Genomic DNA, 48643 nt, shown 5'->3' on the forward strand with positions numbered 1-48643 from the left:
CGAATATTTATTCTGATGTCATGTTGATCGGTACATTTGCGTCAAAGTTTTGTAAATCACGATTGAGTAAAAGTCTTCTGATCAAGACCTGCTGATTATGAGTAGACCCTAAGCGAATAATTTTTATTCATTTTATTTGGGTGTGAATTTATCCACCCAATGAATTGCAATATATAAATCAGGTGAGTGTTATGTCTATTAAATTAAATACAACGTTATGTTTTATGATTTTATTTCTTTCAGCGAGTTTCGCGAATGCTGATGGAGGTTTGATTTTCTTAGAAAAAAATCTACAGTCTCAGCAAGAAATGAAAGCAAATGTCGAACATGACATTAAGCACAGCAACACCAAGCATAAGTGTAAATCATCGGGTTAATTTTTTAGGGGACTGCTCGGCAAGTGAGCAGTCCCCGACTGTCAAAATGTATTGATTAGTTTTTGTGAATCTTGCGTTTTTAAAAAGATTTTAGTGCTGAATGGAGAGATGTAATTTTATTACATCAAACTTCCTTGCTATAGTCCAGTTGTGCAATTTTTGACTAAAGAGAAAAATTTGCGTCGTTCCAGTATTTTCGTGACCGTCTTGCTAAGTTTGTTCATATTCCAAAGTCTTTGGAATGTGGCAGCGGCTTATTGCGCCCATGAAAACACCAATCAGCAATCAACTTTCTCAAGTCATTTTGGGCATCATGTCCCTGATGCTATTGAAGCAGCAACGACTCAGGTTCAAACTTCCAAATTAGATACAACTGATTTGCCTATGCCTGTGAGTTTGCAAGATCATCACGATCATTTGCCGTCTTGCTTTCATGTGGTTACATCTGAAGTCCAGCAACAGTTTGATCAACCCATGTTGCGGACGCAAAAATTAAAACAAAAATATCATTGGTCGAATTCGTATCAGTCTCCGTATCTATCCAGTCTCAATCCGCCGCCTGTTCTGACCCCGCTATTGGTGGGGTAGCCGAAAAATAGCCCACCGCAACCTTATTATTTGCGGGGCTTAACATGTCTTTAAGTTTAAATCAGCGTACCCATACGCTAAAAAATTCTGTCCATTCATCACCATTCAAGTGGTCGATATTGGGGATTGCGCTCTCGACTGTGGTTTTCGGGCAATCCATCTCAGCGAAATCTGTACTCGATGTCAATCAGGCATCAGCAAGTTCAAGTGCTGTGAAGCAAAATTCTAATTTTGAAAAAATTTTGCAGCAGGTTCGTGCTTATCAAAACAATCAGTCAAGCTGGCAAACACAGCAACAGATGGCGAGTGTGCAGCTAAAACAAAGTGCTTTGTGGGCAAATCCGAGTATTTCGATTGAGCAAACAGGCTTTCAAAATGATCAAGACCGAGAGTTGTCCATTGGTATTTCACAGCCTTTAGATTTATTTGGTCAGCGTAAAGCGGCGCAAAAAGTGGCTAAGCTTTCCGCCAATCAAGTTGACTTGGAACAGCAACGCTACGACGCTGAGCTCGAATTGATCGTGCAATTTGTTTGGGCACAAGTGGCTTTATTACAACTCGAAAAATCAGTGATTGCTGAGCAATTACAAGTCAGTCAGCAAAACTTGGATGCCACTCAAAGACGTTATCAGGCAGGCAGCATTGCCCAAGTCGATGTTGAGCGGGTTCGTATCGCACATTTGGAAAATCAGCGGCTCTTTCAACAAGCGGATTTACAACTGCAACTGGCACAAAAGCAATTGGCGAGCCTTGCAGGAGAAAGCGTAAATCAATTTTCAATTTCTGCAAGCACGACTGAATTATGGACCAAAGCAACGCAGATCAAGGCAGTGACTGAGCAAAATGAGAATTTATTTGAGCGAGGTTTGCAGTTAGAAACGCAGCGTCAACAAGCGCAAATTGACCAACTCAAAGCCAAGTCACGTCCACAGCCGATCATGACGTTTGGTGTCAATCGCACCCGTTCAGCTGATCAATATAGCGAAAACCAAATCCGTTTAGGCGTTGAAATTCCACTCAATATTTTTAACTCCCAAAAATATGGGGTTCAAATTGCACAAGCCAAACAAAGCCTTATTCAGCAGCAACAACGTACTTATCGTCAGCAGAATCAGATGGATATTGATATTCGTCTAGCTGAATTGAAGGGCTTACAAGCGCAATTTAAGCAGCTCGACGATCAGCAAATTCCACTGGCGAATCAAGTTCAGCAAAAAACCTTGCAGGGCTTTCGTTTAGGCAAGTTTTCAGTCACCGATGTGCAACAAGCCACCATGCAGCTACAGGATGTGCGTTTACGTAAAGTGCAATTGCTAAAGCAAGCATGGCAACTCAGTACCGAACTGCAAAGTGCGCGTATGGGGCTTTCAACCGAACAAATCACCGCCAAAGATGCCTTGATGCAACTGAATCAGCGTATATGGCAACAAAGTAATGCTTTCCCAAACCAAGCTGGAGAATAACGAGATGAAGATTAAAGCAAAAATGCGTTCTCAATGGGTTTGGATTGCCATTATTGTCATTGTAACGATGCTTGTGGCTGCCGTGTTGTTGTGGAGTGGTCAGCGCAAAAGCAGCGAAAGCGCGGAACATGGCGAACAAGGGCATTCGCATCAGGAAAATGAAAAAGATCAGCATGCTGACACAGGAGAGGAGCACGAGTCAGAGGAAAGCTTAAGTCTAAGTGCCGAACAGATGCAGCAGTATAGTGTCAAGCTTGCTCAAGTCGCGCTCGGTGAAGTCAATCAAGTGCAAACTTTCCCTGCAAAACTGACGGTCAATACCGATCGTCAGGCGCACGTTTCCCCAAGTTTTGCGGGGCGAGTTGAGTCCGTATATGTGGAGTTAGGGCAACAAGTCAAACGAGGACAAGCATTGGCAAATTTGCTCGTGCCTGACTTGGTTGACCAACAAGCCAATCTGCAAATTGCGCAAACCAACTTAGACTTGGCAAAACAAGATTATGAGCGTGAACGTAGTCTTTGGTCACAAGGTATTTCTGCCAAACAAGAATATCAACGCGCCTATAACGCCTATCGCCAAGCCCAAATCCAAGTACAAGCAGCGCGCTCACGTTTAACTGCATTTGGAGCAGCTTCAGGATCAAATGGACGCTATCGCTTAACAGCACCGATCAGTGGTGTGATCAGCAATAAAGATATTGTGATTGGTGAAAATGTTCAGCTTGCAGATCAACTATTTACCATTGATCAATTAGACCAACTTTGGCTGGAGTTTGTATTGCCGACCATGGTCAATATCAATGTACAGCCGAATCAGCAAATTCGTTTTAAATCGCTGCAAACAGGCAATCAATTTAATGCGCAAGTCCAGAGCTTGACCTCTGAAGCAGATGCACAAACTGGTCGCTTACAAGTACGTGCCAAAGTTTTATCCAACGCGGCTGAGCTACGTCCAAACTTGATGGTCAATGTTGAATTACAAGCAGGTTCACAGCCATCAGTGATGCGAGTCAGTGCCGAAGCGATTCAACAGATTGAAGGCAAAGATGTGGTTTTTGTAGCGAAGTCGAATCCGAAAAAAGGTTTCGATTTTAATGCAGTTCCAGTACAGATCGGACAGCGTAGCCAAGATGGGCAATGGGTTGAAATTACTCAGGGTCTAACAGCAGGTCAGTCTTATGTCGCAGTCGGCAGTTTCTTGTTGAAGTCTGAACTTGAAAAAGGAGAGGCTGAGCATGGACACTAATTCTTCTCAATTGCCAAAACCTGAAGGCTTATTTGATCGCCTGATTCAGTTTGCGATTAAAAATGCCATTTGGGTCATACTGTTTGTGATGACATGGATTGCAGTAGGTGTGTGGAGTTATCAGAAACTACCGATTGATGCCGTTCCTGATATTACTAATACGCAGGTACAGATTAATACCCAAGCCAATGGCTATACCGCTTTAGAAGTTGAACAGCGAATTACCTATCCGATTGAAACTGCAATGGCAGGGATACCTGACCTAGAACAAACCCGTTCGATTTCGCGTTATGGTTTATCGCAAGTCACCATTATTTTCAAAGATGGCACTGATATTTATTGGGCCAGACAGTTGATCAATCAACGTTTGCAAGAAGCTGATGGACAATTGCCTGATGCGGTTGATCCTGTGATGTCTCCTGTTTCGACTGGTTTAGGCGAAATATATCAGTGGGTAGTCAAAGCCAAAGCTGGTGCGAAAAAAGAGGATGGTACGCCTTATAGCGCAATGGATTTACGTGAAATCCAAGACTGGATCGTGCGTCCACAATTGCAGCGCGTCAAAGGTGTTGCTGAAATCAACAGTATTGGGGGGTACAACAAAACCTATATTGTTTCGCCTGACTTAAAACGCCTACAACAGTTACAGATTTCACTCACTGAATTTCAAACCGCATTGCAGGAGAATAATGAAAACCGTGGCGCAGGTTTCATTGAGGAGAACGGTCAACAATTAACGGTTCGCGTGCCGGGTATGTTGAGTACCATCGAAGATATCCAGAACATCACTGTCAGTATCAAAAATGGTTCACCGATTCGTGTGTCAGATGTTGCAACGGTTGCAATCGGGCATGACTTACGTACTGGTGCAGCAACCTATAATGGTGAAGAGACTGTTCTCGGCATCGCCATGATGATGATGGGCGAAAACAGTCGTACAGTTGCTCAAGCGGTGGATGCAAAAATCCAAGAAATTCAATCGACGCTCCCGAAAGGTGTAGAAATTGAAACGGTGTATGATCGAACGACGTTGGTCAACAAAGCCATCAAAACGGTGCAGAAGAATTTAGTTGAAGGCGCGATCTTGGTGATCGTGATTTTATTTATTTTCTTAGGTAATTTTCGTGCGGCTTTAATCACAGCCTGCGTGATTCCACTTTCCATGCTGTTCACATTGACGGGCATGGCACAGCAGAATATCAGTGCCAACTTGATGAGTTTGGGCGCATTGGACTTCGGGATCATTGTCGATGGTGCGGTGGTGATTGTTGAAAACTGTATTCGACGGCTTGCAGAGGCACAGCATCATGCGGGGCGATTACTCACCCGACAAGAACGCTTTAAAGAAGTCTTTCTTGCAGCAAAACAAGCACGTAAACCGTTATTGTTTGGGCAAGCCATCATTATGGTGGTGTATTTACCGATTTTTGCACTGACAGGTGTAGAAGCGAAAATGTTCCATCCGATGGCGATGACGGTGGTGATGGCATTACTGGGTGCAATGATTCTATCGGTGACTTTTGTACCTGCCGCGGTTGCCTTATTCATTACGGGTGAGGTCAAGGAAAAAGAATCACGTTGGATGCAGACTTTAAAAGGGAAGTATCAACAGATCTTAGATTGGGCTTATCAATTCAAAATGGTGGTTGTGACATTTGCTATCAGTATCTTGGTCTTGACTGGGGTGTTAATCACTCAAATCGGCAGTGAATTTGCCCCACAACTGAGTGAAGGTGATTTTGCAGTACAACAAATGCGGTCGCCAAGTACAGGTTTAGAACAGTCTTTAAGGATGCAGGAAAATACTGAAAAGCTGATTCTGAAAAACTTTCCAGAGGTGAAGGCGGTATTTGCTCGTACAGGTACGGCTGAAGTCGCGACCGATGTCATGCCACCCAATATTTCTGATGCAGTTATTTTATTGAAACCTAAAGATCAATGGAAAAATCCAAAAGAAAGCATTGATGCGTTGCGTACCCGTATGCAAGCATTCTTAGAAACCATCCCAGGTAATAACAGTGAGTTTTCTCAACCGATTGAATTGCGTTTTAATGAGTTAATTTCAGGAATACGCAGTGATGTGGGAATTAAAGTATTTGGCGATGATATGAATGTGCTCGATACACAAGCACAAGCGATTGCTCAAAAAGTACAAAAGATTTCAGGTGCGACAGCAGTCAAAGTTGAACAGACCAGTGGTTTGCCTGTATTAAATGTGGATATTAACAATGCGCTTGCGGCGCAATATGGTTTGTCGGTGAAAACTATTCAAGATGTGGTTGCGGCCAGTGTCGGTGGTCAAAATGTCGGTCAGATTTTACAGGGCGACCGTCGTTTTGATTTTGAAATTCGTCTACCTGACGATCAACGCACCGCACAAAACTTGGCGCAGCTCCCGATCCAATTACCCAATGGTGGTCTGATTCAATTACAAGATGTCGCTAAAGTCGAAACCATCTCAGGCATGAGCCAAGTTGGGCGTGAAAATGGTAAACGTCGTGTCATTGTGACGGCAAATGTAGAAGGACGTGACCTTGGTTCATTTGTGCAAGAGTTGCAAACGACCCTGAAGCAGCAACCTTTACCCGCAGGCTATTGGTTGGAATATGGTGGGCAGTTTGAAAACTTGGCATCTGCGGCAGCACGTATGCAGATCGTGATTCCACTGGCATTGATTGCGATTTTTACTTTATTGATGGCGGTATTCCACAACTTTAAAGAAAGCTTGCTGGTATTTAGTGGCGTGCCATTTGCCTTGTCTGGTGGACTGGTTGCGCTGTGGTTACGAGATATTCCATTGTCGATGTCTGCGGGTGTGGGCTTTATTGCACTTTCAGGTGTTGCGGTATTGAATGGTTTGGTGATGCTGAGTTTTATCAAAGAACTACGTGATCAATTCGATCTGCATATCGCCACATGGCAAGGTGCAGTCTTGCGTTTGCGTCCTGTTTTGATGACGGCTTTTGTGGCATCACTGGGCTTTATTCCGATGGCGATCGCGACTGGAACTGGTGCAGAGGTACAGCGTCCATTGGCAACAGTGGTGATTGGTGGGATTATTTCATCGACTTTACTGACTTTGGTGATCTTGCCTGTAGTGTATCGCTGGATGAATGAGAGGGATTGTTGACCCTTGTATTTCATGGTGGAGTCTTACTGTGATGAGCTTGATCTCATCCGTTAACTCCGTTACTTTTTTAAAAAAGTAACCAAAAACTTTGTCATCCACAAAACCTGTTCACTTTCTGCATTTCATAAACAGCGTCGCAGAAACGGTATATAGCGGATACCACGCAGGTTGTGGATGACGTCTAGCACGAGTAAATGATAGTGAAAATAGGCAGTTTTTGTTTTTCACGCAAATGAGGAGTCCAACATGAGTGGACATCAAGGTCATGACCATAGTCATGCAGCGGTGACTGAAGGCAATGTCAAAAAATTGACGATTGCATTGGTGCTCACATCGACATTTTTAGTCGTCGAGGTTATCGCGGGTTTAATGACCCAAAGTTTGGCATTACTCTCCGATGCGGCACATATGTTTACCGATGCAGCTGCACTTGCGATTGCATTGGCGGCTATTCAAATTTCCAAGCGACCAGCGGATAACAAGCGTACTTTTGGTTATCAACGTTTCGAAATTTTGGCGGCATTATTTAATGCTTCTATGCTGTTCTTTGTGGCGATGTACATTTTGTATGAAGCGTATCAACGCGTTACCCAACCCCCAGAAATTCACAGCGTGGGTATGCTGATTGTAGCAACACTGGGTTTGGTGATTAATCTGATTTCAATGAAGATGCTGATGTCCAGCGCTTCAGAAAGCTTGAACATCAAAGGTGCATACCTAGAAGTGCTTAGTGATGCTTTGGGTTCCGTTGGTGTGATCATTGGTGCGATCGTGATTTATTACACCAATTGGTATTGGGTAGATACGATTATTGCGGTCGCCATTGGTTTTTGGGTATTACCAAGAACGTGGATCTTATTAAAGCAGAGTATCAATATTCTATTGGAAGGCGTGCCAGACGAAGTTGATATTGAAAAGTTAAGAAATGACTTATTAGCGCTGGAGGGTGTTGAGAGTATTCATCAATTGAAAGTTTGGGCGATTAGCTCGAGGAATATTCATTTAACTGTACATTTGTTTGCGCCGAATGCGGATCGGAAACGACTTCATCTCGCCGCAACAGAAATGTTGGCGCACCAACATGATATTGCCGAAGTGACCTTACAGATTGAAGATGATGCTGAGATGAATTGTCAGCATACCCATCAACATGCTGAACCAGTAAAGCAAGATCCGCCACATCAGCATTAAGCTGATGTGGAGGTGCGAGATTTTATGATCGGTGTATTAATTTTGCCATTCGTGATTGCAGTCACGGCATTTCCAATGTTTTTGTGCCTGCATAAAGGCTTGCATTGAAATTTTGAAATCGGGTAGATCACGCCAAAATAAGCCACCTGCAATCACACAGACAGCAAATACAACAACAGTTGCAATTTGTAGACCTTGACCTGCGCCATTGCCAAAAAGCCACAGTGCAATGCTAATCAGCACCAAAATTAATAAAATAAAAATTGCTGGAACAAGTAGCACCAAACTCTTCGGTACATTTGGACGAGGGCTATTTGCACCTTGACTGACAGGCATCACTTTTACGCTTTGGCATTTAGGGCAACGGTATTGCATAGATTTTTCCTATTCTGTTTTGGCTATTTTAGCGAAAAAAGCACAAAAGCTAAAACCGAGAATGGCGTAAATTCAAAAATTTACACGATTGCAGCGCATATTGGGGCTGAGCATCGTGGTAGCGCATAAGTTTAAACTCGGCATGCATCTCGTCTAAAGCTATTCGCTAAAGTATTCACAGTCATGATAAGTTGAACGAAGAATTGAGCGAATAATACGCAAGGAAATACATGCTTCCTACTAAAATTTTAAAATTGCGTTTAGCACGGATTGCAAAAGCCAAGGGGCATCTGTCCACACAAGATAAATTGATGTTGGTCAGTATGGAAAGTCCAGACCTTAGCGCCAATTTCTTTTTGCGTTTATTTAAAGTCTCTTTACCGAAGCAATGGAAATTCAAGCATGAGACAGATGAAGATATTCTCTATACAACTCAGTTGATTCGACTGATTGAAGATGAATTGATCCTAGCGTATGAGTTTCATGCACGGAAATATGCTTGGTATGAGCAATGTGTGGCGTACCAACTGAACTATGTTGTTAAACAGCCGACAGCGCAGCAAATCAATGTATATGTACGTCAGCTCGAACTATGTCTAGATCAACAGCCTAAAATTGATTTACTCAGTTATATTCAACAGCACGATCCGAGTGCGGCACATGCTATTGCTTTGGCAAAAGCCTATGCTGGTGCAGCACAATACAGTCAAGCAATCACACACTATGAATGGGCAGCGCAGCAATCACCACAACGCAATGAAGTTGCTTTTTTTGCTTATATTGATTGTTTACTGCATCGTGATGAGCCTGACTATCAGCTGCATGTCAGTGATGTTGAGTATGCCATTGCTTTACTGTGTCGATACAGCAAAGCAATTGATCAGAAAGCCTATTTGAAAATCTTGTACCGCGCCGTGAGCACTTTACTTCCAGCGGCAATTTTGCAAACACGAGGATCAGAAACCAATATTTTGATGGATGTTGGTCGTGGTTTAAATTCACTGGGCAAATCGTTAGGTGGGATACTGGGAGGACGTGAGTTCCAAATTCCTTATAGCAAAGAGGTGATTGCCAGCGCACCCCAATTATTAACCGATTCTCGTGTGCTAGAAAGTATCGCGCAGTCGAGTTCGATGCAACATGCTTTGCAACGCAAATTGATGCAGACTAAAGATCGAGTTGAACAGCAAAGCACCGAATCGCTACTGGAGAATTTGTGGCGATCTATTCAAAAAGATGCTGACACTTTTTTAACTTTGCTGATAGATCAAGAACAGCATGGGCAACTCATACATCTGCTTACTCAACCCATCTTGGTAGATAGGAAAAAATTAGATTTAGGGGCAATTCATACGATTTTGGAGCATGGTCTCCTTCATTACTTAGGTGATATTCGTCTGGATAAACAGCATGCTGAGCGAAATAGTTTGTATCAACAACGTGATGTTGTTTTTGCTGAAATGACGGCATTGGCGCTGTGGTTCCAGCAAGACGTACTTAAAAGTTATTTGCAGCAACAAAGTCATCAATTACAGCAAGTCAAAAAACTGTCGTGCGGTCAATTCGATGAGATTGCACTATCCAGCGGTTTATTTGCCTATCAATTTGAAATACAAAAACGTGCGCAAGATTTATCGGATTGGTTGCAACAGAAATTAGAGAAAGGCAATGATTTTGACAAGATGCAAGCGGCATGGGTCACGCTACGCGAGCTGGTTCATTTTGATCGTGATGAGGGGCAAGAGAAAATAAATCAGATTCAGCAAAGCTTAGACCAGTACAAAACGATGCGTTTAAATCAAATCTTATTGCGTCCAGATCGAAGTGATATACCCAAGCAAAAACAAGATGAAAAGTAACTGGTTTTGAGTGTAAATTAATCAGATGTACGCATCGAAAATTTGAGGATATGCAACAAAAATACGCAAATCGCGCTGCGTTGCATGCTAATCTAGAAAAAACGTTCGACCAGTTCGGAAAGTGGATTATAGCTCATAAGCAGTGAGCCAATAAGTAAGAAAGGGAAGAGGGAGAGCATCTTGAATCAACAAGATGATAAAAAGGCAATGTTCGATATCATGCCAGCAGATACAGCATCTGATAATAAACCATCATTATCTCGTCGGCTCATCAATAAAACATTGCAACATGCACAAGATGCGGTTGAGTTTGCCAGTGATACTTCTCGTAATATTGCGGGTGTGGCAGATGCGGCATTAGATGCCTTAGATCATGTTACCCATCATACCAAGCGCGGTGTCGAGGGGGTGCGGAACTCTGTGCGAGATATTGTCACAGAAACCAGTGAAGCTGCACGTCAAGTGGCGCTCAGTATGGCCAGAGCCTCTTTGGGGAAGAGCAGCTTAACTTTGTATTTGCCGGAAATGTTGCTCAATAATCAGATAAGAAAACGGATAGATCGTACTGAAATTGATGACATTAAAGTTGAATGTGGCAATGATCGTTTTCATATCGAATTAGACGGACACTATCGCCGTTTTCTTTATCGTCTTTCATTAGAATTTAATGTCTTAGAATGTCGTATTGGACAGGAAAAATATTTACGTCTGCGTCAGGTAGATGAACATTTAGACCTTCAGGTCCGTCATGGCGGAACTTTGACCAATTGGGCGGCGCGTCGAGTGGGCAGTGTCAGTTTTGACGTGATTAATTCTTTGCCTATCCCTTTCTTGATTAATCATTTGATTCGGGATGTACCGGGTATTCAAAAAGAAGGGCATCGTATTTGGTATATTGACCTTGAGGAAGCAGGTTTTATTGATTTTATTAATAACCGCTCTTGGATGGTCGATAAGCTGTTAAGTTTAACTGATTTTAGTATTCTGCCTGGTTTAAATATTTTGCAAGAAAGCCGAGAGTTGGTTCAACAGTTGGTTGATCAATTTGAGATTCGAGGCCTGCGTGTACAATCTGGACGTTTAGAGGTTCAGGTTGGTATTGGGTGAAATGTAGAGGCGAACTGTGTTCGCCTTTAAATTATATCCGTGCATAAAAAAAGCCACTGTCAATGCAGTGGCTTTTTTAGAATTTGGCGTCCCTACGGGGATTCGAACCCCGGTTACCGCCGTGAAAGGGCGATGTCCTAGGCCTCTAGACGATAGGGACTTATATTGAGGCATACATCTGAAACATTAATGGCGTCCCTACGGGGATTCGAACCCCGGTTACCGCCGTGAAAGGGCGATGTCCTAGGCCTCTAGACGATAGGGACGTTTCAGAGGTGGGCGTATATTAGGTTGAATTAGATAATGTGTCAAACGCTTTTCAGGCTAAAAGCTAAAAAAAGCGAACAAGTGGATAAAATTACATCAAAATCAAAAAAATGCAGCTTGGGCAAGCTAAAACGATTGAAGTTTTAGCGAACGCAAGTGCATTTTCTCTGAAATTTATTTATTTGCGGTCACGATAAAAGACATAGTGACTTAAGTAACATGCCGCGATAAAGACTAAACAGACGATGAGACCTGCGTGCATTTCGGGATCTGCGGCCATACTTAAGCCTGTAATAAAGCAGAACACAAATCCTAAGATTGGCACGATAGGATACAGTGGCGCAGCAAATTTCAAATCCTTTGCAGTATAGCCAGCTTTATACCATTGACGTCTAAAGTTGAATTGGCTCAAGCAAATACTCATCCACACGATCACCATGGTGAACGCAGCCACACCTAGCAAATTCTTAAAGATGGTTTCTGGGGCAAAATGCTCAGATAACAGTCCAGGAATTGCACCAAACATCGTCACTACAAGCGCAATAATTGGCGTGCCACTCTTTGAAAGTCGAGAGAAAAGACTTGGAAGTTGGCGTTGATCAGACAGTGACCACATCATTCGAGAGGCGGCATATAGGCCTGAGTTCGCAGCAGAAAGTAACGCCGTAATGATTACAAAGCGGATGATGTCATCTGCATAAGGAATACCAATGTAATTAAACACTGTGACAAAAGGACTGCTACTGACACCTTCACCGCCTAAACCTGCGATTTCGAAAGGCAATAAAGCACTGATGACAATGATGGTTCCAACAAAGAAAATCAGCAAGCGCCAAATGGCGGCATTAATGGCTTTCGGCACGTTCACTGCTGGGTCTTTGGTTTCACCTGCGGCAACACCAATCAACTCAGTTCCAGAGAAGGCAAAGTTTACAATCAGCATGGTGGTAAAAATTGGAATCAAACCTTGAGGGAACCAGCCATGCGTGGTCAAGTTGTGGAACAATGGTGCTGATTCAGTACCCTCAAAAGGAATGAGGCCAAAAATCGCCAGTAAACCAAGCAAAATAAACACGATAACGGTTACGACTTTCACCAATGCCAGCCAAAATTCAGACTCAGCAAAAATACGTGTGGAGCTTAAATTGAGAGCAAAAATGGTGAGAGCAAAAATAATGGTCCAAATCCACATCGAGATATGGGGAAACCATTCCTGCATCAATAAGGCTGCTGCGGTAAACTCGGTTCCCAGTGTGGCAGTCCATGTGAGCCAATAGACCCAAGAGATCATGTATCCTGTGCCTGGACCAATGTATTTTTGCGCGTATGCACCAAAAGCGCCTGCCACAGGCATGTGTACAGCGAGCTCACCGAGACATAGCATCACCATATAAGCGATCAAACCACCGAGGATATAGGCGATAATTGCGCCTACAGGGCCAGTTTGAGCAATAACTTCGCCAGAACCTAGAAATAAACCTGTACCGATTGCACCACCGAGAGAGAGCATCACTAAATGACGCGTACTCATAGCACGTTTTAATGTTTTTGGTGCATTTGGGTCTTGATGGGTATTTGAGTTGGAAGATTGCATACGACAATTTGTCCAAGCATAGAGAAGCGGCTATTTTATGGAAAAATCGAAAATGTGCAATCTGATTTAATGGAAAGATTGTGAGAAAAATATAATTATTAGATAAACAGAATATGGCGTCCCTACGGGGATTCGAACCCCGGTTACCGCCGTGAAAGGGCGATGTCCTAGGCCTCTAGACGATAGGGACAGATGAGGCATTTGTGTGCAACAAAATATTGCAAACTTTTAAACTGAGCTTGCCTGCGCACAGCGTAGCTGTTTGCTTAAATTTTAAGGAAAAGTTTTACTTTTCTAATCTTAAAATTTGGTGGAGCCAAGCGGGATCGAACCGCTGACCTCTACAATGCCATTGTAGCGCTCTACCAACTGAGCTATGGCCCCAGTTTGTGTGAGGCAATATTAGGAGGATTGCACTCACACGTCAATGATTATGTTGGATTAACTCTCACTATTTGCATCATTTTTCGGCAATTTTAGCGATTCATTTAACTTTTCCCACACTTTCAGTTCTTTCTTGCTTGGCGAACCCACAATTTCCAAAGCATGGCGTAAACGCGCAAAGGTTAAATCAGGACCAATCGTCACCATTGCTTGCATCACAGGGGTTGAGCTGGTTGAACCCGCAATCGCAATAAAAAAGGCAGGCATAAAGTCACGCAATTTAATTTCCATTTGATTTGCCAAGTCCATCAGTGTTTGGCTCACCGTGTCATTGTTCCATGTGAATTGGCTTTCTAAGCGCCAAATCGCGAACTGTAAGCTTTGACGAACTTGTTCTTCAGTCAACTTTTTGCTTTCAAATTGTTCTTTGCTGATTTGTGGCATGTGATTGAAGTAAAAACCTGCCCAATTCACAGCTTCTGACAACAAGTTGATTCGCGGTTGAATCGCAGCAGCAATCTCTTCTAAAGTCTTTGGATCATTTTTCCATGTGAGTAAACGTTCTAACAATTGTGCAGGTGTGAGCGCTTTAATCCATTGACCATTTAGCCAATTTAGTTTTTCAACATCAAAGATCGGGCCGCCCAGTGAAACACGTTGTACGTCAAAGTTATCCACCATGTCTTTTAAGGTGAATACTTCACGCTCGTCAGGCATCGACCAACCCATACGACCTAAATAGTTCAATAGAGCTTCAGGTAATACTCCGATATCTCGATAGTAGTTGATCGAGGTCGGATTTTTACGTTTTGAAAGTTTTGATTTATCTGGGTTGCGCAATAAAGGCATATGGCACAGCGCAGGCATGTCCCAGCCAAAATATTGATACAATAACTGGTGTTTTGGTGCAGAAGGGAGCCATTCTTCACCACGTAATACGTGGGTGATTTCCATCAAATGGTCATCTACGACGTTTGCAAGGTGATAAGTTGGCAAACCATCCGTTTTGAGAAGCACTTGCATATCGACTTGTGCCCATGGGATTTCGACTTCGCCACGTAACATATCATTGATTTTACAAATACCTTGTTCAGGTACTTTCATGCGGATGACATGTGGTTCACCTGCTGCAAGACGCTGTTGTACTTCTTCTTGTGAGAGTTTTAAACCACGGCCATCATATTTCGGCGTTTCACCACGGGCTTGTTGTTCAGCACGCATTTGATCGAGTTCTTCTGCGGTTGCGAAACAGTAGAACGCATGACCTTTTTCAATTAATTCAAGTGCATATTGCTTATAAATGCCCATACGTTCAGATTGGCGATATGGGGCATGTGGGCCACCCACATCTGGGCCTTCTGACCAATTTAAGCCTAACCAGCGTAAAGAGTCTAAAATCATTTTTTCAGATTCAGGTGTTGAACGAAGCTGATCCGTATCTTCGATACGTAAAATGAACTCACCACCGTGCTGTTGAGCAAAACATAAATTAAATAATGCAATATAGGCAGTGCCTACATGAGGAAAGCCTGTAGGAGAGGGCGCAATGCGAGTACGAACTGTCATAAGTGATCGGCGTTTAAATTAGAATTTGAACTATTATAACGAAAAAGCCTAGTCACGGTATGACTAGGCTTATTTAAACATGTGAGGAATTACATATTTAATCGTTAAGATGTATGCGGTTGGAATATGGTTTGAACGAAACGGGAAAAACGTTCGTGTTGACTAGCAAAAAAAGTTTGAGTCGGTGTTGTACGAATACTATTCAACATTTTTAATTCATCATCTGTTGCAGATAATGAGGTATTGCGTTTTTGCTGATCGAGCGCTTTAACGATCGGTGAAGTCGTCTTGTCTAGCGTTTTTAAACTGTTGTTTTCTTTAATCGCAGCTGCATGCCCAACAGATATAGAACAAGTTAAAAATAAACTTAGGCATAGTGCTTTTTTCAACTCTAATGCTCGCATTGCTCACATCCCCTTTTTGATTTCTGGTCTATCAAGACCAACCAAACAACTAATAATTTGCTTTATAGATACAATTTAAACATAAAAAATAATAAAAAAGTAGAACTGCGTCACACTTTTTACAAAAAATCTAAAATTTAGCCACGCCGTTATATATGTTTATAACAGTGTTGCTGCTTTGTACACAATACAAATTTAGCAAGCAAATGTGTAGAAAGCGTGGAGGCCCTCACTTTTCAAATGTTAGCTCACAATCTCTCTGTAAACTTATAGTGCAATAGATACATTGATGGGGTATATCTGAAAAGCAGAATAATAATCTATTTATTAATATAACCATATGATTGTAAAGCTATTTGATACTAAATATAGTGCTTATGAATGGGGTCTGATGAGGAAGAAATAAATGAAAATAGTAATAACAACATTTTTGCTGTTGAGTTTAACCAGTGTAGCCCAAGCAGCGACAGCCTTTCTAAATGTATCTTATGATCCAACGCGTGAGTTTTATCAAGAATATAATCAGGCATTTGGACAGTACTGGAAGCAAAGAACAGGTCAAGACGTTAATTTTAAACAGTCACATGGTGGGTCGGGTAAGCAAGCTCGATCCGTGATCGATGGTCTACAAGCAGATGTAGTGACTTTAGCACTTGCCAATGATATCGATGAAATAGCGAATGCTGGTTTAATCCGAAAAGATTGGCAAAAACAATTTAAAAATAATTCTGCACCCTATACTTCAACCATTGTCTTTTTAGTTCGCAAAGGCAATCCAAAGCATATTCGTGATTGGAATGACTTAACTAAAGATGGCGTTGAAATTATTACCCCAAATCCTAAAACAGGCGGTGCGCCGCGTTGGATTTATTTATCCGCTTGGGGTTATGCATTAAAACAACCCGCTGGAAATGATGCAAAAGCGCGTGAGTTGGTCAAAAAACTTTACCATAACGTCAAAGTTCTAGACTCAGGTGCACGTGGTTCTTTAACGACTTTTGCTGAACGTGGTATTGGTGATGTGCTGTTATCTTGGGAAAATGAAGCGTTATTGGCAACTCAAGGTTTGGGAAAAGATAAATTTGAAATCATTTATCCCTCTATTTCGATTTTGGCAGAGCCTTCGGTTGCAGTCGTCGATAAAACAGTAGATAAAAATGGAAATCGTCATTTAGCGCGTGGCTACTTAAACTTCCTTTATTCCCCTTTGGGACAAGAGCTTGCGGCGAAACATTACTTCCGCCCACGGCATCCGCAAGTCGCAGCAAAATATGCAGCGCAATTTCCGAAGATTCAATTGTTCAATATTAATCAGGTGTTTGGTGGATGGGAAAAAGCGCAAAAAACACATTTTGTGAATGGCGCAGTTTTTGACCAAATATATTCCCAAAAGCGATAGAATGACGTGTCGCTGCTTCGGATTACTTAAGTGCAAAAAGCAAATATGCGAGGTATTTGCTTTTTTTATTGAATGGAAAATGATAAGAAAACGGTTTTACCTATGAAAAGTTAAGAATTCTCTACAAAAAGTCGTTTGGTACTGGCATAAAACAAGGTGATAATGTGCAGTTACATTTTTAGCTGTTGATTTATCTACTATGTCGCATATTTCTGTCTTACTTCACGAAACCATTGATGGCGTTTTGGCAGGTCGCGACTCAGGTGTTTTTGTTGATGCCACCTTTGGGCGCGGCGGTCATACCAAATTATTGCTCTCAAAATTAGATCAAAATGCACGTGTTTACGGATTCGATAAAGACCCACAAGCGCTTGAAGTCGCAGCACAATTAGAACAAGAAGATCCTCGATTTAAAATTATTCATGCCAGTTTTGCAGATATACAATCTGAGCTAGCCAAGATCGGTATTACTGAAGTCGATGGCATCATGGCCGATTTAGGCGTGTCTTCACCACAGCTTGATCAAGCAGAGCGTGGTTTTAGTTTTATGAAGGATGGACCATTGGACATGCGGATGGACAATTCGCAAGGTCCGACTGCGGCAGAATGGTTGTTGAAAATTGAAGAAGAACAACTCGCCAATATTATCTATCAATACGGTGAAGAGCGTTATAGTCGCCGTATTGCCAAAGCGATTAAAGCAGCAGGTGAAATTACCACCACTGCCCAGCTTGCAGAAATTGTTAAAGTTGCCCATCCAAAATGGGAAAAGCATAAACATGCTGCAACGCGAACCTTTCAGGCGATTCGCATTGCCTTAAATAAAGAGCTGGATGATATTGAGGTATTTTTACCGCAAGCTGTAGAATTGTTGAAAGCCGAAGGTCAATTAGCCGTGATCAGTTTCCATTCTTTAGAAGATCGTCTAATTAAGCAGTTTATTCAAAAAGAATCGACTCTAGCTGAAGATCATGGTTGGGGCATGCCGCAACAACGTGTTGATACGCGACGTTTAAAGAAAGTGTCTCGTATTCGTGCGAGTGAAGCTGAAGTGAAAGAAAATCCTCGCTCTCGTAGTGCATGGTTGCGAGTTGCAGAGCGTATAGAGCAGAAAGGCAAATAATGAACAATAAAAATGATGACGAGGTTCTACCAAACAGCAAAAATGGACTGAAAAAAGTCGTTGTTTATGCTGTACTTGTTGCACTGGTGTTCACGAGCGCAATGATGGTGGTGTTTCAAGTATTTGAATATCGTCATGACTATCGTGACTTGAGTGCATATATGCGTGAAAGAGATGATTTAAATGCTGAATGGGGGCGTCTGCTTATTGAGCAGCAAACCTTTGGTGCGACGGCACAGATTGGTTCACGTGCGGTTACGCAACTCCGCATGTTCTCACCACCCGCGGCACAAACCGTTGTGATTTCTTTACCTACGACCTCGAAGCAAGATAAATAAGGCATGCTGTATGGCAGATAAGCGAAGTAAACCGATACGAAGAAAACAGCAGTCTATTTCGGCAAAACCAACACTTGCTTTGGATATGTGGCGGTTTTATTTGCTTTGGGGTGTGGTACTGCTTTGTTTCGTGGTTTTAGTGGCACGTGCATTTTATGTGCAAGTGGTCAATAAAGACTTTTTGCAAAATAAGGCCAATGCCAATATTTTACGGACTGAACGTCTAGAAGCAATGCGTGGTGTGATTAGTGATCGTCACGGTGTGCCGCTGGCAATCAGTACGCCGATTATGAAAATCGTGATTGACCCAAGAGATTATTGGGATGCCAAAAAACAATTTAATGAAATTACTGAAGAACTTAAAAAAGATCCGACCAATCGCCGCCTAAAACGTCAATTGCCCAATAAAAACTTAAACTTAGATGAATTGGCAGATGCTGTTGGAATTGACCGTAAAGTTTTAAAGCAGCAAATGAATGATCGGGCACGTTCGCGTTATTTGGTATTGCAAAAAGAAATCCCACCACAACAAGCTGATTTAATTATAAAACGCAATTTTCAGGGTGTTTATACTGAGAAAAGTTATAAGCGTTATTACCCTCAGCCTCAAGCAAATGCACAAATTATTGGTTTGACCAATAGTGAAGGTACGGGTATCGAAGGCTTAGAAATGCAGTTGAATACACGACTGGCAGGGGTTGATGGCGAACAGAAGATTATCCGCGATAAAAAAGGTAATCGCCTCAAAGTTTCGGAAGTGATCAAAGAGGTTGAATCAGGCGAAAACATTACCCTGAGTATTGATTCACGATTGCAATACATTATGTATCGCGAGTTGACTGCTGCGGGTGTTGCAAACAATGCACGCTCAGCCACAGCGATTGCTGTCGATGTCAAAACGGGTGAAATCTTGGCAATGACCAGTTGGCCATCTTATAACCCAAATGATAAGGGCGGGCTTTCAAATAAAGATGCCATGCGTAACCGTGGTGCGATTGATATGTTTGAACCAGGTTCAACCATGAAGCCATTTACTGTTGCTGCTGCATTAGAAAGTGGTCAGTACACACCGAATTCAATTATCAATACCGCACCAGGATCGATGCGTTTGGGTTGGCATACCATTCGTGATACCCATAACTATGGTGCGCTGACATTGACAGGCGTTATTGTTAAATCATCAAACGTGGGTTCAGCGAAACTTGCCTTGTCTTTGCCTAAAGATGCTTTGCCGTCCTTTTTCCGTCGTGTCGGTTTTGGTCAGCGTTCGGATGTAAGATTTCCCGGTGAGAGTGCAGGTTTACTCTATTCGGGAGATAAGCTTAACTCCTCACAACTGGGTACGATGGCATACGGTTATGGCCTGAATGCCACGATTTTACAACTTGCACAAGGTTATGCGATGTTGGCGAATCATGGTATGGAAATGCCATTGAGTTTGCATAAGCTAGAACATGCACCCGAAGGCAAACAAGTGCTTGACCCTAAAATTGCAGATCAAGTTTTAATGATGTTAGAACAAGTCACTTTACCAGGAGGAACTGCAAAACAAGCCGTAATTCCTGGTTATCGTGTTGGGGGTAAAACGGGAACAGCACATAAACTTCGCGCTGACCGTAAAGGCTATTCAAATAGTGAATATCGTGCTTTATTTGCGGGTGTGGCACCTGTGAGTGACCCTCGTTTAGCAATGATCGTTGTCGTAGAAAATCCGCAAGGCCGCTACTATGGTGGTTTGGTTGCAGCGCCTGTTTTTGCCAGAATTATGCAAGAGTCCTTACGCTTACTCAATGTCCCTTTGGATAGACCACTAGATACTTCACCCACTCCAGTGCGCAGGTAAAAAATGTCGATTTGTTTTCAACAGATATATCCGATCAACATCGATGCAGCTTGGTCTGCGCAGCCTTTTAACGGTTTTTGTTTGGATAGCCGTAAGCTTGAAGCAGGGCAAATCTTTATTGCGTTGAATAGTTTTAGTCAAGCTGAGAAAACCCGCCAATTTGCGCAAAATGCATTGGATGCAGGTGCATTGGTGGTGATTAGTGAAACTGCGCTAGGTTTAGAAAAAGAGTGGACCTGTCCAACAGTTCGTCAGTTATTGGGTGAATGGCAAAAACAATATTTGCAGCATGTTGATCCAGTATCGATTTTGCGCGGTATTGCAATCACAGGCACCAATGGCAAAACCACAATTTCTCGTTTAATCGCGGAATTGGTGAGTTCGCAAGGAAAAGGCTGTGCGGTGATGGGGACCACGGGCAATGGTATTTTGCCGAATTTGACACCCTCCAGCCACACGACTTTAGATGCATTACAATTACAAAATGCACTGCATGATTATGCCAAGCGGGGTGCAGCATTTGTTGCCTTAGAAGCCAGCTCTCATGGTTTAGAGCAAGGTCGTTTAAATGGCTGTGAGATTGAAATCGCGGTCTATAGTAATTTAAGTCGTGACCATCTGGATTATCACGGTACTTTAGAGGCTTATGCTGAAGCAAAAGCTTTGCTATTCAAATTTACCACCTTAAAAGCCGTGGTGATTAATTTAGACGATACTTATGCCACGCTCATGTTGGATGCGGCCAAGGCCAATCCATCGCAACCTAAAATCTTAACTTATTCACTGACTCAAGCAGTCGCAGATTATCATATTGCTGATTTGCACTATCGCTTGAGTGGAGCGAGTTTTACGCTGATTGCGCCAACAGGTTTGTATTCAGTTCAAAGTCCATTGCTTGGGCATTTTAATGTCGAGAATTTATTGGCAAGCTTAATCGCAGCTGAGTATGCAGGTTTTGCTTTGGCTGATTTAGTCCAGTTTGTACCACAACTCAAAGGTGCACCTGGTCGTATGCAAGTGATTCAGGATGCTGAGCGGTTATTTGTGGTCGATTATGCACATACCCCTGATGCTTTGATTCAGGTGCTGACGACTTTAAAGCGCCATGTCACGGGTCAACTTTGGGCAGTATTTGGTTGTGGCGGTGATCGTGATCGTGGTAAACGTCCATTGATGACACAAGCGGCACTTGATCATGCCAATCCAGTGGTTTTGACTTCAGATAATCCACGGACTGAAAACCCTGAACAGATTTTTGCGGATATGAAGCAAGAGATTGATTTTGCTGCGCATAGGATCCATGAAATCCATGATCGCCGTGAAGCGATTAGATTTGTGGTTGAACATGCACAAGCAGGAGATATTGTGGTGATCGCAGGAAAGGGACATGAAAACTATCAGGAAGTTGATGGCGTTCGTCATTGGTTTGATGATGTAGTAGAGGTGCAATCAGCACTTACTGCACAGCCACATTCGGTACACTCAGCTTATCCTGCGCAATAGAGTCAAAAGGTAAATAACAAGTATGCACACCTCAACCACCAGTACAGTTCCATTAGAACCTTGGACAGCAGAACAATTACAACAAGCGACACAGGGTGAGTGGTATAACGCAAAATCTCCACAAGGAGAAATCAAGCGAATTTTGACGGACTCTCGTCATGCCGAAGCAGGTGATGCTTTTCTTGCCTTGAAAGGTGAGCGTTTCGATGCACATGATTTTGTCGCGCAAGTTGCATCGCAGGGATGTCAAATGGCGATTGTTGAACGTCCAGTTGATGCTGATATTGTGCAGCTTGTGGTCAAAGATACGCGCTTGGCTTTGGGGCATTTGGGGGCTTATCGTCGTCAACAGAATCCACAACTTAAAGTGATTGCATTGACGGGCAGTAGTGGTAAAACCACAACTAAGGAAATGTTGGGAAGCATTCTGTCTCGTTTAGCACCGACGTTGATTACCCGAGGTAACCTCAATAACGATTTAGGGGTGCCGATGATGTTGCTTGAATTACGTCAAGAACATCGCTACGCCGTGATGGAGCTTGGGGCGAGTCATCAAGGTGAGATTGATTACACCTCAAATCTAGTGCAACCGCATGTGGCTGGCATTCTAAATATTGGAACAGCGCACTTAGGTGAGTTTGGTGGGCGAGGGGGTATTTGTCGCGCCAAGTCAGAAATTTATGCGCACATTTTGCCTGAAGGCACTGCGATCGTTCCTGCAAAGGATGATTATGCGGCAAGCATTCGTGAGTGTGCTCAAAAGCATCCAATTTTAAGTTTTGGTGAAGGTGGAGATATCTTTGTCACTGAGGTTGAACTTCACCCTCAATTTTCACAGTTTCGTTTGCATACACCGCAAGGTGTCCGCGCTGTGAATCTGCCCTTTGCAGGTGTGCATAATGTGGAAAATGCAGCAGCAGCCACCGCATTTGCCTTGGCGATTGGGATTGACCTCGATGATATTGTGCATGGCTTAGAACAGGCACAAGGTGCAAAAGGTCGTTTGAACTTTATTCAACATCAACAGCACCTATTTATTGATGATACTTATAATGCCAATCCAACCTCAATGCGTGCAGCTGCGAATGTCCTATTGCAGCAGCAAGGTTTGAAAGTCATGGTCATGGGCGACATTGGCGAGCTTGGAGAATCAAGTTGGCAAGAACACCATGACTTAGGCCGAGATTTAGCGGATTTGCCTTTAGATGCATTGGTTGTGGTCGGAGAGTTTGCTGAAGCAGCACAGCAGGGCTCAGCGCATGCCAAAACATTACATGCATTTGCCACACAAGCAGAGGCGCTACCGTTTTTAATTAATTTAGTGCAAAGACATCAACCCCAGTCGATGAGTTTCCTCTTCAAAGGGTCCCGTTTCACCCACATGGAAACGTTGATGGCTGATTTGATGGAGAAAATTTAAATGTTGTTATGGTTATTTGAACAATTGGCGGGGTATAACAGCTCGTTCCAAGTTGTTCGTTATTTAACATTGCGTTCATTATTGAGTCTACTGACCGCGTTGGCAATTGGATTGGTTTTAGGGCCGATCATGATTCGCAAATTACAAGCATTAAAATATGGTCAAGCGGTGAGTTCTTTTGCACCTGAAAATCATGCCAAGAAGATGGGAACGCCGACCATGGGCGGGATTCTTATTCTGCTCTCTATTGGTATTAGTACCCTGTTGTGGGCAGACTTATCAAACCCTTACGTATGGATTGTTTTGGGGGTTATGGTGGTGTTTGGCGCAGTCGGTTGGGCCGATGACTGGATTAAAGTCCGTTATAAAGACAATGCGGGTTTACCTGCACGGAAAAAGTTTTTTTGGACTTCGGTTGCTTCCTTAGGTGCTGGTGTTGCTTTATATGTGATTGCCAAACAACAAGATAGTGCTTTGCATACCGCGAATATGCTGGATTTATTGATTCCATTCTTTAAGAATCTTTCCATTCCACTTTCAGCAGTTCCACTCGGTTTAGCGTTCATAGCCTTTACTTACTTGGTGATCAATGGCGCATCTAACGCAGTCAATCTAACCGATGGTTTGGATGGCTTGGCGATTATGCCGATTGTGATGGTCGCAGCAGGTTTGGGCGTATTTGCTTATTTGTCTGGGGATATTCGTTTTGCCAATTATCTACATATTCCTTATGTGAAATATACCTCTGAGCTTGTGGTGATCTGTTCTGCAATGATCGGCGCTGGTTTGGCTTTCCTTTGGTACAATGCACACCCTGCTCAAGTATTTATGGGTGATGTTGGTGCTTTGGCATTGGGTGCGATGCTCGGTACGATTGCAGTCATGGTCAGACAGGAAATTGTATTTGCGATTATGGGGGGCGTATTTGTTATGGAAGCCATCTCGGTATTCTTGCAGATTGGCTCATTGCGGATGCGAAATAAACGAGTATTCCTAATGGCGCCTTTACATCATCATTATGAAAAACAAGGTTGGAAGGAAACCCAAGTGGTGATTCGCTTCTGGATTATTACGATTTTCTTGGTGGTTTTAGGGTTAATGACGTTAAAATTACGTTAAGCCACGATTCAAAAAAAAGCTGGTGAATACCAGCTTTTTTTATGCTTGGAGAAAAATAGATGAATTTGTTGATGTGTCCCGTTTGTCGCCAATCATTAAATTTGGTTGAAAATGCATGGCGATGTGATAACGGACATCATTATGATGTGGCGAAACAAGGCTATGTAAATCTGCATGTGGTGCAGCATAAGCATAGTAAAACGCCAGGGGATACGGCAGAGTCGGTGTTGGCACGCCGAGCGTTCTTGCAAGCAGGTTTTTATCAGCCCTTACAACAAGCTGTGGTTGAATTACTACAACAGTTAAAACCAAAAGCGATTTTGGATATTGGTTGTGGCGAAGGCTACTATACCAGTGCTATGCAGCGTTATAGCGAATACTGCATCGGTGTGGATATTGCCAAAACAGCAGTACAACGTGCGGCAAAATTAAATTCTGATGTGACTTGGGTGGTGGGTACGGGGGCAACCTTACCTGTACGAGATCATTCGATTGATGTCTGTAGCAGTTTATTTAGTCCGATTCCGCAAAATGAAATCGTACGGGTGCTGAGTGATCAAGGTTATTTGATTGTGGTTACACCTGCACCTAAGCATCTATTCGCATTGCGTGAAGCGTTGTTCGAGCAGGTCAATTTGCATGAACCACAGAAGTTTATTGAACAGCTTGAGTCTCAATTTGAGCTGAAACAGCAACGAATTATTGAAACAACAATGCAGTTAGATCAGCTCGCGCTCAGCAACTTAATTGCGATGACGCCCTATGCGTATAAAGCCAATCCAGAGCGGCGTAAAACACTTGAGCAGCAACAGCAGTTTACTGTCAGCGCCGCCTTTCAAATTTATCTATTTCAGAAAAACAAACAGCCATCAATTTGATGGCTGTTTAGGCTTTTATGATGGATTATTGGATTTGATTAATTAAATTTTCAATCCCATCACGTTCTCTTTGGGCGTTTGAGTTTTGAGGGTTTGAACCCATCGTCGGTGGTTGTTTTCTCTCAGGTGTGATGGTGTGTTCACCGTTTGATGTCGTACCCGATAAGTCTGAAAAATCACTTTGCGCTGAGCGTGTAGGTGCGGCAGGTGCAGGACGGTAAAGTGGGCGTGCGAGTGGTGGAGAAGCACGATATTCTTTACGATCCTCGCTTTGCTGGACTTGGAGTTGATCGTGAGAAATAGGATCTTTCGCATCTTTATCCAATCGAACCCATGCAGATGGCGTATCTTTTAAAGCATTGGCCATAAAGTTGGTCCAGATTGGTAGTGCAGCAACGCCGCCATATTCTCTGCGACCTAAAGTGCGCGGCTGATCAAAGCCGACCCAAGTTACCGTAACCAATTTGCCATTAAAGCCCGCGAACCAAGCATCTTTGGCATCATTGGTGGTTCCTGTTTTCCCGCCTAAATCATCACGACCGATTTTAAGTGCAGCACGGCCTGTACCATGTTGGATGACGTCACGCAAAATGTTGGCCATGTCATAGGCAGAGCTTGATTTTAAAATTCGCTGTGCTTGACGATAATCACTATTGGTCTTGGTGGATGGTTCAGCTTGAGCGACTGTCAACTCAGCTTCAGATGCTGCATTGGTATTTTCTAAGCTTTGATTGGTGATTTCTGTTACTTCAGGAGCATCTGCTTCTTGTTGCGGAGCAGGCGCTTTTGCATCGCCAATACATGGAATACATGCATATTCTGGCTTGGCACTATAAATGACTTTGCCAGAGGCATCTTCAATGCGTTTGATAAAATGAGGCTGGATACGATAGCCACCATTTGCGAAGGTTGCATAGCCCGTTGCCATCTGTACAGGCAAGACCTGTGGTGTTCCTAATGCAATGGTATAGTTACGAGGAATTTGATCATCCTGCAAACCAAAATCCATAAAGAGTTGACGCGTCCGCTCGATCCCCACATTTTGTAGCAATCGTACCGATACGGTATTTCTGGATAAATATAAAGCACGACGTAGAGGGATCATGCCCAGATAACGGCCATCGGAGTTTCTAGGCGACCATTTCCCAATGGTAATCGGGTTGTCATTGACCATACTATAAGGTGTCATGCCACGCTCTAAAGCCAATGCATATACAAAAGGCTTAATGGTTGAACCGGGTTGTCTCCACCCTTGTGTTGCACGGTTAAATTTCGATTGGTAGAAATTATAACCGCCAACAACGGCTTCGATCGCACCATCATTTGGATTTAAGGCAATGAGCTGACCTTGCACTCTAGGTACTTGGACCAAAGACCAAACGGTTTTTTCTTTATTTGGGCGTAAGCGAATAATATCTTTCACTTTGACAATTTGTGAGGCATTGGAAGGTGCACCGCCGACACTATTGGCATTGCGATATGGACGAACCCATGACATACCCGACCAATTGACGGTCACAGTCGAGCCATCCTGCATGAGCGCATCAAAGGAATTGTTATTTACTTTTACGACTTTGGCAGGATAGGTGTTGGCATAAGCCATAAATTGATTGAGGGGTTGATCATGTGCTTCTGGCCCACGCCAGCCATGACGACGATCATAAGCTTCCAAACCATCTTGAAGTGCCTGTTCAGCGTAGCGTTGGCGATTGCTATCAATGGTGGTGTACACCTTGTAGCCTGAATCAATCGCTTGATCGCCGAATTGTTTAACCAATTCTGAACGCACCATTTCGCCTACGTATGGAAACACATTGCTCACAGAGCGGTCCACCATGTTTAGATTGATGGGTTCTGCAACTGCTTTTTGATATTGAGTTTGGTTGATATACCCCAACTGTAGCATACGACCTAAAATCCAATTGCGGCGTTCAAGTGCACGTTGAAGGTTGGCAACAGGGTTATATTTTGAAGGTGCTTTGGGTAAACCTGCAATCATTGCCATCTGGGCAATGCTGAGTTCATCAATATTTTTGTTGTAGTAGATACGCGCAGCAGCAGCGATGCCGTAGGAATTTTTACCTAAGAAGATCTTATTGACATAAGAGCTTAGAATTTCTTGTTTGGTGAGGCTCTGTTCAATTTTTCGCGCAAGAAAGACTTCAGTTAGTTTTCGTCTTAAGGTTCGCTCTGGGCTTAAATAATAATTCTTCGCCACTTGCATGGTAATGGTTGAGCCCCCAGTTTGGACATCAGAACCAGTGACAGATTCGGTTATCGCTCGCCCCAAACCTTTAAAACTAATCCCACTATGCTCGAAAAAGGAAGAATCTTCGGCGGCCAAAAAAGCATGAATAAAGGTCGGTGGAATTTGCTCATATTCAACTGGAATGGAAAGTTTTCCGCCATATTCTGCAATTAGCTTATTATCTGCGGTATAGACCTGCAATGGTTTTAACAGTGGCGCCTTTTTTAATGAGCTCATATCTGGCAGTGATGGCGCGAGATAGAGATACATGCCATAAAATCCCATTGGAAGTGAGACTAAGATAATAATAATGATCAAAAAAAATGGGCGAACAATACCAGAACTGGATAGCTTTTTCATAATAAGTAAGTTTTAATAAGAGCGAATGACAAACTAATTGTGGTCAGTATATCCTTTAGACATACGGATTGTTAGATGGGTTATTGTATCCGTATTAATTAAAGACCAAAACAAATTAGTGTGTTGTATTTTTGGGGATAAAAAAATAAATAGGAAAATACTGTGCTCAGGTTATATCGTAAACCAAATAAGGGGTTAGTGGGTGTCGATATTAGTTCGACAACTGTTAAATTATTGGAGCTCTCTGTAAAGAACGGTAGATATTGGGTTGAAAGTTATGCCGTGATGCCATTGCCTGAAAATAGCGTGGTGGAAAAAAGCATTTTGAACCCAGAGGCGGTCGGTGATGCACTTGAGAGAGTGGTAAACCTCGCCAATCCACATACCAGCAATGTCGCAATTGCGGTACCGACTTCTATGGTGATTAATAAAATCATAGAGATGGACGCTGATATGACGGATGAAGAGCGTGAAGTTCAAATTCGTATGGATGCTGAGCAATATATTCCGTTCCCATTAGATGAAGTGAGTCTTGATTTTGAGGTTTTACCCGATCGATTGGTCAATCAGAATCGGGTAAATGTCCTTCTCGTTGCCACACGTACTGAGAATGTTGATACGCGTGTAGAAGTGCTTGAGCTTGCTGGATTAGCTGCAAAAACAGCTGATGTTGAAAGTTATGCAATGGAGCGCGCTTTTAGTGTGTTTTCGGACACATTGCCGATGGGTGCAAACACCGTTGGCATCTTAGATATCGGGCATACCATGACCACGCTATCTGTGATGCAAAAGGGCAAAATCATCTATACACGTGAACAAGTCTTTGGTGGGCGACAGCTGACCCAAGATGTTCAAAGTCGCTATGGTTTGTCATTTGAAGAAGCAGGACGTGCCAAAAAAGAAAGAACGCTTCCAGATGATTATGACATCGAGGTGCTCGAGCCATTTTTAGATGCCGTGGTGCAACAAGCAGCGCGTTCACTGCAATTCTTTTTTTCATCCTCTCAATTCAACGAGATCGACCATATTTTGCTTGCTGGGGGGAATGCCAATATTCCAGGCCTCGCAAAGTTATTACAACAAAAATTGGGTTACCGAGTAACGATTGCCAATCCATTTTTACAAATGGGTTTTTCTCCACAAATCGATATTAAAAAAATTGAAAATGATGCTTCCTCATTGATGGTTGCATGTGGTTTGGCATTGAGGAGTTTTGATTAATGGCAAAGATTAACTTACTCCCTTGGCGCGATGAGCTAAGAGAACAAAGAAAGAAACAATTTGTCGCATTTTGTGTTGGGGTGGCTGCATTAGGAATTGCATCTGTATTTACAGCGTGGATGTATTTTGATCACAAATTGAATGATCAAGAGCAAGCCAATCAGTTTATTGTCAGTACCAATCAAAGTTTGGATGTACAGCTCAAGTCTTTAGAGGGTTTGCAAGAACGCCGTAATGCCATTATTGAGCGAATGAAGTTGATTCAGGGTTTACAAGGACAACGCCCAGTGATTGTGCGGTTAGTTGATGAGTTAGTCCGTGTGACTCCACCAACCATGTACATCACTAAATTTACGCGAACTGGCGATAAATTCAGTATCGAGGGCAAGGCGGAAAGTCCAAATACTGTTGCTGAGTTGCTGCGTAATTTAGAGGCATCTCCTTGGTATCGTAATGCCTTTATGAATTCATTTTTGGCAGCAGAAGAGAAAAAAGATAAAACAGTAAGCTCTTTGGTTCCTCGTGTCGAAGAGAATTATGGAAGTTTTGTGGTCACTGTAGATTTGGGTGAAATCGGTACAGCTGTTGTCGCCGATCCAGCGTCAGAGACAGCAACATTAGGGACAGCGGGGGTGACACAATGAGTCAAGATGAATTAAATGATCTTAATCAAGACAGTGTTGCTGTAAAGAAGAAAAAAATGACAGTAGAGCAATTCTTCCAACAATTTAATACCTTGGATATGAATAACTATGGCAGTTGGCCACTCTCTGTCAAAGTCACTTGTTGGATTTTTATTCTTTTAGCAGTCGCTGCATTGGGTTATTTTGTGGTGGTGCAAAAGCAATTGGAAACCATTGCTAATGCGCAAGCACGAGAGCAAAGCTTGTTGAATGAGTTTAAAGAAAAAGAATCTAAGTTGCGTAATTTGCAGCAATACCAAACGCAATTACAAGAGATGGAAGCCAATTTTAATCAGCAACTAGAGCAGTTGCCGAAAGAAACAGAAATTCCAAGTTTGGTCGAGGATATGAACTTAACAGGCGTAAATTCTGGTCTGAAGTTTAAAAATATCCGTTTAGAAAAAGAAATTAAACAAGAGTTCTTTATTGAGCAACCTATCAGTATGGAAGCGACGGGTGATTACCATGCTTTCGGCGCTTTTGCGACAGGTATTGCAGCGTTACCGCGCATTGTGACTTTGCATGATTTTACGGTGGAAGCAAAAGCAGATACCCAGAAAAAATCCGATATTCCAGTGGTTAGCTACACTGTGAAAGCAAAAACCTATCGTTATGTTGGTGTTGATGATCAGGCCGCTATTGATGCGGGTGCGACAGCTCCATCTGCTCAAGGAGGACAGCGCTAATGAATCATTATAAGTTAATACTGGGCCTGTTTATTGGTTTTGGGTTGGTGGGCTGTGATTCTCGTATTGATGCGGTGAGTCAAAAAATGGCGGAAATTCGTAATCAACCACCTTTACCTATTGAGCCCGCACCTATATTTACCCCAGTACCTTTATTTAATTATTCAGCGCATCAGCTAAAGAGTCCTTTTATGCCAAGCTCTTTGGCGGCTGAATTAAAGATTATGGCAGGTAAGCGTGTTTATCCAAACTTCAATCGTCAACCACAGCCTTTAGAAAGCTATGCGTTGGAATCTCTGAATATGAAAGGAAGCATGCGTGGTCGAGTAAATCAGACCATTGCATTAATCCAAACACCAGATGGGCAGATTGAGCGCGTACAAGTGGGCAGTTATTTGGGGATGAATCAGGGGCGTATTATTAAAATTAGCCCGACTCAAATCGACTTGGTTGAAATTGTACCTGATGGACGAGAAGGTTATGTTGAAAGACCGAGAACACTCGTTTTAATTGGACCAGCGCCGTAAGATTAAGGGAATAACAATGAAAAAACAGTTTAAAGATTCTTTATTTGGGGAAGCGAAGACCATGAATCATGCATTCCGTCAATTTTCTATGGGTGCTGTCGCTATAGCTGTGATGCAGGTTGCATCAGCACAAGTCAGTATGACTAATATTGTGCCAATGAGCTTAGCTGATCAGGGGACTGAAATCCGTGTCATGTTTAATGGTTTGCCACCACAACCTCAGGCTTACCAGCTCGAGCAACCTTCACGTCTGATTTTGGATTTTGATAAAGCACAACAGTCTTTAAAGCAGACATCGATTCCTGTATCGACCAAAGAGGCCAGTTCCGTCGAAGTTGCTGCTGATGATCAGCGCTCTCGTGTGATCGTCAATTTGAAAGATGCAGGGGCGTTTACAACACGCGTTGAAGGCAATACCTTTGTTTTAAAAATTAATTCGGCACGTCCAGCGGCTGCAACGACAGCACCAGTTGCGGCTCGTCAAGCACAACAAGGCGTTTCCAATATTGGTTTTCAGCGTGGAAAACAAGGTGAAGGTTTGGTTGTGATTGATTTATTGGGGAGTAATACCCCAGTAGATGTACAACAACAGGGCAGTAAAATCGTAGTGCGAACCATGGGGAATAAGATTCCAACCCATCTCGCACGTCGCTTAAACACCAATGATTTTGCGACACCTGTCGCTGGAGTTGATGCATATAACGATAAAGGCAATGGCGTGATCACCATTCAGTCTGCGGGCAGCTATGAATACATGGCTTATCAAGCAGAGAATAAACTCACGATTAGCCTAAAGCGTCCTGAAGATAAATCGCCATTGCGAGCAAAATCACAAGCTTATACAGGCAATAAGATTTCTTTGGATTTCCAAGATATCGAAGTGCGTCGCGTACTACAGTTGTTGGCTGATTTTACCAATATCAATATGGTCGCTGCAGATACGGTACAGGGTAATATCACCCTGCGTTTGAAAGATGTTCCATGGGATCAAGCGCTCGATATCGTGTTGAAAACCAAAAATCTTGATAAACGCCGTAATGGAAATGTGATCTGGATTGCGCCTGTTTCAGAGCTGATCAAAGCGGAAGAAGAAGAAGCGAAAGCCATTGCACAAAGTGTGAAGCTTGCGCCGATTCAATCCGAATATATTAAACTCAGTTATGCCAAAGCTGCAGATATTTTAAAGTTAATTGAAGAGTCTCGTGATGGTAAGGGCGGAGTCTCAAACCGTACTGCGAACTCTGACTCATTGGCTTTGGAGAGTTTGCTCAGTTCTCGTGGCAGTGCAGTCGCAGATGTGCGTACCAATACCTTGATCGTCAATGATACTGCACTCAATATTGACAAGATTCGTAAGATGGTGGATTTGTTAGATGTATCAGTCAAACAAGTCATGATCGAAGCACGTATCGTCAGAGCGAGTACAGACTTTACCCGAGAGATGGGGGTGAAGTGGGGAATCTTGTCACAAGGTGTCACTCGAAATAATGACTTGTTGGTGGGTGGTAGTGATACCACGCTATGGAACCTTAGAAAGCCTGAAAAAGACAGTGATACAGGTGGTTGGAAATACGAGATTGAACGTCCAGACAATTTAAACGTAGATTTGGGTGCGACTACCGCTGGTGCAAGTCGTATCGCTTTTGGCTTAATTAGCCTATCTGACTTTATGCTGGATCTCGAACTTTCAGCCGTTCAAGCAGATGGTTATGGCGAGGTGATTTCAACACCAAAAGTCATGACTGCGGATAAACAACCTGCGAAAATTGAATCAGGAACTAAAATCCCTTATTCGTCCTCGACGGGTGCTGGTGCAAATGCTGTGCCTAAAACAGAATTTATTGATGCGACATTGAGCTTAGATGTGACGCCGAGTATTACCCCAGAAGGTAAAGTCATGATGAAGCTCAACATCACTAAAGATGCGCCAAGTAATCCAACACCAACGGGTCAATTGACGATTAGTAAGAACTCGATTGATACCAATGTCTTGGTTGATAACGGCGAAACTGTTGTTCTTGGTGGGATTTTTGAACAAGAAAATATTAGTTCACAAATCAAAGTTCCATTCTTGGGTGATTTACCTTACGTCGGTCGTCTTTTCCGTCGTGATTTAAAAACCGACAATAAACGTGAACTGCTTATTTTTGTGACGCCGAGAATTGTTAATGACACTTTGACGAGAAATCATTAATATATTTTCAATAATTGCAATTAATATAGGTGGCGCATTGCCAAGCAAAGCGTTTGAAACCCTACCAAATATTTATTTGGTAGGGCCAATGGGGGCAGGGAAAACAACGGTTGGTCGACATTTAGCAGAGCTGTTAGGGCGTGATTTTATTGATAGTGATCATGAGATTGAGCGTAAGACAGGAGCTACTATTCCATGGATATTCGAAAAAGAAGGTGAAGTGGGATTCCGTTTACGTGAAACCAATGTCTTGAACGATCTCACTGCCCGTTCTGCACTTGTGTTAGCGACAGGTGGCGGTGTGGTCACACAACCGAGCAATCGAGAATTTTTAAAACAACGCGGCATTGTTGTTTATCTATATACGCCTGTAGAACTTCAACTACAGCGAACCTATCGCGATAAAAATCGTCCATTACTACAAGTAGACAATCCCGAACAAAAACTGCGAGATTTATTGACCTTGCGGGATCCTTTGTATCGTGAGGTTGCAGACTATATCATTGAGACAAATCAAGGCGCAGCAAGAGATTTAGCGCAGCGGATTCTACAGGTTATTCTATCTAAACAAATTAAGTAATTCTCGAGTTGGTTTTAATTATGCAAACGTTATATGTTGAGTTAGGTGATCGTCGCTATCCAATTTTTATTGGAAGTCATTTGGACCCTAAACAATTACTTGAACCTTATCTACATGGGCGGCAAGTAATGTTGGTGTCAAATACCACGGTGGCGCCGCTTTATTTGCAGCATTATGCTGATGCATTAACCCAACTCGATAAGCAAGTTGCACAATGCATCTTGCCTGATGGTGAGCAATACAAAGATATTCAACATTTAAATTTAATTTTTGATGCCTTGTTAGAAGCGGGTTTTAACCGTGATTGTACGGTTTTAGCATTGGGTGGTGGTGTCGTAGGGGATATGGCAGGTTTTGCTTCAGCGTGTTTTCAGCGTGGGGTGAATTTTGTACAGGTTCCGACCACCTTATTGTCACAAGTTGATTCAAGTGTCGGCGGGAAAACAGGGATCAATCATCCCTTGGGCAAGAACATGTTAGGTGCTTTCCAGCAACCTCAAGTGGTGTTGGCTGATATGGCACAGCTAGATAGCTTACCCGATCGAGAACTTTCAGCAGGCCTTGCTGAAGTCATTAAATATGCTTTATTGGGCGATGTGGATTTCTTATCGTGGTTAGAGCAAAACATGGATGCTTTGGTTGCCAGAGATGCAAATTTACTTGCAGAGGCGGTTTATCGCTCATGTGCGCATAAAGCCAGAATTGTCGCCAATGATGAAAAAGAACAAGGCGAACGGGCATTACTTAATTTAGGCCATACCTTTGGCCATGCCATTGAATCGTATTTGGGTTATGGGGTGTGGTTGCATGGAGAGGCGGTTGCGACGGGTATGGTGATGGCGGCAGACCTATCTCATCGTCTCGGTTGGATTTCGGCTGAAGATTTGCAACGTACAAAAAAAATCATTCAACGTGCTCATTTACCGATATTATGTCCGAAAATTCCACTGGATGAATTTTTGGCTTACATGTCGCATGACAAAAAAGTCTTAAATGGCCAACTGCGCTTAGTTTTGCTTGAAAAATTAGGGCAAGCCATAATTACAAAAGATTTTGATGTTGAGCTTATGAAGCAAGCTATTTTAGCAAATCAATCTGCATAATGAATTACGAAAGGAAAGTATCGCTGTGTCACGATCAATTTGGCAAAATATTCAACAATATAGCTGGCTAGTTTTCGCACTGGCTTGTTTAATTGCCGCATTGATATTTTGGGGTGTTACTGATAGTGATGCCTTGGTGGAAGTCGAGCAGCCATCTAAAATTGAAGTACCCGTTCAGATACAGCCTGAGAAAGTTGCCGCGACAACGCATTTGGGTGCACTTGCAGATGCGGTCCGACCTTTAGATCTCACCGCCCGAGTTGTTGTAACAAATGAACATACCCCAGAGTTTCGGGGCACTAAATTTGTCAAAGACAATCAGCGTCAGTGGGTGATGGAGATTTTCCGTAGTTCAAACGAGGCGATCATCAAAAACTTTTTATTGAATCGTGCTGATCGCAAAAAGTTCATTTATTTCCGTTTGAGTGGTCAGGATCAAGTCGAGCAATATGTTTTGGCTTATGGGGTGTTTTCTAGTGCAGAGGATGCAAATCGCCAGTTTTCTCAATTGAACTTGGAACTTCCTGAGTCTATTCAACCAAAGGCTCAGCGACTTTCGACCTATGCCGATTTGGTCAATGATTTAGGTGCTGATGAAATGAAATTGGCGACCAATCAGCTTTATGCAATTCAGTTAAAACCTGCTGCGTTGCCTCGGGTTGATGAGTCTTTATTGATGGGCAGTTCATCAGCAACGACGCCATCAGTGAATAGTGGCGCAACCAGTGCATCGACAACAGTTAAAACAACGGTGACCCAACGTGATGCACAAGGTAATGTGGTCAATGTTCAGCAAAATCATTCTACGGCTCCAGCACCTTCAAATGCTGAAAAAATAAAAGAAAATTCAGATACTTCAAGACGAGAAATCAGCGACCCATTTAATTAAGTTTGCACCATAATGATGCTTGATGATTCTTTTTGTGGCATTTAGCTTCTTTATGGTGCAATTGTGTGATCACTCTTCACCATTATAATTTAAACTTATTTTAATTTTTTTAATGATTTAGTAAATTTATGCTTAATTGGCATGTTTTTTGCTTTTTTGTGGTGCTATTTTGTCTACTCCTCATCTTTCTTTGTGCTAAATGGTTCATTAATTTAGTGAAATGGAAAGTTTTCTGCTTTACAAAGCCTTGCTAAGGTGTAATAACTGAAAACACTTTATATGGTAAATGCGCTGATTCTTGGAAAAGAAAGGCGTATATTGCAAATCCGCCAGTAAAAATGTTTTCGCGAAGCATTGAACTTTATGTGAGTTAATCGGCAATATCGCAGAAAATGAATTGATTGTTTGTTGCTCGAAAGAGCCATGTTTAAAGAAGGGTACGCTATGCACATGCCATCGCCTAATACTGTAGCTCCCGCTCAAGGTTTATATCAACCTGATGAGTTTAAGGATAACTGTGGTTTCGGTTTGATCGCCCACATGAAAGGTGAATCAAGCCATCATTTAGTTGAAACCGCGATTCACAGTTTAAGTTGCATGACGCACCGTGGTGGTATTGCCGCTGATGGTAAGACAGGAGATGGGTGCGGATTGTTATTGGCTATGCCGAAACAATTTTTCCGTGATGAAGCGCTAAAACTCGGGGTAAACCTAACAGAGATTTTTGCTGCGGGTACCGTATTTTTAAATATTGATCCTGCGCTTGCTCAGAATGCAAAGAATATTCTCAATAAAGAAATTGAAGCGGAAGGTTTAAAGGTCGCAACATGGCGTGTTGTGCCAACTAATAACGATGCTTTAGGTGAAATTGCATTGCAGTCTTTACCTGTTTTTGAACAGATTCTCGTGAACTGTCCAATGGGTGTAACTGAAGTTGAATTTAACCGTAAGCTTTTTTTAGCACGTCGTCGTGCAGAACAACAATTACATAATGATCCATTATTTTATGTCACCACATTGGCGACAACAGTGATTACTTATAAAGGTCTGATGATGCCAGCAGCGATTGCTGACTTCTATACCGACTTGGCTGATGAGCGTTTGACTTCACACATTGTGGTGTTTCATCAGCGTTTCTCGACCAATACTTTGCCGCGTTGGCCATTGGCTCAACCGTTCCGTTATCTTGCGCATAATGGTGAGATCAACACGATTACTGCGAATCGTAACTGGGCATTGGCACGTACTCCAAAATTTGAAAATCCTTTATTGCCGGGTTTAACTGAATTGAATCCGATTGTGAATCGTACAGGTTCGGATTCTTCAAGCCTAGATAATATGCTAGAAATCTTGGTGGGCGGTGGCATGGATTTATTCCGTGCACTGCGTATGCTTGTACCACCAGCATGGCAAAACGTTGAAACTTTAGATGCTGATTTACGTGCCTTCTATGAATTTAACTCGAAACATATGGAAGCGTGGGATGGCCCAGCAGGTTTAGTGGTTCAAGATGGTCGTCATGCGATCTGTATGCTGGATCGTAATGGCTTACGCCCAGCGCGTTGGGTGATCACTAAAAATGATTACATCACCTTGGCGTCTGAAATTGGCGTATGGGATTATCAACCTGAAGATGTTGTGTCGAAAGGTCGTGTCGGTCCAGGTCAAATCCTCGTTGTCGATACCTTGACAGGTAAAGTCCTTGACACTAAAGATGTCAGCAACCATCTGAAAAACATGCGTCCATACCGTGAGTGGTTACGTGATCATTCTATTCGCTTGAAAGCAAATCCAGAGCTTGAAGAACAGCTTATTGATCAAGGTTTAACAGGTGATGCATTAAAAGCAGCGCAAAAAATGTTTATGGTGACATTTGAAGAGCGCGATCAACTATTACGCCCAATCGCAGAAAGTGGTCAAGAAGCTGTCGGCTCAATGGGCGATGATACTCCAATGGCGGTATTGTCACGTCAAGTACGCCATGTCTCTGATTACTTCCGCCAACAGTTTGCACAAGTGACCAATCCACCAATCGATCCATTACGTGAATCAATTGTGATGTCATTGGAAACATGTATTGGCCGTGAACAAAATGTGTTTGAACAAGGACCTGAGCATGCTGACCGTATCATCATCGCTAGTCCTGTATTATCAAACGCGAAGATGCAATTGCTACGTGATGTTGAAAAAGAACGTGACGGCTACGCAGTTGTAGATATTGATCTGAACTATGCTGAAACTGAAGGTTTGCAAGCAGCGATTACGCGTATTTGTGAAGAAGCTGCTCAAGCAGTGCGTGACGGTAAAACACTGATTGTATTATCAGATAAAAACTTCCGTGAAGGTTTCTTACCTGCAAACTCTGCATTGGCAACAGGTGCGGTACATCATCATTTAATCAAGACTGGTTTACGTACTGACGCGAATATCTTGGTTGAAACAGGTTATGCACGTGATCCACATCAATTTGCAGTGTTGCTTGGTTTTGGCGCAACCGCGATTTATCCATATTTAGCTTATGACGTGATCAATGACTTGATCGCCAAAGGTGAGTTGTTGGGTGATCCAATCTATGCGCAAGCAAATTTCCGTAAGGGAATCGAGAAAGGTTTACTCAAAGTTCTTTCTAAAATGGGAATTTCGACCGTTGCTTCTTATCGTGGTGGTCAATTGTTTGAAGCGGTTGGTTTATCCTCAGAAGTGGTGGATCAGTGTTTCCTTGGCGTACCAAGCCGTATTCAGGGTGCAACGTTTACAGATTTAGAGAAAGACCAGAAAAAATTGGCAATCACTGCTTGGCAGCATCGTAAGCCGATTGATCAAGGCGGTTTGCTGAAATTTGTATTTGGTAAGGAATACCATGCCTTTAACCCAGATGTCATTAACACCCTACACAAAGCAGTTCGTTCAGGTCAGTATCAAGACTTTAAAGAATATGCAGAGTTGGTCAACAATCGTCCAATTGCAACGATTCGTGATTTATTTAAATTAAAAACCACCAATCCAATTGCGTTAGATCAAGTTGAAAGCATTGAGGAAATTCTGCCACGTTTTGACTCTGCAGGTATGTCTTTAGGTGCATTATCACCAGAAGCACATGAAGCGATTGCGATTGCAATGAATACCATTGGTGGTCGTTCAAACTCAGGTGAGGGCGGTGAAGATCCTGCGCGTTATGGCACGATTCGTAACTCGAAAATCAAACAAATTGCATCAGGTCGTTTTGGTGTAACACCAGCCTATTTAACGTCTGCGGAAGTGTTGCAGATCAAAGTAGCACAAGGTGCAAAACCGGGTGAAGGTGGTCAGTTACCAGGTGGTAAAGTGAATGGCTTAATTGCGCGTTTACGTTACTCAGTTCCTGGTGTGACTTTGATTTCACCACCACCACATCATGATATTTATTCGATCGAAGATTTATCGCAATTGATTTTTGACTTGAAACAAGTCAACCCACAAGCGATGGTATCGGTGAAACTGGTTTCTGAGCCGGGTGTCGGTACGATTGCAGCGGGCGTAGCAAAAGCATATGCCGACTTTATTACCATTTCAGGTTATGACGGTGGTACTGCAGCATCGCCACTTTCATCCATTCATCATGCGGGTTCGCCATGGGAATTGGGTTTAAGTGAAGCGCATCAGGCCCTTCGCGTGAATGACCTGCGTGGTAAAGTCCGTGTGCAAACCGATGGTGGTTTGAAAACAGGTCTTGATGTGATTAAAGCTGCAATCTTAGGTGCCGAAAGCTTTGGTTTTGGTTCTACGCCAATGATCGCGCTTGGTTGTAAATACCTACGTATTTGTCATTTAAATAACTGTGCGACTGGTGTTGCTACTCAGCAAGATCATTTGCGTGAAGAGCATTACATTGGCGAGCCACAAATGCTGATTAACTTCTTCAAGTTTATTGCTGAAGAAACACGTGAATTGTTGGCTGCTTTGGGTGTTGCGTCACTGAAAGATTTGATTGGGCGTGTTGATTTACTTGAAGTTATTTCGGGTGATACTGAAAAGCATGCGCATTTGGATTTGAGTGCACTATTAACCTCACATCCATCGGCTGAAGGCAAGGCACAATATTGCCAAGTTCAAGGCAATGCACCGTTTGATAAAGGTTTATTGGCAGAACAAATGGTGGCAGAGATGTTGCCAGCGATTGAAGCAGGTACTGGTGGTTCATTTAACTTCAAAGTCGGTAACTGTGATCGCTCGATTGGTGCACGTATTTCGGGTGAAATTGCACGTCGTTACGGCAACTTGAGCATGGAAAGTAGCCCAGTGGTGATGAATCTTGTCGGTACGGCGGGTCAGTCATTGGGTGTCTGGAATGCGGGTGGTTTGCATATCAAACTTGAAGGTGATGCCAACGACTATGTCGGTAAAGGTATGGCTGGTGGTTGTGTGTCGATCTTCCCACCAAAAGGTTCACCGTTCCAAACACAAAATACGGCGATTATTGGTAACACCTGTTTATATGGTGCGACTGGCGGTAAAGTCTTTGCTGCAGGTACTGCAGGTGAGCGTTTCGCAGTGCGTAACTCAGGCGCTTTTGCGGTGATTGAAGGTGCTGGCGACCATTGCTGTGAATACATGACTGGTGGTGTCGTGACTGTACTGGGTAAAGTGGGTCATAACTTCGGTGCAGGTATGACGGGTGGCTTTGCTTATGTACTCGACCTTGATAATGACTTTGTTGACTACTACAACCATGAACTCATTGACCTAAATCGTATTTCGACTGAGGCGATGGAAGATCATAAAGAATATTTATTGCGTATTCTTGATGAGCATATCCAAGAGACAGGCAGTGCTTGGGCCTACAAGATCCGTAATGAGTTCGACTTCTATAGTCGTAAATTCTGGCTGGTCAAACCAAAAGCTGCTAATTTGCAAACGCTTTTGATAAAGACTCAAGCCGATCCACAATAATTCTACGACTGCAAAGACATAGGCAGGTGCAAGCGGTGAATGACATCGCTGCGCCTACCCACGGAGAGAGACATGGCAGAACGCCTCAATAATGACTTTCAATTTCTGGATGTAGCACGCCAAGATCCAGAGAAAAAAGATATTACTGTCCGCAAAGCAGAGTTTGTGGAAATTTATAAGCCTTTTACTGCGGATGTGGCTGCGAATCAATCACATCGTTGTTTAGGTTGTGGTAATCCCTATTGTGAATGGAAATGTCCAGTACATAACTACATTCCAAACTGGTTGAAGCTGATTGCGGAAGGTCAAATTTTCCAAGCGGCTGAACTTTGCCATCAAACCAATACCTTGCCAGAAGTTTGTGGTCGTGTATGTCCACAAGACCGTTTGTGTGAAGGTGCATGTACCCTAAATGATGGCTTTGGTGCAGTAACCATTGGGAATGCTGAAAAATATATCAACGATACGGCATTTGCCTTAGGCTGGCGTCCAGATATGTCTGGGGTTAAGCCAACGGGTAAAAAAGTTGCGATTATTGGTGCTGGTCCTGCAGGCTTAGGTTGTGCAGATATTCTTGCACGCGGTGGTGTTAAACCTGTGGTATTTGATAAACGCCCTGAAATCGGTGGTCTTCTTACCTTCGGTATTCCAGAATTTAAAATGGAAAAAGATGTCATGAAGCGTCGCCGTGAAATCTTTACGGGGATGGGTATCGAATTCCGTTTAAATACTGAGATTGGTACAGATGTTACCATTGAACAGTTATTAGCTGAATATGATGCTGTATTCATGGGAATGGGCACTTATACCTATATGAAAGGTGGTTTCCCAGGTGAAGATCTCGATGGCGTTTATGATGCATTAGATTTCTTGATCGCTAACGTGAATCGTTGTCAAGGTTGGGAAAAAGATCCAAGTGAATACATCAACCTAGACGGTAAAAAAGTAATTGTGCTTGGTGGTGGTGATACCGCGATGGATTGTAACCGTACCTCACTACGCCAAGGTGCTCATGACGTGACCTGTGCTTATCGTCGTGATGAAAGCAACATGCCGGGTTCTGCTCGTGAAGTGAAAAATGCCTACGAAGAAGGTGTGAAATTCCTATTCAATCGTCAGCCGATTGAAATCGTGGGCGAAAATGGTCAAGTGACTGGTGTTAAGTTCGTAACGACTCAGTTAGGTGAGCCTGATAGCCGTGGTCGTCGTAGCCCTGAACCAATTCCGGGTTCTGAAGAAGTATTGCCAGCAGATGCGGTACTACTTGCTTTTGGTTTCCGTCCAAGCCCAGCCGACTGGTTTGGCAGCGCAAAGGTAAATCTAGATGGTTCAGGCCGTGTGGTTGCGGCTGAACATCAAGAATTCAAATTCCAAACCTCCAACCCGAAGATTTTCGCGGGTGGTGATATGGTGCGTGGTTCTGATCTTGTTGTGACCGCAATCTGGGAAGGTCGTGAGGCCGCGGAAGGTATCTTGGATTACCTCGGCGTGTAATTCAAACGTCTAAGCTATCGCTTTAAATAAAAATGCTGTAGATTATCTTTAATTCGAAATTTTTTTGGATGAGAAGATGACTACAGCATTTCCTATTGATCAACTTACAAAAACTGAAAAATTACAATTGATAGAGCGCTTGTGGCAGGACTTATCTACTGAGTCTGAGCTGCTTTCGCCACAGTGGCATGCTGAAGTTTTACAAAAAACAGAAGCATTGGTGGCGACACAGCAAAATCAATTTGTTGACTGGCAAGATGCTAAAAAACGATTGCAGAAGAAAACATGAAAATCCGTATTCTCGATTTAGCGATTCAGGATTTAGAAAGAGGTCGAGATTTTTATGAAAAACAACAACAGGACTTGGGTGAGTATTTTTTAGATTCCATGTTTGCAGATATTGAATCATTACAGCTCTATATGGGCGTTCATTCACAGTATTTTGGTTACTATCGTTTACTTGCAAAAAGATTTCCTTATGCGATTTATTATAAAGTGATAGAAACAGAAATACAGATTTGGCGGATTTTAGACTGTAGAGCACAGCCCACTGCGGAATGATAAGTGACGAGTGTTGTTACTAGCGATACGTCAAATTCCATTTTACACTTTATCTTTTTGGCGGTTTTTGCCAGTTCGATCATCTTTTTTGCCCTGTCATTGTGGTTTTTTCGAGGTAATACTCAAGGTCAGTATGAAAAATGATGCAGGCAATCAATATGGCTCTTGCAAATATCAACACAGAAAAAAATTATCTAAATCGTCCCAAAGCATTAGGGATTACCGTACGACGTTTGCAGTTTAATCCTAAAAAAATTAAGCGACATTATTTTGCGAATTCACCTGTGATGTCGCATCTCTTGACTGCTCTTTCCTCAACGTTCCCGATCGGTGAACAGTTTTTTGTCAACAGTGTTCGCAATGTTCGAGACAAAGTTCAAGATCCACAATTACAAGCGCAGATCGCTGCGTTTATTGGCCAAGAAGCGATGCATTCCAAAGCACATACCGAGTTTAATGATGCATGGCGGCGTGATGATTATAACCTTGATCGTTTTCAAACTTGGATTGCCAAACAGGATGAATCATTAAGAAAAGCGCATCCAAAACTTCAACTTGCTTTGACCTGTGCTTTTGAGCATTTCACCGCAATGTTAGGGGGCTACATTCTTAAACATCCTGAGGTTTTAAGCACTTTGGATGAGGATGCAATGAAGCTATGGGTCTGGCATGCAATTGAAGAAATCGAGCATCGTTCAGTGGCATTTGATGTTTATGAAGAGGTGTATGGGGATGATCGAATTCGACGTTTGTTGATGCGTAGCGTCACCACAGGTTTTGCGAGTTTGGTTTTTTATGGAACAACACGTTTGATCTGGCAAGATAAGTGGAAAAGTTTACCGAAAGTCGGTGGGAATTTATTTGGACTATACCTGTTGAGCAAAATGCTGATTCAATTGATTCCTGAATATTTATCATACTATCAAGCTGATTTTCATCCAGCCAAACATGATTACACGCGACTGGTGAACGATTGGAAAATACGTATGGCAGATGAATATGGCATGATTAGTTTTCAAGAAGAGACTGCTTCTAAAATTTATAGTTAACAGGTACAACTTTACCTACAAATAAGAATAAAATTTTAGACATGCAGATTTAAACACTTTGCTTAGCGAGGCATTACATCTAGACCTTGATGTAATGCCATTTTTATTTAAAGAGAAATAAAACAACTTTAATAAACTTTACACAGCGCACAAAAAATCACACTACAATGAATTATCGTGAAAAATATAAAGAAAAACTTGAGGATAAACTTTATGAAAGCTATGAAACAAACCGCCCTAGCAACCGTATTGGCAAGCAGTTTATTGTTTACAGGTTGTGGTTATAACACCTTGCAAGTCAAAGATGAAGCCGTCATCGCATCTTGGTCTGAAGTGCAAAACCAATACCAACGACGTGCTGATCTTGTTCCAAACCTAGTCAATGTAGTGAAAGGTTATGCCAAACATGAAGAACAAGTTTTGGTGGAAGTGACTCAAGCGCGCTCTAACGTGGCGGGTTTAAAAGTAGATAAAGAAGTCTTAGAAGACCCAGCCCTTTTTGAAAAATACCAACAAGCACAAAGTCAACTTACAGGTGCATTGTCACGTTTAATCGCTGTTTCAGAAAACTATCCTGATCTCAAAGCCAATGAAAACTTTCGAGATCTACAAGCACAGCTCGAAGGAACGGAAAACCGTATCGCGGTAGCACGTAACCGTTATATTACAACGGTACAAGATTACAATGCTTATGCGCGTCAATTCCCACAGGTGATGACGGCTAAAGTGATCGGTATGAAAACCAAAGAAAACTTTAAGGCGGAAGCATCTGCTGAACAAGCGCCAACAGTTTCTTTTAACTAAATTGGCATTGTGGGGAGTTACTGTATGATGAAAACGTCAAAGCAAGCATGGACGCAGCGAATTTACGCTGTTTTCATCCTTCTTTTTACAACACTTTGTTTTCAACATACGGTGTGGGCGGAGCAAGCAACGGCAACAGATCAAAGTGATGTGTTGATTGCTGGAAAAATTATTCAGGAACAACAAAAAAATCAATCCACTGCACCTGCCAACAGTAATGATCCTGCTCCAGTTCTGCCCAAGGTTGCTGATGATATGGCGGAGGGTGAGTCCATACGCGGCTTACCCACTTTAAATCAGCCAGTCATTGATCAAGCCAAGATATTGAGTGCTGCTGAAACGCAGCAGTTGAACCAAAAAATTCTCAGTCTCTATCAGCAGGGCAAGGCACAAATAGGTGTGATTATTGTACCGACCACGGGACAAGAAGCTATTTTTGACTTTGCTTTAAGGACTGGTGAAAAATGGCAATTGGGTTCGGCTAAACGCGATAATGGCTTACTGATTGCGATTGCGGTTAATGATCGTAATATTCAAATTCTGACAGGCTATGGCTTGGAAGGTGTTTTACCTGATGTGGTGCTGAGTCGAATTATTCGTAATCAGATCACGCCTGCATTTAAACAAGGTCAATATGCACAAGGTATTGCGGCGGGTTTGGATGAGATTACCCGAATCGTCAATTTAGATCCTGAAGTTGCACAACAAGCAGCACAGGAGTTAAAAGAGCGTCATGAGCAAGCATTACATCAGCAACAAGCCAAAGAAAATAGTCTTTCAATGGCACTCTTTATCTTGATTGCTGGCGTTGTGGGTTCATTGATTGTGGGTAAACGTCTCAGCGCGTCTACTGCGGGGGTTGCAGCAGTCGTGGCTGGTTTGGTCAATGGGGCTGGTGTGTTGATGAGCCTGTTGTTGGGCATCGGTGTGTTCTTTTTATTGATTACCTCACTGGCACAACTGATTTTCCAAGCCTTTTTATCAGGCGGTGGACGTGGCGGTGGTGGTTTTGGGGGCGGAAGTGGTGGTGGATATCGTGGTGGTGGCGGTGGTTTTGGCGGCGGAGGTGCATCAGGCTCATGGTAACTAAGACAGATACAACACAGATTATTACCCAGCCTAAACTGGATGAGCGGGTCCAACCTAGCTTGAAACGTTGGTTTAAGCATTTTTTATATATTTCTGCGGCACATCGCTATTTTAGTAAGCAAGATCGTTTAGAGATTGCGCAGACCGTACAGCAAGCTGAGCATGGACATGTTGGTGAGATACAGGTGGTGATCGAGGGGCATATCCCTTGTTCACAAGCCTATCATCAGGATACGCGGTTACGTGCGCAACAGCTCTTTGCTGAGTTGGGGGTATGGGATACTGAGTTGAATAGTGGCGTGTTGCTTTACTTGAATCTATGCGAGCGTAAAGTTGAGATCGTGATTGATCGCGGGTTAAAGAATGCAACAGATACTGAAACTTGGCAGCAGATTTGTCAGTTGATCATCGAAAAACTAAAACAGCAGCAATATCAACAGGGTATTTTGGCTGGTATTCAGGAAATCGGTCAGGTGTTGGCGATGTATTATGATCAGCCAATTTCCGATCAAACCAATGAACTGAGCAATGAGCCGATTATTTTGAATTAATAGAGCTTGTACAGTTCCAAATATTTCACCTTTGGCTGATGAATGAGACTTTTAGAAACTCAATGTTGGGGTATTTGCTTAGATTTGATTGTATCGTTTAATTAAGGGATATATCGCCTAGTGATAAACGGATGTTATTTGGCGATGAGTGGTAAGGTCAGTTACAAATTTTTTTATGTGACATACTTCGCTCAATTTTAAAACAATTAGAGCATCATCAAAATTGACTTTAAAATTCAAGACGGATAATGAGGGAAAGCTGACATTATTTGTCATTTTTCCTCATAAAATGTCCAAACTGCATCAATTGTGAACAGATGTAATATTGTTTTAAGTCTCTGTTTTTTTAAGTTAAAATTGGCTAAGCTAGGAGCTGGCATGAAACATGCTGAATACAAAGTAGCTGAATAAAGCTTATAAAAAATTTATACATTGGAGAAATGTTATGAACACAATGCAAAAGGGTTTTACCTTAATTGAATTAATGATCGTTGTTGCGATCATCGGTATTTTGGCGGCAATTGCGATTCCGCAATATCAAAACTACATTTCTAAGTCACAAGTAAGTCGTGTTATGTCCGAAACAGGTGCTGTTAAAACAGCAGTTGAAACCTGCATGATGGACGGACTTGCGTTGGCTGCTTGTGATTTAGGTTGGACGAATAGCAACCTCGTTGGTGCTTCGGGTGATGGTGATGGTGATGGTGGTGCGAGTGGTCTTCAAGGAGGTTTATCTGTTGAGATTACTTTAGCTGATAATACTGCTGAGATCGAAGCTACTTTTGGACAAAATGCTTCTGCTGCAATTTCTGGTGAGACTTTGACTTGGACTCGTACTGACACTGGTACATGGTCTTGTGCGACAACTGTTTTGCCTAAGTTCGCTCCAGCTGGTTGTCCTGCTGCATCTACTCCTACTGAATAATTTAAAAAATGATAGAAGCAAAAAAGGTGAGTTAATCTCACCTTTTTTCATGGATGAATGAACTGAATCATTATGCATAAGAAAATAAATTTTTTGCATCTAAAGATCATTGCTATTGTTGCAATGACAATTGATCATTTTGCTTGGTTATTTATTGAAACAGGTACATTTGAAGGGCAACTCTTACACTTCATTGGTCGTATTACTGCCCCCATGATGTGTTTTTTATTGGTTGAGGGATATTTCCATAGTAAAGATATAAAAGTATATGCGATACGATTGTTTGGCTTTGCCGTAATCTCTCAATTACCTTTTGTTGCGATGTTTGAAGGATGGGATGTCATTTTGAGTCATCCTGAAATTCTATTCTATAAGTTCAATATCTTATTTAATCTTCTGCTCGGTTTGCTATCACTTATAGTCTGGCACGCTAGACTTTCGTTAGCGATTAAAATTGTATTAACTACCTTGTTTTTATTGCTCTCCATTGAGATGGATTGGGGAGTTTTTATCACTGGTTTTGTATTGGTGTTGGCATATTTTAGAGAAAATAGAAATCAGCAAATCATTGCCTATTTGATAGCCGCGATGGCAATGTTGTTATTGGTTGATTTGGGTTTTATACATGCTTTACCTACATTGGTTTTACAGTGGATGCCAATAGGTATTTTAACTGTACCTATTTTTTGGTGGTTATGTAATTATCAGTTTGGAGATAGGTTTGGGGGGAGGTACTTTTTTTATCTTTATTACCCGGTCCATATGTTGGTTTTATCATTATTTAAATTATTATAGAGCTTAATATTCATGTCAAGACAGTTTTTACATATTAAAAATATTCAGAAAAAAGATATTATTATTCTATCTCTTCTGCTCTGTTTAATAATTAGTGGAACTTATTTGTATAGCAATAAAAATCAATGGCTGCAACGTACAGTTTATTATACATTACAAGCCCCTTTTGCTATAAAAACGATAAAATGTTCGCAAAATGCGCCTGAATTTATGCCTGAATTTATGAGGTATGTAATTGAAGAGCAGAAATCTTTGAACAATCAACTTGCTTTTAAAGATACTCAAGGAAAATTACATCATTGTGAAAGTGGTTGGGAAAATGGTTTTAATGGCGATCGTCTAATTACAGTGGATTCTCGTTTCCGCTATGCAAGCGTATCTAAAGTCATTACATCTGCAATGATTTTACATTTAGTAAATGAGGGTAAAATATCATTAGATCAAAAATTATTAGATATTATTGATATTCCTAAACCTAAAGATCAGAGAATAGAAAATATTACAGTTGCAATGTTATTAGAACATAGTGCAGGTTTTGATCGTTTTAAGACATTTACGCCTATGCTTACTATGGGGAAAAAGCCGTGGTGTCCAACAGACCTCAATAAACTATCAAATGTGATTTTAGACTTTGAGCCAAATACACAGTTTCAATATTCGAATGTAGGTTATTGTTTGTTGGGAGCGGCTTTGTTGCACAAACCTATCTGTAAAGGGTTTTTCAGCGATATAATTTTCAAATGAAGAAGCCTACACACAAAATCTACCGCACAACCAATTG

The 48643-nt window shown here is 42.3% G+C and carries 40 protein-coding genes and 4 tRNA genes; 35 read left to right on the top strand and 9 right to left on the bottom strand.

Translation table 11 applies throughout. The features are described from left to right. The first annotated feature begins 191 nt into the window (after nucleotides 1-191). The 6 genes from MMO38_RS08465 (at nucleotide 192) to MMO38_RS08490 (ending at nucleotide 7995) form a co-directional block, all read left to right on the top strand. On the top strand, nucleotides 192-377 hold the full coding sequence (locus MMO38_RS08465) for a hypothetical protein (RefSeq protein ID WP_004673261.1): 186 nt from the start codon (nucleotides 192-194) through the stop codon (nucleotides 375-377). Nucleotides 378-554: 177 nt separating this feature from the next. Beyond that, entirely contained in the window at nucleotides 555-965 is a 411-nt protein-coding gene (locus tag MMO38_RS08470) for a cation efflux protein, CzcI-like (protein WP_034595734.1), read from the top strand. A gap of 44 nt (nucleotides 966-1009) precedes the next feature. Continuing rightward, nucleotides 1010-2428 carry a TolC family protein gene (locus tag MMO38_RS08475; protein WP_004673255.1) on the top strand — a complete coding sequence of 473 codons (1419 nt, stop codon included), beginning with the start codon at nucleotides 1010-1012 and terminating at the stop codon, nucleotides 2426-2428. Between the two features lie 4 nt (nucleotides 2429-2432). After that, nucleotides 2433-3674, top strand: a complete 1242-nt coding sequence (locus tag MMO38_RS08480) for an efflux RND transporter periplasmic adaptor subunit (protein WP_004673253.1) — start codon at nucleotides 2433-2435, stop codon at nucleotides 3672-3674. After that, nucleotides 3664-6804 carry a CusA/CzcA family heavy metal efflux RND transporter gene (locus tag MMO38_RS08485; protein WP_004673250.1) on the top strand — a complete coding sequence of 1047 codons (3141 nt, stop codon included), beginning with the start codon at nucleotides 3664-3666 and terminating at the stop codon, nucleotides 6802-6804. Before MMO38_RS08480 ends, MMO38_RS08485 begins: the two co-directional genes overlap by 11 nt. A gap of 246 nt (nucleotides 6805-7050) precedes the next feature. Then, nucleotides 7051-7995: a cation diffusion facilitator family transporter gene (locus tag MMO38_RS08490; RefSeq protein WP_004673247.1), complete on the top strand. Its 945-nt coding sequence runs from the start codon at nucleotides 7051-7053 to the stop codon at nucleotides 7993-7995. A gap of 36 nt (nucleotides 7996-8031) precedes the next feature. On the opposite strand, the gene MMO38_RS08495 is transcribed toward MMO38_RS08490, so the two are convergent. Beyond that, complete coding sequence (locus MMO38_RS08495) at nucleotides 8032-8370, bottom strand: hypothetical protein (RefSeq protein WP_004673246.1); 339 nt, start codon at nucleotides 8368-8370, stop codon at nucleotides 8032-8034. Between the two features lie 230 nt (nucleotides 8371-8600). On the opposite strand from MMO38_RS08495, the gene MMO38_RS08500 reads away from it, so the two are divergent. After that, nucleotides 8601-10229, top strand: a complete 1629-nt coding sequence (locus tag MMO38_RS08500; RefSeq protein ID WP_004673244.1) for a hypothetical protein — start codon at nucleotides 8601-8603, stop codon at nucleotides 10227-10229. A 207-nt stretch (nucleotides 10230-10436) separates the two neighbouring features. Further along, nucleotides 10437-11336 carry a hypothetical protein gene (locus tag MMO38_RS08505; RefSeq protein WP_228127782.1) on the top strand — a complete coding sequence of 300 codons (900 nt, stop codon included), beginning with the start codon at nucleotides 10437-10439 and terminating at the stop codon, nucleotides 11334-11336. 84 nt (nucleotides 11337-11420) lie between these two features. Here the strand turns inward: MMO38_RS08505 and MMO38_RS08510 are convergent. The 7 genes from MMO38_RS08510 to MMO38_RS08540 all read right to left on the bottom strand — a co-directional run bounded on the left by MMO38_RS08510 (nucleotide 11421) and on the right by MMO38_RS08540 (nucleotide 15551). Next, nucleotides 11421-11496 (bottom strand) — tRNA-Glu (locus MMO38_RS08510). A 30-nt stretch (nucleotides 11497-11526) separates the two neighbouring features. Further along, a tRNA-Glu gene (locus MMO38_RS08515) sits at nucleotides 11527-11602 on the bottom strand. A gap of 179 nt (nucleotides 11603-11781) precedes the next feature. Next, nucleotides 11782-13197 (bottom strand): amino acid permease, encoded by a 1416-nt coding sequence (locus tag MMO38_RS08520; RefSeq protein WP_004673240.1) that lies wholly within the window; start codon nucleotides 13195-13197, stop codon nucleotides 11782-11784. 114 nt (nucleotides 13198-13311) lie between these two features. Continuing rightward, nucleotides 13312-13387 (bottom strand) — tRNA-Glu (locus tag MMO38_RS08525). A gap of 118 nt (nucleotides 13388-13505) precedes the next feature. Continuing rightward, nucleotides 13506-13581, bottom strand: a tRNA-Ala gene (locus MMO38_RS08530). Between the two features lie 57 nt (nucleotides 13582-13638). Then, entirely contained in the window at nucleotides 13639-15147 is a 1509-nt protein-coding gene (gene gltX / locus MMO38_RS08535) for a glutamate--tRNA ligase (protein WP_004673237.1), read from the bottom strand. Between the two features lie 104 nt (nucleotides 15148-15251). Then, the gene (locus MMO38_RS08540; protein ID WP_004673234.1) at nucleotides 15252-15551 is read right to left on the bottom strand and encodes a hypothetical protein; all 300 of its coding nucleotides are present in this window, start codon (nucleotides 15549-15551) and stop codon (nucleotides 15252-15254) included. Between the two features lie 406 nt (nucleotides 15552-15957). On the opposite strand from MMO38_RS08540, the gene MMO38_RS08545 reads away from it, so the two are divergent. The 8 genes from MMO38_RS08545 to MMO38_RS08580 all read left to right on the top strand — a co-directional run bounded on the left by MMO38_RS08545 (nucleotide 15958) and on the right by MMO38_RS08580 (nucleotide 25174). Then, nucleotides 15958-16950 carry a sulfate ABC transporter substrate-binding protein gene (locus MMO38_RS08545; protein ID WP_004673232.1) on the top strand — a complete coding sequence of 331 codons (993 nt, stop codon included), beginning with the start codon at nucleotides 15958-15960 and terminating at the stop codon, nucleotides 16948-16950. A gap of 199 nt (nucleotides 16951-17149) precedes the next feature. Beyond that, on the top strand, nucleotides 17150-18073 hold the full coding sequence (rsmH, locus tag MMO38_RS08550) for a 16S rRNA (cytosine(1402)-N(4))-methyltransferase RsmH (protein WP_004673230.1): 924 nt from the start codon (nucleotides 17150-17152) through the stop codon (nucleotides 18071-18073). Then, on the top strand, nucleotides 18073-18411 hold the full coding sequence (locus MMO38_RS08555; RefSeq protein ID WP_004673228.1) for a cell division protein FtsL: 339 nt from the start codon (nucleotides 18073-18075) through the stop codon (nucleotides 18409-18411). The genes rsmH and MMO38_RS08555 overlap by 1 nt, the downstream gene beginning before the upstream one ends. A gap of 10 nt (nucleotides 18412-18421) precedes the next feature. Continuing rightward, a complete protein-coding gene (gene ftsI / locus MMO38_RS08560; RefSeq protein WP_004673226.1) occupies nucleotides 18422-20254 on the top strand; it encodes a penicillin-binding protein PBP3 in 1833 nt (610 codons plus the stop codon). Between the two features lie 3 nt (nucleotides 20255-20257). Further along, nucleotides 20258-21757 carry a UDP-N-acetylmuramoyl-L-alanyl-D-glutamate--2,6-diaminopimelate ligase gene (locus MMO38_RS08565; RefSeq protein WP_004673224.1) on the top strand — a complete coding sequence of 500 codons (1500 nt, stop codon included), beginning with the start codon at nucleotides 20258-20260 and terminating at the stop codon, nucleotides 21755-21757. A 22-nt stretch (nucleotides 21758-21779) separates the two neighbouring features. Next, the gene (gene murF / locus MMO38_RS08570; protein ID WP_004673223.1) at nucleotides 21780-23177 is read left to right on the top strand and encodes a UDP-N-acetylmuramoyl-tripeptide--D-alanyl-D-alanine ligase; all 1398 of its coding nucleotides are present in this window, start codon (nucleotides 21780-21782) and stop codon (nucleotides 23175-23177) included. Then, nucleotides 23178-24296 (top strand): phospho-N-acetylmuramoyl-pentapeptide-transferase, encoded by a 1119-nt coding sequence (gene mraY / locus MMO38_RS08575; RefSeq protein ID WP_004673221.1) that lies wholly within the window; start codon nucleotides 23178-23180, stop codon nucleotides 24294-24296. Nucleotides 24297-24355: 59 nt separating this feature from the next. Continuing rightward, nucleotides 24356-25174: a putative RNA methyltransferase gene (locus MMO38_RS08580; RefSeq protein ID WP_004673220.1), complete on the top strand. Its 819-nt coding sequence runs from the start codon at nucleotides 24356-24358 to the stop codon at nucleotides 25172-25174. 25 nt (nucleotides 25175-25199) lie between these two features. Here the strand turns inward: MMO38_RS08580 and ponA are convergent, their stop codons facing one another. Beyond that, complete coding sequence (gene ponA, locus MMO38_RS08585) at nucleotides 25200-27782, bottom strand: penicillin-binding protein PBP1a (protein ID WP_241323250.1); 2583 nt, start codon at nucleotides 27780-27782, stop codon at nucleotides 25200-25202. A gap of 162 nt (nucleotides 27783-27944) precedes the next feature. Between ponA and MMO38_RS08590 the strand changes: the two genes are divergently transcribed. The 19 genes from MMO38_RS08590 (at nucleotide 27945) to MMO38_RS08680 (ending at nucleotide 48606) form a co-directional block, all read left to right on the top strand. Then, nucleotides 27945-29003 (top strand): pilus assembly protein PilM, encoded by a 1059-nt coding sequence (locus MMO38_RS08590; RefSeq protein ID WP_004673217.1) that lies wholly within the window; start codon nucleotides 27945-27947, stop codon nucleotides 29001-29003. Further along, nucleotides 29003-29647 (top strand): PilN domain-containing protein, encoded by a 645-nt coding sequence (locus MMO38_RS08595; RefSeq protein WP_004673214.1) that lies wholly within the window; start codon nucleotides 29003-29005, stop codon nucleotides 29645-29647. Before MMO38_RS08590 ends, MMO38_RS08595 begins: the two co-directional genes overlap by 1 nt. Next, the gene (locus tag MMO38_RS08600) at nucleotides 29644-30372 is read left to right on the top strand and encodes a type 4a pilus biogenesis protein PilO (protein ID WP_004673213.1); all 729 of its coding nucleotides are present in this window, start codon (nucleotides 29644-29646) and stop codon (nucleotides 30370-30372) included. Before MMO38_RS08595 ends, MMO38_RS08600 begins: the two co-directional genes overlap by 4 nt. Next, nucleotides 30372-30899 (top strand): pilus assembly protein PilP, encoded by a 528-nt coding sequence (locus tag MMO38_RS08605; protein ID WP_004673211.1) that lies wholly within the window; start codon nucleotides 30372-30374, stop codon nucleotides 30897-30899. Before MMO38_RS08600 ends, MMO38_RS08605 begins: the two co-directional genes overlap by 1 nt. Nucleotides 30900-30915: 16 nt before the next feature. Then, nucleotides 30916-33093 (top strand): type IV pilus secretin PilQ, encoded by a 2178-nt coding sequence (gene pilQ / locus MMO38_RS08610; RefSeq protein ID WP_004673210.1) that lies wholly within the window; start codon nucleotides 30916-30918, stop codon nucleotides 33091-33093. Nucleotides 33094-33103: 10 nt separating this feature from the next. Beyond that, a complete protein-coding gene (gene aroK, locus MMO38_RS08615) occupies nucleotides 33104-33673 on the top strand; it encodes a shikimate kinase AroK (protein ID WP_121928933.1) in 570 nt (189 codons plus the stop codon). A gap of 20 nt (nucleotides 33674-33693) precedes the next feature. Then, on the top strand, nucleotides 33694-34776 hold the full coding sequence (gene aroB, locus MMO38_RS08620; protein WP_241323251.1) for a 3-dehydroquinate synthase: 1083 nt from the start codon (nucleotides 33694-33696) through the stop codon (nucleotides 34774-34776). Between the two features lie 19 nt (nucleotides 34777-34795). Beyond that, entirely contained in the window at nucleotides 34796-35665 is an 870-nt protein-coding gene (locus MMO38_RS08625) for a hypothetical protein (protein WP_241323264.1), read from the top strand. 450 nt (nucleotides 35666-36115) lie between these two features. Next, nucleotides 36116-40594, top strand: a complete 4479-nt coding sequence (gene gltB, locus MMO38_RS08630) for a glutamate synthase large subunit (protein ID WP_241323252.1) — start codon at nucleotides 36116-36118, stop codon at nucleotides 40592-40594. A gap of 72 nt (nucleotides 40595-40666) precedes the next feature. Beyond that, nucleotides 40667-42088 carry an FAD-dependent oxidoreductase gene (locus tag MMO38_RS08635; protein WP_241323253.1) on the top strand — a complete coding sequence of 474 codons (1422 nt, stop codon included), beginning with the start codon at nucleotides 40667-40669 and terminating at the stop codon, nucleotides 42086-42088. A gap of 76 nt (nucleotides 42089-42164) precedes the next feature. Then, complete coding sequence (locus MMO38_RS08640; protein WP_241323254.1) at nucleotides 42165-42377, top strand: addiction module protein; 213 nt, start codon at nucleotides 42165-42167, stop codon at nucleotides 42375-42377. Further along, nucleotides 42374-42649, top strand: a complete 276-nt coding sequence (locus MMO38_RS08645) for a type II toxin-antitoxin system RelE/ParE family toxin (RefSeq protein ID WP_241323255.1) — start codon at nucleotides 42374-42376, stop codon at nucleotides 42647-42649. Before MMO38_RS08640 ends, MMO38_RS08645 begins: the two co-directional genes overlap by 4 nt. 158 nt (nucleotides 42650-42807) lie before the next feature. Then, nucleotides 42808-43698, top strand: coding sequence for a metal-dependent hydrolase (locus MMO38_RS08650; RefSeq protein ID WP_241323256.1), 891 nt, complete (start codon nucleotides 42808-42810; stop codon nucleotides 43696-43698). Between the two features lie 213 nt (nucleotides 43699-43911). Beyond that, on the top strand, nucleotides 43912-44502 hold the full coding sequence (locus tag MMO38_RS08655; protein WP_121928928.1) for a LemA family protein: 591 nt from the start codon (nucleotides 43912-43914) through the stop codon (nucleotides 44500-44502). Nucleotides 44503-44526: 24 nt separating this feature from the next. Next, nucleotides 44527-45588, top strand: a complete 1062-nt coding sequence (locus MMO38_RS08660) for a TPM domain-containing protein (protein ID WP_241323257.1) — start codon at nucleotides 44527-44529, stop codon at nucleotides 45586-45588. Further along, entirely contained in the window at nucleotides 45582-46142 is a 561-nt protein-coding gene (locus tag MMO38_RS08665) for a TPM domain-containing protein (protein ID WP_241323258.1), read from the top strand. The genes MMO38_RS08660 and MMO38_RS08665 overlap by 7 nt, the downstream gene beginning before the upstream one ends. Before the next feature lie 445 nt (nucleotides 46143-46587). Beyond that, nucleotides 46588-47067, top strand: coding sequence for a pilin (locus tag MMO38_RS08670; RefSeq protein ID WP_241323259.1), 480 nt, complete (start codon nucleotides 46588-46590; stop codon nucleotides 47065-47067). A 72-nt stretch (nucleotides 47068-47139) separates the two neighbouring features. Next, nucleotides 47140-47862, top strand: coding sequence for a TraX family protein (locus tag MMO38_RS08675; RefSeq protein WP_241323260.1), 723 nt, complete (start codon nucleotides 47140-47142; stop codon nucleotides 47860-47862). A gap of 12 nt (nucleotides 47863-47874) precedes the next feature. Further along, nucleotides 47875-48606 carry a beta-lactamase family protein gene (locus MMO38_RS08680; protein ID WP_241323261.1) on the top strand — a complete coding sequence of 244 codons (732 nt, stop codon included), beginning with the start codon at nucleotides 47875-47877 and terminating at the stop codon, nucleotides 48604-48606. Nucleotides 48607-48643: the final 37 nt, after the last annotated feature.

This window comes from Acinetobacter sp. NIPH 1852 (assembly GCF_022549455.1).
GTDB lineage: Bacteria > Pseudomonadota > Gammaproteobacteria > Pseudomonadales > Moraxellaceae > Acinetobacter.

Coding starts and splice junctions, on each gene's coding strand:
- MMO38_RS08595 (WP_004673214.1), top strand. CDS start 29,003: ATGGCAAAGATTAACTTACTCCCTTGGCGCGATGAGCTAAGAGAACAA.
- MMO38_RS08495 (WP_004673246.1), bottom strand. CDS start 8,370: ATGCAATACCGTTGCCCTAAATGCCAAAGCGTAAAAGTGATGCCTGTC.
- MMO38_RS08465 (WP_004673261.1), top strand. CDS start 192: ATGTCTATTAAATTAAATACAACGTTATGTTTTATGATTTTATTTCTT.
- ponA (WP_241323250.1), bottom strand. CDS start 27,782: ATGAAAAAGCTATCCAGTTCTGGTATTGTTCGCCCATTTTTTTTGATC.
- MMO38_RS08645 (WP_241323255.1), top strand. CDS start 42,374: ATGAAAATCCGTATTCTCGATTTAGCGATTCAGGATTTAGAAAGAGGT.
- MMO38_RS08505 (WP_228127782.1), top strand. CDS start 10,437: ATGTTCGATATCATGCCAGCAGATACAGCATCTGATAATAAACCATCA.
- MMO38_RS08670 (WP_241323259.1), top strand. CDS start 46,588: ATGAACACAATGCAAAAGGGTTTTACCTTAATTGAATTAATGATCGTT.
- MMO38_RS08485 (WP_004673250.1), top strand. CDS start 3,664: ATGGACACTAATTCTTCTCAATTGCCAAAACCTGAAGGCTTATTTGAT.
- MMO38_RS08635 (WP_241323253.1), top strand. CDS start 40,667: ATGGCAGAACGCCTCAATAATGACTTTCAATTTCTGGATGTAGCACGC.
- MMO38_RS08500 (WP_004673244.1), top strand. CDS start 8,601: ATGCTTCCTACTAAAATTTTAAAATTGCGTTTAGCACGGATTGCAAAA.
- MMO38_RS08660 (WP_241323257.1), top strand. CDS start 44,527: ATGATGAAAACGTCAAAGCAAGCATGGACGCAGCGAATTTACGCTGTT.
- aroB (WP_241323251.1), top strand. CDS start 33,694: ATGCAAACGTTATATGTTGAGTTAGGTGATCGTCGCTATCCAATTTTT.
- MMO38_RS08520 (WP_004673240.1), bottom strand. CDS start 13,197: ATGCAATCTTCCAACTCAAATACCCATCAAGACCCAAATGCACCAAAA.
- MMO38_RS08490 (WP_004673247.1), top strand. CDS start 7,051: ATGAGTGGACATCAAGGTCATGACCATAGTCATGCAGCGGTGACTGAA.
- MMO38_RS08650 (WP_241323256.1), top strand. CDS start 42,808: ATGGCTCTTGCAAATATCAACACAGAAAAAAATTATCTAAATCGTCCC.
- MMO38_RS08665 (WP_241323258.1), top strand. CDS start 45,582: ATGGTAACTAAGACAGATACAACACAGATTATTACCCAGCCTAAACTG.
- MMO38_RS08655 (WP_121928928.1), top strand. CDS start 43,912: ATGAAAGCTATGAAACAAACCGCCCTAGCAACCGTATTGGCAAGCAGT.
- MMO38_RS08545 (WP_004673232.1), top strand. CDS start 15,958: ATGAAAATAGTAATAACAACATTTTTGCTGTTGAGTTTAACCAGTGTA.
- MMO38_RS08475 (WP_004673255.1), top strand. CDS start 1,010: ATGTCTTTAAGTTTAAATCAGCGTACCCATACGCTAAAAAATTCTGTC.
- murF (WP_004673223.1), top strand. CDS start 21,780: ATGCACACCTCAACCACCAGTACAGTTCCATTAGAACCTTGGACAGCA.
- MMO38_RS08640 (WP_241323254.1), top strand. CDS start 42,165: ATGACTACAGCATTTCCTATTGATCAACTTACAAAAACTGAAAAATTA.
- gltB (WP_241323252.1), top strand. CDS start 36,116: ATGCCATCGCCTAATACTGTAGCTCCCGCTCAAGGTTTATATCAACCT.
- MMO38_RS08555 (WP_004673228.1), top strand. CDS start 18,073: ATGAACAATAAAAATGATGACGAGGTTCTACCAAACAGCAAAAATGGA.
- ftsI (WP_004673226.1), top strand. CDS start 18,422: ATGGCAGATAAGCGAAGTAAACCGATACGAAGAAAACAGCAGTCTATT.
- MMO38_RS08480 (WP_004673253.1), top strand. CDS start 2,433: ATGAAGATTAAAGCAAAAATGCGTTCTCAATGGGTTTGGATTGCCATT.
- mraY (WP_004673221.1), top strand. CDS start 23,178: ATGTTGTTATGGTTATTTGAACAATTGGCGGGGTATAACAGCTCGTTC.
- MMO38_RS08675 (WP_241323260.1), top strand. CDS start 47,140: ATGCATAAGAAAATAAATTTTTTGCATCTAAAGATCATTGCTATTGTT.
- pilQ (WP_004673210.1), top strand. CDS start 30,916: ATGAAAAAACAGTTTAAAGATTCTTTATTTGGGGAAGCGAAGACCATG.
- MMO38_RS08605 (WP_004673211.1), top strand. CDS start 30,372: ATGAATCATTATAAGTTAATACTGGGCCTGTTTATTGGTTTTGGGTTG.
- MMO38_RS08565 (WP_004673224.1), top strand. CDS start 20,258: ATGTCGATTTGTTTTCAACAGATATATCCGATCAACATCGATGCAGCT.
- MMO38_RS08680 (WP_241323261.1), top strand. CDS start 47,875: ATGTCAAGACAGTTTTTACATATTAAAAATATTCAGAAAAAAGATATT.
- MMO38_RS08580 (WP_004673220.1), top strand. CDS start 24,356: ATGAATTTGTTGATGTGTCCCGTTTGTCGCCAATCATTAAATTTGGTT.
- gltX (WP_004673237.1), bottom strand. CDS start 15,147: ATGACAGTTCGTACTCGCATTGCGCCCTCTCCTACAGGCTTTCCTCAT.
- rsmH (WP_004673230.1), top strand. CDS start 17,150: ATGTCGCATATTTCTGTCTTACTTCACGAAACCATTGATGGCGTTTTG.
- MMO38_RS08600 (WP_004673213.1), top strand. CDS start 29,644: ATGAGTCAAGATGAATTAAATGATCTTAATCAAGACAGTGTTGCTGTA.
- MMO38_RS08540 (WP_004673234.1), bottom strand. CDS start 15,551: ATGCGAGCATTAGAGTTGAAAAAAGCACTATGCCTAAGTTTATTTTTA.